Genomic DNA, 57,671 nt, shown 5'->3' on the forward strand with positions numbered 1-57,671 from the left:
AAGCTTCTCGTAGTCGAAGCCGTACTTCTGAGTCATGACGCCCATGAACTCGCCGTTCAGATCCAACACTTCAACGTCGGCAAAATTCATGTTCTTCGCCGAGATCGTCGCCGTCAGATCGATCGGTTGATCGGCATAGATGGTATCGCTGGACAGGGCGACATCATGGATGCCGTTATCGTTGTCCGCCGAGTCGTCGCCGACGTGAATGACGAATGGAAGGTGCAAGGCGGGCAATTCAGGGTTCTCGAGAATCACTTCGCCTTCGTAGACGCCGTGGGCTTCATTCGATTTCGCTTTGGCGGACAAGGTGAAATCATGCATGCCCCCTTGGGCAACCGTAATTTGGTCCGAATCCGCGGCGTCGAGTCCGCCGAGCGTCATCTCGATATCGTTAACGTCGGGAGTCGCGATCGGATCGTGCGGATCGGATGTGACCTTGTCGTGCATTTGAATTCTGGCCGTGTAGGTGTACGAAGGTTTGCTGGGCGCGATCGGCGCGCCCTGCGCGTCCGGAAGCGGGTATTTGAGCTGCAGCGGTTTCGTAACGGCCGCGGCGGAATCCGGATCGATCATGCCGAAGCTGATGCTGCTGGACTGGCTCGGCATGGTAAGCGGTTCGAACTGCTTGTCGTACAAGGTCAAGTCGTCCATCGCTTCCAGAAGCGCCGGCGTCTTGATGGCGTTGGCGACATTGACGCGTCCCGCGCCTTGGGAGTATACGTCGTACGATGTGCCCGACTCGTCGACGATTTCGTCCGCCGTGTTCGCAAGGGCGGCGCGAATGTCCATCGGCGACCAGGACGGATGCTCCTGCTTCAGCAGCAAGGCAAGTCCGGCCACGTGAGGGGTAGCCATGCTGGTGCCGCTAAGACGGCCGTAGGCTTTATCGTAGCTGACGGGCTTGCTCGACAGCTTGCCGTATGCGGGCAAGGTGGACATGATGTTCACGCCGGGCGCGCTGACATCCGGTTTGATGCCGAAATGGCCGTCCGAGTTCGGACCGCGCGAGCTGAAGCTTGCCATTCTATCGCCCGCGATGGAAGTCTTCAAGAAATCGTCGCCGAACGTGAAGCGAAGCGTGTCCGGATTCTCGTTGACGAGCGTGGCGATATGCCTGCCCAGGATGCCGGGCATGTCGAAGGTCGGGAGGTAACTGTAGCTGTCGCCGAGGAAGGCGACAGGCCCGATCGGTCCGTCGCGGCCATCGATGTTCTCCGAGAGATCGGGAATGTTGCTCATTCCGGACTCGTCGACCGTGTAGTCGCCGTTGAAGATGACGGCCGCAAGCGCGCCGGCTTCTTTGGCGTTCTTGATTTTCAGGTCGAACGAGAGGACGCCGCGGGAGATGAAGGCGATTTTGCCTTGGATGTCCCGGCCGGCATAGTCCGTCACGTCGCCCAGACCCACGTAAACGCCTTCGATCGGAGCGGACCCCATGATGGCGTGAAAGTCTTCTTGGCTCGTGCCCCATGCCATTAAATCCAGCGATTCCGGAGTGCCTGCGGCTTCTGCTGGCTCTGCCTTTTCATCGGCTTCCGGAGTATCGGTTACCGGAGTATTGGCTTCCGGAGCATCGGCTATCGGAGCATCGGCTGCCGGAACATCAACTGCCGGAACATCCGCTGCCGTGTTATCCGCTGTCGGATTATCGGTAGTGGAGACGGCCAAGCCGTCCGTCAACCCCGCCACGGAAGTTTCGACCGAACCGGAAAAATGCGTGCTCGTGCTGGTCGTTGCCCCGACGGAGATGGCCAGCTGGGAAGACGCCGGGGAGCCCATCGTATAATAATAAGGGCCGGCAGGGGAATCGCCGTTGTTGCCGTTGGCGACCACGGCAACGACGCCCGCGAGCACCGCGTTGTTGACGGCGATGGAATCCGGCGAATTCGGATCCTTCTCCCCGTCGCTTCCGAGGGAGAGATTAACGACGTCCATGCCGTCCTTGACGGCATGCTCGATCCCGTCGATGATTTGCGCCGACGAGCCCGAGGATTCGCCGTCTTTTCCGCCAAGCACCTTGTAATCGTAGAGATCGGCTTCGTACGCGACGCCTTTCTGGACGAAATCGGAGGTAGGGTTCGCGGCTCTGCCCGCGATCGTGCCCGATACGTGGGTGCCGTGGTAGGAACCTTCTTTCCCGTCGTGCGGTCCGTCTTCATACGGATCGTTGTCTTTGTTGTAGGCGTCGTAGCCGGCCTTGAAGGCGGCGGCCAAATCGGGATGCTCGTAATCGACGCCCGTGTCGATGACGCCGATTTTCAGTCCTTTGCCGGTCAAGCCGAGCGCCCACGCTTGATCCACGCCCATCTGCGCGAGCGGATTGATGTCGAACTTGGGATCGTTCGCGTCCAGCGCGTTCCTGTCGACCGGAATCGCGTAATACGTCAAGTTCTTGTGGATCGCCCGTATGCCCGCGATCTTGGCCAAGTTCGGAATTTGATCGGCGGCCACGGTAACTTCCATTCCGTTGAGGATGGTATCGTACGTATAATTCACTTGGAGCGGAATGCCCTTGGCCTCCGCGGCGCTCAAGAAGGACGTTTGCTGGGCGCGGACGGACTCCTCCGTCGCTTCCGAAGCCATCGCGCGATTGCCGATCTTGGCGGCATAGCGCCCGACGGCTGCCGGCTGCCCGCTCAGCTGAATGATGACGTTCACGTTGCCGGAAGACGACGTATCGATGTCCGATGCGATGATCGCTTCGGGAGCGTTCGCCGCCGCCGGCAGCTCGTCCGCCGAGTCCGACCGAAGCGCGGCTTCCAAGATGGCGTGCATTTTATCCGTGTTAATGGCCGGAATAGCCGGCGTGTCGTCGCCCGTGGCCGATACGTCTTGGGCCAGAAGGCTGCCGAGCAGCAGAGAGGCCGTTATGGCGGAGGCCGTCTTTTTAAATCGTGATGTATTCAAGCTCCGATTCCCCATTTCGATGAAAGTTGGATTCAATCCGTGATTTCGAAAGCGTCTAAAGCGATGAAATTTCCGTTCGATTCGGCATTCGGCTGACCGATGTTGACCACTTTAATGCGGTGGACGCCGTCGGACAGGATTTCGGAGCGGAACACCGGCACTTGGAACTTGAGCGTAGGGCTGTACGTGTCGATGGTCGCTGCCGGCCGATCGCTGCCGTCGATGTAAATCTCCGCTTTTCCTTGATTCTCGCCGGTCGTGGCGAGCAAGGTGATTTGGCTGCCGGTCACGTCGAACTCGGCTGTATTGCCCTCGACGTCCGTCATTCGATTGATGCCATTGGAGAAATTCACGCCGAAGAGATCGGTCCACAATCCGGTGTAAACCGCCGAAATGTCGCTTAACGAGACGAGATGCCTGACCCTGAAGGCATCCACGTTAATCGCGGTGCCGCCGGTTTTGCCGGAAGCGGTCTGGGGATCCCATTTGCCGGTCCATTTGATTTTCAAGCTGTGCTGTCCATAACCCAAGGACATGCTGAAGAGCTTTTGCCGCGTCAAAGGATTCGGACTGTATAGGGAAGGCGAGGCGACCCTGGTACCGTCGATATACACGTCGGCGATTCCCTGTTGATCGTTCTTGGACCCGATCCACTCGATCGTGTTCCCCAAGAATCCGAACTCGACGCTGCCTCCGGCGTCGATCTGTTTCATCGTGCCTCCGGAATAGGCAGCGCCCGATAGCGTGGACCAAGATCCGTCGAAACGGAGTTCGCGGCTGCTGTCTTCGTAAGCGCCGGTTATGTTGCTGGAAATTTCCAGCGTATAGCTGCCTTCGCCTTCATGGGCGAACACGTCGACGTAGTAAGTGCCGCCGGCGGCTGCTTTATAAGTAATGGTTTCGCTGCTGGTGCCTTCTTTCTCGGAATACGCGACCAATCCTTGCTTCGACTGTACGGTCGTTGCGGTCGGATCGTACAAGTACAGATCGAAGTCGGCGCCGGGGTCGCCGGTTAGCGTCAACGTCGTTTGCTCGCCGGCTTTCAGATCGATCGCATACACGTGATCGCGGTCCGTCGTCTGATTGAGCTTGCCGCTGATGCTCGCGTCCGCCAATGGCGTGCCGGGAATTTCGTTGTCGTTCACGGCTCGGAAGGCGTTGACCATTTTACCGCTGGCGGTGATGCCGGTCATGGAGCTGATCGGGGTGCCGCTGCCGATTACGCGTTCGCCCAAGCTGCGGGCGTCCATGCCCGGGTGCTTGCTCAGCACGAGGGCGGCTACGCCCGCCGTGACGGCGGAAGCTTTGTTCGTGCCGGTTACGTAGAAATAGGGAAGCTGAGGAAATTCAAGATTGATTGTCGTAACGGAGGGATCGTCCGAGACGACGATATCCGCGAACATCGCGATTTGCTTCACCGCATAGGTCTTCTCGCCGTAGATCGTGCCGCTTACGCCCTGGACGGTTCCCAGTCCGAGCAGTTCCTCGCCCATCATGACCAAATGCAACGTGTCCAGCACGAACGGACTGCGCTGGATATGGTCGATCATATCTTGGCCCGACAGCAAGAGATGCCCGCTGCTGCCGTCATTGTCGTCGTCGTCCGCCAAGAAGGCCGTCAAGTTCCTCTGGTCCTGATCGGTCAGCACGGCGGTGTCCGGGTTATAGGTAGTACCCGAAGTCCAAACCACGATGTCGTGTTCCTTGAGTTCTTCGAGGCTCGGCCCGTCGGCCGACGCGTCCGCGATATTAAGGAGTTCGATGTTTGCGGGAAGATATCCCGAACCGGCAAGCAGATTCCGGTACGTCGTCGTAATGTCCGCGTCGTCGGACACGCTGACGCCGCCGCCGCCGTCGAAGCCGCCTGCGTCGTCGACCACGAGAAGCACGTTGGTTGCGCCGACGGGCTTATCGAATGGCTGCAAATACGCCATCGCTTTGTCGAACATGTCCTGCCGGTTCGGTTGGTTCAAGCTGTTCTTCTCGGGCACCTCTTCGTAGCCGATGCCGTTGTAGATGGCTTTGAATTTGCCGTCGCTGATTTCCGCGCCGTAACCGGGATTGTAGTGGGGGGCATCCGTGACGATGTCGACGCCCGGAGCGGCGATGTCCACGGTCGATTTGCCGTAACCGGCTTCTCCGGCCAGGTTGCCCGTGTTGTCGATGGAGGTGACGTTAACGATGTTCTTCTCCGGAAACGAACCCGGATAGTTTGGGCTTTGGTCATCGTTCGTCGATTGGAGATGTTGGCTGGCACCCGAGAAAAACAGCATTTCGGAAGAAGCAATCGTATCTTCCAAGGCTTGGCTGTACGCGTTCAGGCTCCATCCGAAATCGGCGATCTGAGCGCCGTTGTTTTCGGCATAATGGATGGAATCGATCAGGTCCGAGACGCTGCCGTCGTCGTAAGAGAGGAACTTGACCGGCATGATCTTGACATGGGGGGCCACGCCGACGATGCCTTCGCCGTCATTCGTGGAGGACGCGATAATGCTCGCGAGATAAGTGCCGTAATAATCGTTCGCCACGTCTCGGATATCGAAGACCGAATTGTCGTCATGGGCGAAGTCCCAGCCGTTTACGTCGTCGATGAAACCGTTGCCGTCGTCATCGATTCCGTTGCCCGCGATCTCGCCGGAATTATTCCAGATGTTAGCGCTTAGATCGGTGATCGTCGTGTCCACGCCGGCGTCGATAATCGCGACGACCACGTCCGGGCTTCCCTGCGTTACCGTCCAAGCGTGGGTGGCGTCGATGTCGATCCCAGGGGTGCCGCCTGGAATGACGGGATAGGCGTACTCGTGCATATTTTGGCCCGTGTTCCGGAGCGCCCATTGATCGTGGAAGTACGGATCATTCGCGATGACCTCGCCGGCAGAGCTCGCTTTAGCGCTCTCGCTGGCACTCACGCTGGCACTCTCGCCGGCGCTCGCGTTAGCATAATCGCTGACGCTCTCGTCGACGCTTTTGCTGACCGCTTTCTTCATCTCCGCCCCTTTCGGAAGCGCAGTCGCGTGATGGATTTTATAATCGGGTTCCGCGTACAGAACGTTCGGATCTTTCTTCAACTCGCTGATTGCGCTCATGACGTCGGTTCCGGCTTTGAGTTTCAACACGTTCAATCGGTCGGCGCTCGCGAGAGGCTTCGTGTCGGATACCATTGCCGAGAAGCTGCCGGATAAGGCCGACGCATTGACATCGTCTTTGTACTTCACGATGATCCGGTCAGGCGCGTAATCGTGCTTTTCATTGTCCGCGATCGTTGCTTGCGAAGCAGGGGAGGAGCCTGTACCATCGGACGTTTGAATGGGCTTTGGAGTAACGGTAATCGCGGCGCTATCCGCCGGTCGGTCGGATGACCATTGGCTTTTCCGAGGATTTTCAAGCTGGTTCTGCGTCGATTTATTTGTCGCTGCCGCTTTGCTTTCGGCGAATGCGGTCGTGACCAAGGAACAAGTCAGCAACAAAGATAGCAGGGCGAAGATCGTTTTTCTTTTTTGCTTGTTCAAGGTTGTCGCTCCTTTAATTAAGAATAATAAATCCATACGACTGCTGCGGACAGAAAAAGGCCGATTCAAATATTCATCATCACGTCACCTTTCGTAACATTTTAGGTTATACCAAAGGCATGCAAGGCGTATTCTAGCAGAAAAATATGGTAATGTAACTGGATTTTTGTTCAGAAAGTTAAAAAATTAAATAAATATTTAATAGTAATGCTATATTTATGTTATATTAACTTAATTTCAAAAAACTTAATATGGAATATATATGTTAGGTAACGCATCCGTCCGATGAGCAAGATCGCGAGCGTCGAGGCAGCCGTCATGATCGAAAGAATGCGGAAGAAAGGGAAGTTCAAGAACCGGCGATCTAAAAGGACTCTGATGTCATCATAATGCACATACCGCTTCAATCACTCGAGGGTTCTACGAATATAATGTAATATCCATGTCATTTAATAGGGCGAGAACACAGTCGTGAATTTGGGTAATTGGATAATTTCGCTAAATAATTAAACTTATCTATTTACTTTTCCAATCTATCGGATATAGAATGTAGTAGTCTTGTCATGAAACATAACATGGTTGATGATGAGAGCTGTCTTCGGTAGAAGATGCAAAGCTTTTAAAAAATGACGGGGAAGTGTGAACATGAGGAGAAGGAAAAGATTAACGGTTATGCTGTCTATTGTCGCTTTAGCTGGAACATTGCTCGCCGGTTGCGGTAATTCGAACTCGGATTCATCCAATTCTCCCGCGGCGAACGCGCAAAACGCGGACAAGCCAACAAACGCGAACGCGGATGCGGACAAACCCGCAAACGAAACCCCGTCCGATGACGCAAGCGCGACTCCGTCCGCAGATACGCCGACGGATGGCGGAAACCTCGTCGTCGGCACGTTCTCCGACATCGTCTCGATCAACCCGATGTACATACAGGATACTTCCTCCGGAGACGCAGCCACGTTCGTTTACGCTAATCTCTATGATTTGGATCGCCAAGGTAATCTAGCTGCCGAGCCGTGGTCGCTTGCGGCGGAGCTGCCGACGATCAGCGCGGACGGTCTTACTTACACGATCAAGCTGAAACCGGAAGCGAAATGGAGCGACGGTCAGCCGGTTACGGCCGATGATGTCAAATATACGTTCGACACGATGAAAAATCCGGATGCCGGATCGCCGGGCATCAGCATGGTCGACAAGGTCGATACCGTGACCAAGGTCGACGATCATACGGTCGAGTTCAAGCTGAAGCAGGTGTTCGCACCGTTCCGTTATTCCCTTGTCTCCTCGATGGCGCCTTATCATGTGCTCAAGGACGTACCCGTCAAGGATTTGGCAAAGCATCCGTTCGGCTCCGATCCGTCCAATACCGTCACGAACGGTCCTTGGAAATGGTCCAAGTGGGAGCATGGCCAATACCTGACGTTCGACGCCGATCCGAGCTACTGGGGCAGCCAGAAGCCGCATATCCAGACGGTGACGTATAAAATATACGCCGACCAAAATACGGAAACGCAAGCCCTGCTGAAAGGGGACGTCGATCTGACGGCGGCCGTGCCGCTCACGACCTTGGAAGCGGTCAAAGCCAAGGACAACATGGAAATCATTCTGAAGCCGGGACCGCAGTACGAGTTCATGCAATTCAACTTCAACGGAGCCAACTTCCCGGACAAGTACTCGTTGTTCCAAAGCCAGAAGACGCGTCAAGCCATCGCGACGGCGGTTAACCGCCAAGGCATGGTGGACAACATTCTGAAAGGCACCGGCACGCTGATGAACGCGCCGTTCCTGCCGAATTCGTGGGCGGATCCGAAGGACGCCGCCGTCAATTACGCTTACGATACGGAGAAAGCGAAGACGATGCTGGCGGAAGACGGCTGGAAGCCCGGCAAGGACGGCATTCTGGCGAAAGACGGTCACCGCTTCTCCTTCGAATTGCAATACAACGCCGGCAACAGCCGTCGCGAGCAAGTCGCGGCCGTCATTCAGCAGAACTTGAAGGACGTCGGCATCGAAGTCAAGCCGAAGGCGATCGATTTCGCTTCATGGATCGATCAGAACGTCACGCCGGGCAAATACCAGGCGCTGCTCCTGTCCTGGTCGCTTAGCAATCCGGATCCGGACGGCGAAAGCATCTTCTCTTCGAAATACTTCCCGCCTGCCGGCCAAAACTCCGGCTGGTACAAGGACGAGAAGCTTGACGCGCTGTGGGTGAAAGGCTACTCCACCGTCGATCAGAACGAGCGCAAGGCGATTTACGCCGACGTCGCCAAAGAAATTTCGACCGATCTTCCTTACGTATTCCTGTATCAATACGGTTTGCCGGAGGCGTTCGACAAGAACAAGGTTCATTTTGCCGAAGCCGACCAACCGGAATCCTCGCTTGCTTACGGGTATTTCTTCCATATGATCAACTGGTGGGTCAAGGCCTAAACAAGCCTCCCCAGTGCCCGGCTAACTTCAGAACGACATCCAATGGATAACGGAAGGGGAGGCCATCAGGTCCTTCCCTTCTTTCCTTGATAAGGGGGTAGATGATATGGCGGAGTTTTTCGTTCGGCGCTTGCTGCAATCAGCGCTTGTATTGGGCTTGATCGTCGTGCTGACTTTTCTTCTGATCCACGCGGCTCCGGGCGGTCCGCGGCAGATTTATTTGTCGCCGGGCCTCTCCCAGGAAGCGGCGCAAGTCCAAGCCCATAACCTCGGGCTCGATCGTCCCGTCCCGCGGCAATTCCTCAGCTGGCTGGGGGATCTGCTGAAGGGCGATCTCGGTTACACGTTCAAGAATCATATTCCCGTCGGGGATATTATCTGGCCAACGGTCGGACATACGATGGTCCTGATGGGAACCGCATGGGTGCTTTCCCTGCTGATCGCCATTCCGTGGGGCATCTACAACAGCACGGTCGAGTACAGCCTGTCCGACCAGGCGGCTTCTTTCATCGCCTATATCGGATTCGCGATGCCGACGTTCTGGTTCGGAATAATCTTGCAGGAGCTGTTTGCGCTCAAATTGGACCTGCTTCCGCTCTCCGATATGTGGGCGATGGGCAAGGAAGGGAACGTGGGCGATTTGCTGCTCCATCTCGTCCTGCCGGTTTCCGTGCTGACCCTCGGCTTCCTCGCGGGTTATTCGAAGTATGCCCGGGGGAGCATGCTCGAGGTGCTTGACAGGGATTATATTCGGACCGCGCGGGCCAAAGGACTGCGGGAGCGGCGCGTTATTTTCCGGCATGGTCTCCGCAACGCGCTTATTCCGATCATTACGCTGCTCGGGTTGGATCTGCCGATCCTTGTCGCCGGCGCGGCATTGACGGAAAGCGTGTTTAACTGGCCGGGCATGGGCAGGCTGTTCGTGCAGATGGCCGTCGCCCGGGAATATTCCGTCCTGATGGCGATTACGCTGATCACGGCGGTGTTCGTCATTATCGGCAATTTCGTAGCGGACATTTTGTACGCGCTGGTCGATCCGCGCGTCAAGCTGGATCGAAAGGGAGGTAGGGCAGCATGAACGAAGCGAGCGTGTCCTTGAACGACAGAACCGCCGTCCATCAATCCGGCCGGCCCGAAACCGCGTGGCGCTCCGGCTGGAAACGGTTCGCGGCCAACCGTTTTGCGGTAGTCGGGTTAGGCGTATTGATCGTGTTCGTCTTGGCGGCGTTTGCCGCGCCGTTGATCGCCCCCTACAGTCCCTCTCGGATCGACATGATGTTTCCGAACCTGCCTGCCGGATCGGGCAATCATCTGCTCGGCACGGACGAACTGGGAAGGGATATCTTCTCGCGCCTGATCTACAGCAGTCAGGTCTCGCTGTTCGTGGGCTTCTCCGTCGCTATGGCATCGGTGCTGATCGGCACCTTGATCGGAGCCGTGTCGGGTTACTTCGGCGGCTGGATGGATACCTGCTTCATGCGGCTGGTGGACGTCATGAATTCCGTTCCGCTGCTGTTCCTGAACATTCTCGTGCTGGCGATATTCGGCTCGGAATTCTACTATATGATTCTTGTGCTGACGTTGACGGGTTGGATGAGCGTGGCTCGGCTTGTGAGGGGCACCTTCCTTCAACTGCGGGAAATGCAGTACGTCGAAGCGGCCAAGGCGATCGGCGTATCGGACTTCGGCATCATATTCCGGCATTTGCTGCGGAACGCTTCCGCGCCGATTATCGTGAACGCGACCCTGATGGTCGGCGGCGCCATTCTCAGCGAGTCGGCGTTGTCATATCTGGGGCTCGGCATTCAGATTCCGCAGACCAGCTGGGGGCTTATGCTGTCGAACTCGCAGGAATTCATGCTGGTCGATCCCCTGCAGGCGGTCTATCCCGGCTTGTGCATCTTGATCGTCGTTCTGGCAGTCAATTTTATCGGCGACGGGCTTCGCGATGTGCTTGATCCGCGCCAAAGAGCCATGTTATCCGCGAGGAGGTTGGACCGATGGCGAAAAAAATTCTCGAAATCCGGAATTTGACCGTCGGCTTTCCGCGGGAGCACGGGCTGCTGAAAGCGACCGACCGCGTGTCGTTCTCGATCGAGGAAGGACAGACGCTCTGCGTCGTTGGCGAATCGGGCAGCGGGAAGAGCGTGACCTCGCTTGCCATCATGCGGCTGATCGACTATGCCGGCGGCATTATCGCCGGCGGCGAGATAACCTTCGACGGCGAAGACCTGACGCATAAGCGCCAGAGCGAGATGAACCGCATTCGGGGCAAGCGGCTGGCGATGATTTTCCAGGATCCGATGTCCGCGCTCAATCCGGTCTTCTCCGTCGGCGAGCAAATCGCGGAAAGCCTGCGCATCCATAAGGGAATGAATGCGAAGGATGCCTGGAACAAGGCCGTGGAGCTGCTGAAGCTGGTCGGCATTCCGGAAGCGGAAATCCGCGCGAAGCAGTATCCGTTCCAAATGTCCGGCGGCATGTGCCAGCGCGTCGTCATCGCGATGGCGCTCGCTTGCGAACCGCAGCTGATCATCGCCGACGAGCCGACGACCGCGCTCGACGTGACCATTCAGGCCCAAATCCTCGACTTGCTGCGCCGTTTGAATCGGGAGCTGAAGACCGCGACGCTGCTCATCACGCACGATATGGGCGTGGCGGCCGAGATGGCGGACCGAATTGCCGTCATGTACGCGGGCGCAATCGTCGAGGAAGGCACGGTCGATCATATTTTCAAGGCGCCGCGGCATCCGTATACGATCGGATTATTGCGCTCCATTCCGCGTCTCGAGGAGAGGGCGGGCGGCGAGCTGTATGCGATCCAAGGGAGCATTCCCGGCATCGCGGACATTCCGACGGGCTGCCGCTTCCACCCCCGCTGCCCTTATGCGACGGGGCGTTGTTTGCTGGAAGAACCGCCGCTGCTTGACGTCGAAGGCGACGAAGGCGACGAAGGCCATCGGACGGCTTGCTGGCTAGACGAAATCCCGGAGGTGGCGGCGATATGAGCGAAGAGTATTTGGTCGAAGCCAAGCGGCTGAAAAAGTATTTCCCCATTAAAAAAGGACTGCTCGGTCAGACCGTCGGCCACGTGAAGGCCGTCGATGACGTCAGCTTCGGCGTCCGTCCCGGGGAGACGTTCGGCCTCGTGGGCGAGTCGGGCTGCGGCAAGTCGACGCTGGGCCGGGTCATGCTGCACTTGCAGAAGGCCACGGCGGGCGAGGTGCGGTTCGAAGGCAGGGATATTCAGCAGGCCGGCGTGAAGGAATTGCGCGCGCTGCGCGAAGAAATGCAAATCATCTTCCAGGATCCCATGGGGTCTCTCAATCCCCGCTTCCTGGTTCGGGATTTGATCGGCGAGCCGCTGAAGCTGCATCGCCGCATGTCGAAGCTCGATATCGACGACCGCGTCGTGGAGCTGATGGAGCTGGTCGGCCTCGACGTGAGCCGGCGTAACCGGTATCCGCATGAATTTTCCGGCGGCCAGCGGCAGCGGATCGGGATCGCCCGGGCGATCGCGCTCAATCCGAAGTTCATCGTGGCGGACGAATCGGTGTCAGCCCTCGACGTGTCCGTGCAATCGCAGGTGCTGAATCTTATGATGAAGCTGCAGCGGGAACTCGGCTTGACGTATCTGTTCATCGCGCACGGGCTGAACGTCGTCCGGCATGTCTCGAATCGGGTCGGCGTGATGTATCTGGGGAAGCTCGTCGAGGTTGCCCCGGCGGACGAATTATTCGCCCGTCCGGCCCATCCGTATACGAAAGCGCTGCTGTCGGCGATTCCGCAGCCTTCGCCCGGCCAGAAGCGGGAGCGCATCATGCTTCAGGGCGAGGTGCCATCCCCGGTCAATCCGCCTTCGGGCTGCCGGTTTCATCCGCGCTGCCCGTATGCGCAGGATCGCTGCCGGACGGAGGAGCCGCTTCACTTGCCGATCGGAGCGGATAGAGAAGTCGCGTGCCATTATCCATTGATTTCCTAATGTGAAAGCCGCCAAGCGGGCGGCTTTTCGCATGAGCAGTTCCATTCGATTTTACCGCAGACGTAGCGGCAGCCTAAAGAGTGCATCCCAGCAGGGATGCGCTCTTGTCGTTATGGCAGCTTATTTCGTTCAATTCAAGTCCTGTCCGGCCATGGAGAGGCGTATGGCGATTTCCTTGCCCGCATACAACTAGCCTTAGAGCAGGTTAATTCGGGGGTGTGCCGATGATCAAGAAGCCGAACTTCCTCCTCGTCATCGTCGACGAGGAGCGTTATCCTCCTGTCTACGAAAGCGCCGAGATTAAACGGTGGCGGGAAGCGAATCTCCCTGCCCATGAACGATTGCGCGCGAATGGCGCGGAACTGCACCGTCACTATATCGGCAGTGCCGCTTGCTGCCCGAGCCGGGCTACGCTGTTTACCGGCCAGTACCCTTCGCTCCATGGCGTGACGCAAACGAACGGAATCGCGAAGCAGGCTTTCGATGCCGACATGTTCTGGCTGCCGCCGAACACGGTGCCCACGATGGGGAATTACTTCCGCGAAGCAGGGTACCAAACCTATTACAAGGGCAAGTGGCATATTTCGAATGAAGATCTTCTAGTTCCAGGCACGCACGATAGTACGCCTAGCTATCAACCTTCAACCGGCGTGCCGGATCCGCCGGCGGAACGGCGTTATTTGTCCGCCAACCCGCTGGATGCTTTCGGTTTCTCGTCCTGGATCGGGCCGGAGCCGCATGGGCGCAATCCCCGCAATTCCGCTTCATCGGCAGCGAGTGGCTTGAGCGGGAGGGACGTCGTATTCGGTAACGAGGCCGCGGCGCTGCTCGAAGCGTTGGACCGTCAAAAACAAATCGACCCCGATGCGCGGCCATGGCTCGTCGTCGCTTCTTTCGTAAATCCGCACGATATTACGTTGTACGGCACATGGACTGCCCATCTGCCGGGCTTATTTCATTTTCAGGTCGATCCCATGCCGGATGTACCTCCCCCGCCTACGATCGATGAGATGCTGAATACGAAGCCGAGCTGCCAGGCCAGCTACAGGGATACGTATCCCAAGGCCGTGCAGCCAATCTTGAACGAGCCGTTCTATCGCAAGCTGTATTATCAATTGCAAAAAAACGCGGACCGTCAAATCATGAACGTATTAGAAGCGCTGGACCGCGCATCGTTCAGCGACGATACCATCGTCATTTTCACTTCGGATCACGGCGATCTGCTTGGCGCCCACGGCCATCTGCATCAGAAAATGTACTGCGCTTATGAAGAAGTGCTGCACGTACCTTTCCTCGTGAACAACAAGCGCCTCTTTCCGCACAGGCAAAACGTGTCCGCGCTAACTTCGCATGTCGACCTGCTGCCTACGATGCTTGGACTCGCGGATGCGGACGTCCCCGCCATCCAGCGCCGGCTGGAAAGCCGCTTCAGCGAAGTGCGTCCTTTCGTCGGCCGCGATCTGACGCCCTGTTTGCTCGGTCGCGATGCGGATGGAACTCGCGGAACCGTCCGTCCCGGGGAGCCGGTGTTTTTCATGACCGATGACGATATGACTCGGGGTCAGCATCAAATCAATCCGTTCGGAAGAGCGTATAACTCCGTCGTGCAGCCTAACCACATCGAGACCGTGATCGCCGATCTCCCCGGGCAAAACGGACGGCCGGATCAGCAGTGGAAATTATCCCGGTACTTCGATCATGATCGGTTCTGGGTCGAACCGGGCGTGCGGGACATCACGATTCGGCTGTTTGGCGAATGGTGCGCGAATCCGGAGCATAACGCAGCACCTGGGCAAGGCGGTGCTCCTGAGCAAGGCGCAGCACCCGCCAGTCAGGTGATATGCAAAACCGCTCCGGTTCCTGAGCAGTTCGAATTATACAATGTAACGGAGGATCCCTTGGAGTCTCGTAATCTCGCTCATCCTGACTGGGCCACGCCACAATCGGATGATGTCTTTCGGTATATGATCCGCTTGCTAGAGGAGCAGCGAAGCCGGAAGCGGTTGAGACCGGAACGGGAAGGAATTCGATAGCATTGGAAGCGGGCGCCCTATTAGGGATTCATAGAAGAGTAACGAAAATGATGCAACGAATCGTCAAGTATAATAAACTATCTCTGTTGGCCGCGGCGCTGTTGCTGCTTGCGATATTGGCCGCGGCAGATTATGAGGTGCTGGGAGGTGCAAGACATTCGTCCTGACAAGTCCGCCGCAACGGCTCGCCGGAAGTCAAGCCTCATGCGCATGCTGCGCAATCGGTTTGGCTTCTCCTCGCTCCGCAAACGAATCATGGTGTTTCTGACCGTCGGCTTCGTGGGATGCGCCATCTTGATGGCCTCGGTCTCCTACAATGCGATCTACACGATGCAGCACGATAAAATCAAGACCTCCATGGCTTTCGATCTGTACCAGCAGACGACGAAGCTCAATCAAACGTACAATAACCTGCTTCAGGTTACCCAGCAGATGACGCCGGAAGGCACGGTCGGCAATCTGATGGAGTCCTATCTCTCTGCCACGAACTCTTACAATCAGCGTCTACTCTCTCGCGATATCTCCTACAACATCGGATTAATCACGTTCTCGAACCCGGCTATGGAGCTGGTGATGTACTATAATTCCGCCGACGGACAAGCTTCCTATTCGAATTTGCCGCTTCGCGGGGATTTCACGCTGCAATCGCTGCCGGATGTCGCCGGCATGGGAGACCTGCGCTACCAGTCCCCGCATAAATCCTTATGTCGGTTCAGCGACGATCAAGTCGTGTCGGTCACGCGCCAAGTTCATTTTTCGGACGGAACCCGGCTCGTCGTTTACGTGGAAGCCAAGTCGGACATCTCCACCGACATGGGCTCCCTTACGGAGAGCATGCGCATGCCGTACGAGCTTGTTTTAACCGATGCGGCGGGAGCAGTGACCTATAGCAGCAATCCTGCTGCTTTCGCGGCCGGCCAACGACTCGCGTTAAACGGGCAATCGGGGGTGACGGACGGCTACGTATGGAACCGAATGACCGGCGATTACGGCTACAGCGTCTCGCTGCTTCTTCCCGTCTCCTACTTCAATCACGAGCTCTATACGTGGAAGAATCATATGTATTGGATTCTTGCCGTGGCTCTCCTGATGATGTTCATTCTGACCCTGCTGCTGCGGCGGCTCATCAACAGACCGTTTCAATGGATCGAGAAGGAAATGAGGACGTTCGGCAAAGGATACATGCGCACCAGCCAATATCGCACGGGAATCGACGAATTCGACCGCATCTTCAATCAGTTCAATATTATGAAGCGGCAAATCCAGCAGCTTATCCTGGACGTGGAGCAGAAGGAAAAGCGCCGGCATCAGCTCGAGATCGAGAAGCTGGCCTACCAGATCAACCCGCATTTTCTGATGAATACGCTTAATTCGGTGCGTTGGCTCGCGGCGATGCACAAGCAGGCGGAGATCGAGAAGTTTATTTCGTCCTTAATTATTTTGCTGAACTACAACTTGGGCAAATCGGGAGAAACGGCCACCTTCCAATCGGAGATCGAGGCCATGCGAACCTATCTGGAGCTGCAGCAAATGCGGCATGATTTCGAGGTGAAGCTGGACATCGAGGAAGGCGCCTATCTGGACAGTCCCGTCGCGCGGTTCATCCTGCAGCCGATCGTGGAAAATGCGGTCTGTCACGGTCTCGACGATAACGGCAAGCTGGAAGTCCGCATTTCTTCCGACGAGACGGCGCGGATGGTGAGCGTCATGATCCGCGACGACGGCAAGGGGCTGAGCCAGGAGACGCTGGCTTTCCTGCAGCGCGACACGCCGGACCAGCAGCAGACGGGATGGGGGATCGGACTTCGTTACGTGCGATCCATGCTGGAATCCTTTTACGGACCTAAGGCCCGAATGGGCATAGAGAGCATGCCGAACCAAGGCACCTCGATTACGTTGGAGCTTCCTTTTCTTCAGCCTAGAAAGGAGAGTGCGAAGTGATTCGAGTATTGATCGTGGACGACGACAAGCTTGCGCGGAAAGGCTTGATATCGATCATGCCGTGGTCCGATCACGATATGATCGTGGTCGGAGAAGCGGCGAACGGCGCGAAGGCGCTGGAGTTCATGGAAGGGCACGAGGTCGACCTCATGTTCGTGGACCTGTCGATGCCCGTCATGTCGGGCATGGAGCTTCTTCAAGTCGCCAGCAAGAAATTTCCCGGCCTGCGCTCCGTCGTGCTGTCGTTTCACGAAGAGTTCGAGAACGTGCAAACGGCCTATCGCATGGGCGTGCTCGATTATATCTCCAAGGTGCGCTTGGAATCCGAGGACGACGAGCAAGTATTGAGACGCATCCAGCAGCAAATGACGGGCGAACCCCGGAATTCGCCGCCGCATCGCGCGGTCGATCCTCCCGCGCTGGCCGCGGCAGCCCCCGAGCCAAGCGGACGCTTGCAAGAAGAAGCGCAGTGGTCCGCCCTGGAACAGGAGTGGCGCGCTTGCTATTGGCTCTATAATGAATCGGTCTTCCAGCGCCTCTGCAAGCAGACGCTGGAGGCCAAGGTTTCCTTTCGCCGTCTGGAAGGGCTGTTCATGCGCGTGCTGTCGCAAATGGAGAACGCGATCGCGCTGGATGCCGAGCCGCGCTCCGACGTGCAGGACGTCCGGTCGGCGGTCGAATGGCTGCGCGATTACAGAAGCCGCGCGTACGCGAAAGTGAACGCCTCCTCCGACTGTACCAATACCACGATCAGCATGCTCAAGGCGGTGGCGTTCATTCGCGAGCAGGCTTCGAATGCGCTGCATGCCGAGAACGTCGCCGATCACGTGCACATGAGCAGAAGTTATTTCAGCCAATGCTTCAAGAAGCTGACCGGGGCGACGTTCAACGAGTACCTCAGGCAAGAGCGGATCAGGGCCGCCGAGCGGCTGCTGTGCGAGACCAATCGGTCGATCGCATGGGTCGCTCAGGCCGTGGGCTACAACGACTCCAAGTATTTCTCCCATCTGTTCTACGAACAGACCCGTCTGCTGCCTTCCGAATTCCGGGCGCAATTCCATAAGGGGGACGAATGACCGCAGCCGATCGAACAAATCTCTACCTCCCGGACCCGTATCCGACGCAAAACCCGGCACATCCTTCCGACTTTAATAATGCGCTTACATTGTACAATGGGAAGGCAAGAATCAAAGGGGAGGGATTAGATGAAAAGGAATATGGCAACGCTGCTGTCCGTCGTATTGCTTGGTCTAAGCTTGACGGCATGCTCCAATAACGCGAACGACGATGTGAAAGCGTCCTCAAATTCGAATTCCGGCACGAATTCGACAACCCCGGCACTGACGGGAGACGATCTGGCCTTCTCCAAATTTCCGAAGCCGGTCGACGTCCACATCGGCATGGTGGTGGATCCGACGGACAAGACGCTGCCGGAAGGCGACAGCGTCGGCAACAACCAGTACACGCGTTACCTCAAGGACAAATACAACATCAACGTGATCGTGGATTGGACCGCGGCCACCGGCAACGATTTCAAGCAGAAGGTCAGCTTGACGATCGCATCGGGCAAGCTGCCCGACGGCATGGTCGTCGACGATCGCTCCTTCATGACGAAAGCGGCCAGCTCCGGCCTGCTGTACGATATTACCGATCTGTTCCAGCAGTATCAATCCTCGCAGGTGAAGGACATCATGGCCAGCACCGACGGCCGCGCGATGGAGAACGCCAGCTATAAGGGCAAAATGGTATCGCTCCCGAACATCACCGTGGATACGGACGGCGTTCACGTCCTATGGATTCGCAAGGATTGGCTCGACAAGCTGCAGCTGCCGGTGCCGAAGACGCTCTCGGATATCGAGAAGACGGCGAAAGCATTCATGGACAACAAGCTTGGCGGGGACAAAACGATCGGCATCGCCGGTCCTTCCAAAAACTCGTTCCCGTATTCGACCTTCCTCGTGTCCTCCAACAACATGGGCGGCTTCGATCCGGTCTTCGGCGCGATGGACGCGTATCCGGGTTACTGGCTCGACAACGGCGACGGGTCGGTCACGTACGGAACGCTGACGGACAGTACGAAGAAATCGTTGGCCTTGCTCGCCGATTGGTACAAGAAAGGGCTGATCGATCCCGAGGTCGGCACCCGCGACAACGTAGGGGATCCAATTAATGCCAATCAGACAGGGATCTTTTTCGGTCCATGGTGGAACGGCGGCTACGGCAACGGAGACTCCTTCAAGAACGATCCGACCGCGAATTGGCAGGCCTACCCGGTCTACTCCGACGATAACAAATGGAACGCGCACATGAAGACGACCGGCAGCACCTACACCGTAATCAGCAAGAAAGCCAAGCCGGATGTCGCCAAAGCCATCCTCATCATGAACAACGCGCTCGTGCGCGACGAAGCGACCTTCGACTTGTCGGTGAACGTGGGCTGGTATCCGCTTCGCAACGTCATGGCCGCGGCGAACGAGACGGAATACGAGTATACCGAGCTCTTGAAGGTGCTGAAGGGCGAGACCAAGCCCGAGGATTACAATAAACCGAACAGCTTGTACAAACTGATGTACGCGGATGCGAAGAAAGTGCAGAGCGTCATCAAGCCCCCTTACGACGATTTGAACGTCGGCAACTTCAGCACGGCGAACTTCGGCGACTTCCAGCGCTTGTACTCCCTCTTGATCGGCGATCGTCCGTTCGCGACGACTCCGATCGACAAGAAGGTGTTCAGCGTCACCTACAACCAGACCACTACGATGGAAACGAAATGGGCGAACCTCAAGAAGATGGAAGACGAGACCGTGCTGAAAATCATCCTCGGCCAGGCGTCCGTCGACTCTTTCGACAAATTCGTGGAGGACTGGAAAGCGCAGGGCGGAGACGACATCACGAAGGAAGTCGCAGAGCTGCTGAAGAAGTAATCGCGCGGAAGCGGAAGCTTGCGGCGGGCGCCGGCGTCAACGGCGCCTTCCGCGGGCTTTGCGATCTGCCAGGGAGACGGGAGGTTGGCCGCAATGCGAAAATTGGGCCATCAGAAGCACTATTATGTCATGCTGCTGCCGGGAATGGTCTGGCTCGCGCTGTTTAACATCGTGCCGATGGTCGGCATTCTCATGGCCTTCGAGAATTATAATCCGGGCGTGGGACTGTTCAAGTCCGAGTGGGTCGGGCTGGATAACTTCACGTATATGTTTCAACTGAACGACAGCAAGACGGTCATCGTCAATACCTTTATTATCGCGATCGGCAAAATCGTGTTCAATTTGCTCGTTCCGCTCGTCTTCGCCATCTTGCTGAACGAGCTTCGCGGCATGCGCTACAAGAAGCTGGTGCAGACCGTCGTGTACCTGCCCCATTTTCTGTCGTGGGTCATCATGGCGACGATCGTAATCGGGATATTCGGTTATTACGGCGTCGTCAATGAGATCATCGGCATGTTCGGTTACGATCCGAAGCTTTTTATGGCGGATGCGGGCATTTTCCGGTACCTGCTCGTCGGCACCGACGTGTGGAAGGAGTTTGGCTTCGGCGCGATCATCTATCTTGCGGCGCTGACCGGCGTCAATCTGAATCTCTACGAGGCGGCAGCCATCGACGGCGCCAATCGCTGGCAGTTGATCCGGCACGTCACGCTGCCCGCATTGTCGACCACCGTCGTCCTGCTCGGCGTCTTAAGCCTGGGCAACGTGCTGAACGCCGGATTCGATCAAGTGTACAACCTGTATAACCCGCTCGTGTATTCAAGCGGAGATATCCTGGACACCTGGGTCTATAGGCTTGGCTTGCAAAATCTGCAATACTCGCTGGCGACGGCGGCCGGATTGTTCAAGTCCGTCATCAGCTTCGTGCTGATATTCATCTCTTACCGTCTGGCGTATCGCTATGCCGACTACACGGTATTCTGAGGGAGGGCGACCGCCTTGGTCAGAAATAAAACGTTAAGCTCAAGGGCGTTCGAAACCGCCAACGTCCTCATCCTCGGACTGCTGCTCGTCATCTGCGTGTACCCGCTGTGGTACACCTTGTGCGTATCGATCTCCGAGAAATCCGCCGCCAACGCAGGCTTGGTCACGATCTATCCGATCGGCTTCTCCTTGGCGCCGTATAAGGAAATCATCAACGACAGCCTGTTCTTCAACGCGTTCTGGATTTCCATCCAACGCACCGTGCTCGGCACGGCGTTCTCGCTGCTCATGACGGTCTTGATGGCGTACCCGCTGGCAAGGCCTTCGAGAGATTTCAAAATGCGCAATACGTTCATGTGGATCCTGGTCTTCTGCATGCTGTTCAACGGGGGACTCATCCCGTGGTATCTCACGATCCAAAACTATCATTTGCTCAATACGATCTGGGCGTTGGTGCTCGGCGGAGGCGTGCCGGTATTCGACGTGATCCTGATCATGAACTTCTTCCGCAATCTGCCGAAGGAGCTGAACGAGGCGGCCGTCGTCGACGGGGCCGGACCGTGGTCGATTTTGTTCCGGGTCTATATCCCTTGCGCGATTCCCGTACTGGCTGCCGTGGCGCTCTTCCTAAGCGTGTATCACTGGAACGAGTTCTTCAACGGATTGGTGCTGATGAACACGGCCAATAAATATCCGCTTCAAACCTATATCCAACAGCTTGTCGTCAACATTCCCGCAGGCACGAGCCTGACGCCCGAACAGTACAAGAAGCTGTCGGAGCTGTCGAACCGGACGCTGAACGCGGCCAAGGTGTTCATCGCGATGGTGCCGATGCTGATCGTGTATCCGTTCCTGCAGAAGTACTTCATATCCGGTATCATGCTCGGCGCCGTGAAGGAGTAGGCCGGACCGGCGAAAGCGATGGAGGCTTGCATCAACATGAATGGAGCATGCGTAATAGAAAAGCGGCGGACATCGACCTCATCAGGCGATGTCCGCCGCTTTTTCGTTTTGCCGCGCGGCGGAAAACGGTCTTCCTTTTTTGGAACGGGCGTGCAAAAATGTACATGACAGGCATGCGCGGCATTGAAAGCGCTTCTTAATGGACGGCCTCGTCATCATCGCTTACTTGAAAAAGCTGGGTCGAATTGTTAATTCCATCTATAATTATGTTTCAAACGAACATATACATGTTCATAACAATAAATTCTGCCGGAATCCGTACGGCGATTACGATAAACAGGAGGCCCAGATCCGCATGCAACATCCCATCATGCAACGGTTGAGATCGACCGCAGCGCTCAACCGCTATCTTCCCAGACGGCTGCATATCCGGATATTCCTTGGGTTGACCCTGCTATTCATGCTCGTGTCCGTTCCGTTCGTCTTCCTCATGGCGAACCAATTCTCCCATTACGCGATGAAACAGATCGATACGGTGAACGAAACGGAGATCACGCACTCGCGGGATAACGCGGCTTTTATTTTCAACAAAATGATCGGGTACGGCTTCACCATGTACGCGGATAAGAGCATTCAAGCCTGGCTATCGGCCGACGCGGAGACGCAGCAAGCCCAGGTCGAGGCGCTGGCCGCGGGAACCAAATACATGACGACCGAGCCGTACCTTGCGGATGCCTACCTGATCAACATGCGAACGGCGCATGTCATTGACCTGAAGTCCGGCGTCTCCGCGTTCGGACCGTTCAAGGATCAGGCTATCCTGCAACTGGCGAAGCAGCCGCAGCGATCCTATCAGCGCTTCTTCCTCCACCGTTCGGACGGCAAGCAGCAGCTGGCGCTCATGATCCCGATGGTGCCTTCCGGCCAGCCGTCCTACGGGTACCTGGTCTTGCTGATGAACGATGCCTTAATGAAGCAATATTTGCTCAAAGAGAACGGGAATGCCGGATTCACGTCGTTCATTCTCGATCGTGCCGGCAACGTGATGCTCGGTTCGCCCGATGCGTCGGTGCCTTACGCGGAGCTCGCTGCCAAGGCGGTGGACCAATCGGCCTCCGGAAATTACACGATCGATTACGACAAGGAATCCTGGTCGGTGCAATACGCGCTCATCGAGCCGCAGGGCTGGACGATGTACCAGATGGCGAAGCTCGAAGGCATTCGCGCGGACTTCCACGCGTTCCTGACCAAGATGACGGTCTTTATCGCCGGCATGGTCGTGCTGCTGCTCGCGATCCTCTTCTGGAACTCCCGGCGAACCTATCAGCCGTTTTCCGATCTGGCCGATCAATTGCAGACGAAGTTCGGGGGCTCTCTCCAGAACAAGCATGACGAAGGCCCGTTGGACGAGCATCGCGTCATCCGGTACGGCATCGAGATGCTGGAGGACAAGATGGTCCGGCTCGACGATTCCGTGCGGGAGCATCGGAACGTCATTAAGACGGAATACCTCCGCCAGTGGATCCTGCAGGGCAAGCTGATCTCGCCGGTCGAGAAATATCTCCATGAGCATACCGGGCTTTTCGACCACGAGGGTCTCTACTTGAGCGTCGTCCGCATTAACGCCTACAGCGCGTTCCAGGACAAATACGATTTCGCGTCCAGAAAGTTGATGAAGTACGCGATGGGCAACATCGCCGAGGAGATCATCCGCCGAAGCGGGCATGCGGAAGCCGTGGATCTGGGCAGCGACCATCTCGCCCTGCTGATCGCCTGCCCGGCCTCGTCCCTCGATCTCGTGACGGGACTGCTGGAGGACGTGAAGGAACAGATCCGGCAATGGGTCAACGTGCAGGTGACGGTATCCGTGAGCGGCCAATTGGATTTCGGTGAAGACATACGCGCGACGTATCAGCATATCCAGGAATTGACCATGCTGCGGTTCGTCTCCGGTGAAGACAAAATATTTCTCGAGCGCGATTTCGAGGCGTATATGCGGAGCGTGCAGCCGCTGGCCGACGACAACCTGCTGGACGAGCTGATTACGAAGGTCAGGACGGGCAAGGGCGAGGAAGTATCGGCGATCCTGGATCAACTCTTCGCGCATATGCAGGCGATGCGTTACGCGCAAAGCAAATTTCAGCTCTCGCTCATGCTGTACACGCTGTTCAAGAAGTTCAACAAGCTGCCCTCCGTGGAATCCGTGGACGGCATCGAACACATTCTGGAATCCTTCGATACGCTCGGCGGCATCCGCGGCTGGCTGGAGAGCGAGCTGCTCGGCATCATCGACGATCTAAGCAACAAGAAGGGGGCGAGCCGCCGCGAAGAGATCGTGTCGGAGATCGTGGATTACGTGAAGACGCATCTTCACGATGCCATGCTCACGATCGAGGAGATCGCCGAGCATGTCTCGCTCTCGACCCGTTATACGCGCCAGCTGTTCAAGGACGCGTTCGACGTGACGCTGTCGGATTACATCCTGCAGGAGCGGATCGCCAAAGTAAAGGAGCTGCTCGTCTCGACCGAATGGACGGTGACGGATATCGGGGAGCGGGCAGGGTTTCAGACGAAGAGCAACTTCTTCACGGTATTCAAGAAGGCGACAGGCATGACGCCGAGCCAGTACCGCGACAAATGAATGCGAATAGGCAGGGGAGCAACGCAGCAACGCAGCGAAGGAAGCTGTCTTCAAGGTCCGAACAGACCTTGGGGACGGCTTTTTTCGTTGGCCGGGAATGGCTATCCCGGCGCATTTCCGGTTTGGGAACCTTGTTCCGGGCCGAAATCCGCTTTGCTTACCCGGCCGCCGGAACGAGAACCTGGACTGCGCGCGGCTTCCGGCGCCGTTTTCCGTTATTAGAACTATGCAGACCGGAAGCGCGGACCCTAAGCTTGGTCGTAGCACAAGAAAACCGCGAACAGCAGGAAGGGAGACCAACACTCAAGTGGCTATGATCAGAGAGATTGCGAGGAACAAATATTTATACGCGCTGGCGTTGCCCGGCCTCTTGTTTCTCATCGTATTCGCTTACGTGCCGATGGCCGGACATTTAATCGCCTTCAAGCAGTACCGGCTCGCCGACGGCATCTGGGGAAGCAAATGGGTCGGGTTCGACAATTTCAAGTTCTTCTTCATGAGCAGCGATTGGTACAAGGTCACCTTCAATACGATCTTCCTTAACGGGCTGTTCATCGTCTGCGGCCTCGGCCTCGCGCTGCTGCTGGCGATCTTGCTGAACGAGATCCGGAACATGTTCTTCAAGAAAATCGCCCAATCGTTCGTCTTCATGCCGTACTTCATCTCCTGGCTCGTCGTCAGCATGATGGTGTTCGCGTTCCTCAACACGACGGAGGGGATCTTGAACCGGACGCTGATCGCGAACGGCATCGACGGGCAGAACTGGTATCTGAAGCCCGGCATATGGCCGGCGATCCTGACCATCATCTACGTCTGGAAGTTCGCGGGCTACTACTCGATCATCTTCCTGGCCGCGATCACGGGCATATCCGGCGATTATTACGAGAGCGCGCGGATCGACGGGGCGACCCGGTTTCAGCAAATCATCCATATTACGATTCCCTTGATCCGCAACGTGCTGATCGTATTGGCCCTGCTCGGAATCGGGCGGATATTCTACGGCGACTTCGGCATGATCTACGGCATTGTCGGCGACACCGCGCCATTGTATCCGACGACCGACGTGATCGACACGTATTCGTACCGCGCGCTCCGGCAGCTGGGCGACTTCAGCAAATCGTCCGCCGTCATCATGTACCAGTCGGTGATGGGACTCGTCACGATCGTCATCTTCAACGCGATCGCCAAGAAGATCGACAAGGATTCCGGTTTATTCTGAGAAAACGGGTAGGTGCTCACATGGAAAGCTCGATTCAACACGTCCGATCCGGCAAGGCGATCAAGGTCAAGACCGACCGCACTTTATCCGAGAAGGCGTTTGTCCTCTTCATCTACGCGTTCTGCGGCGCGTTCGCGCTGGCCTGCTTCATTCCGTTCTGGCTGGCGTTCATCAATTCGTTCGCGGCGGAATCGGCCATCAAGACGCATGGCTATCAGTTGATTCCGAAGGAATTGTCGCTGAATGCGTACCGGTACGTCCTGCACGGCAAGCAAATCGCGAGCAGTTATCTCGTGTCCACGACCGTGACCGTTGCCGGCACCGTGCTGGCGGTGCTCATCACCGCGATGTACGCCTACGTGCTGGCTCATCCCAAAGTCAAATACCGCAACGTGCTGTCCTTCCTGACCTATTTCACCATGATCTTCGGAGCGGGCCTGGTCGGGTTCTATATCCTCATCGCCAATTGGCTGCATCTGAAGGACTCGCTGTGGGCGCTGATTCTGCCCTATATGCTGAACCCGTTCTTCGCGTTCATCATGGTATCCTTCTTCCGGACGCTGCCGTACGAGATCAACGAGGCGGCGACGGTCGACGGAGCCAACGACATCACGATTTTCTTCCGGATCATCCTGCCGATCTCGAAGCCGGTCATCGCGACCGTGGGCTTGTTCTACGCGCTGCAGTATTGGAACGACTTCTTCCTGGCGCTGCTGTTCATCGACAACTACAAGCTTCATCCGCTGCAGATGATGATCCGCCAGCTGATCTCGAACATCAACATGAGCGCGTACGTCGGCGGCAGCCAGACGACCTATACGCAGCCGCTGCCGACTTACGGCGTACAGCTGGCGACCGTCTGCCTGACGATCGGACCGATCGTCTTCCTGTACCCGTTCATCCAGAAATTTTTTGTCAAGGGGATTACAATCGGCGCTTTGAAAGGGTAGTCTTAACCCGGAGACCATCCGGTTGAGAATAGAACCATATCCATAGGAGGTCACAGAATGAGAAAAAGAGGGTTCATGTTAGCGACAACAATGGTGCTGCTGCTTGCGGTGCTGGTCGGGTGCGGCTCCAACGACAATGCGAACGACCTGGGGAACGCGGCCAATGGAACGGATGGCAATGCGGCTCCGCCGGCGGAGGAAACGGCAGGCGGGGAAGCGGCGGCCAAGCTGGATCCGGTCACGCTCAAAATCGTCATGCCGGGCGACCGTCCGGCCGATATGGATCTCGTCATCCAAGAAGCCGAGAAGCGGATGGCGGACACGCTCAACGTCAAGCTCGACGTCGTATTCGTGCCGTTCTCCGACTTGGCGCAGAAAACGCAGGTCATGCTCGCATCCGGCGAGGACGTCGATCTGATCTTCGACGCGCCGTGGCTGCACATGGATCAGATGATCAGCGCGGGCTACTATGAGCCGATGGACGATTTGCTGGCCAAATACGGCCAAGACGCCGCGAACGTCCGCTCCCAGCAAATGCTGGATGCCAACAAGTTTCAAGGCAAAATCTACGCCCTCCCGCTCGGCAACAATCATCTGGCGGGCAGAACGTACCTGGTCCGCAAGGATATCCGGGAGAAGCTCGGCGTGCCTCCGATCAAGACCTATGAGGATTTGATCAGTTTCGCTTACAAAGTGAAGGAGAGCCAGAAGGATGTCGTTCCGCTGCTCGCCTACGGCCAATCCGGACAGAAGGACGTATCGTGGGGCGCGTTCCGAGCGTTCATGGAATATGATCCGCAGTATCTGAGAACGGATGCGCTCGGTCAAAGTCTCGTCTTGTACTATAAGAACAACGACGGCAAGGTCTACAACCTGTTCGACGCGATGGAGCCGCGAATCTGGTCCTGGATCGAGGATGCCAGAAAGCTGTATACGGACGGACTCATTCATCCCGATATCCTCGCGATCAAGGACGTCGATTCCGTCATTAATTCGGGCAAGGTCGCCGCAGCCGTATACAACGAATTCGGCGTACCGTCCAGCTTGAACACCGCGCTTGCGCAAAATGTTCCGGGTGCCGAGATGGAAGCCGTTACCTTCATTCAAATGGAGAAAGGCAAGAACATCACCAACTTCAAGCAGGCGAATTTCCAAGCCATCCCGAAGGTCAGCAAGAACAAAGAGCGCGCCATGATGTTCCTGAATTGGACCGCGCAGAAGGACAACTACGATCTGCTTGCCTACGGCATCGAAGGCAAGGATTACGAGAAGGTCGGCGACGATCAGTACAAGCAGATCGGGAACGGCTACTCCTATTTCCCGTATGCCTGGGTGTGGAATCCGACGCTCGACCGTCTTAACGCCGGCTTCGACGAAGAGACGATCAAGCACTACCAGTTCAACAAGGACGCGGATAATCTGACGGCGAGCATCCTGACGGGCTTCTCGTTCGACCCGGCGCCCGTGACCAACGAAATCTCGCTCTACAACGCGACCGAGGACAAATACTACAACGCGTTGTTCGACGGCGTCGTCGATCCGGGCGAGACGTGGGCGAAGTTCAAGAAAGAAGCCGAAGGCAACGCCAAGAAGATCCAGGTCGAGCTGCAGAAGCAGATCGATGCGTTCCTCGCGGCCAACTAAATAAGTGATCGCGATCGGCGGGTATTCGGCAGCTTCTGGCACCGGGTGCCCGCCTTTGTCATGCGGCGGCATGCGACTTTTACCGGGTAATATCGTCCTTCGCTCCGGTTTTGCCCGCCGCCGATATCCGGTAAGCTTACGAATGTAAGCACTTACTTGATCCATAGGCGGGGCTAGAGAGAAACGATCGGAGGAGGAAGAGATGGAACTGGCTGCTGTGAAGATCGCCAAGGAGAGGAGGCTGTCGCAGGGAAAAACGTTCAAGCGGGTATGGAGATTCAGATGGCTGTACGCCTTGCTCCTTCCCGCCCTGGCATGGGTCGTGCTGTTCGATTACCTGCCGCTCTACGGGATCAGCATCGCGTTCACCGATTACAACGTCATCCAAGGCTTCTCGGGCAGCGCCTGGGCGGGGATGAAATATTTTCGGATGCTGTTCGATTCCGAGATGTTCCGGAACGCGTTCGTCAACACGCTGATCATCAGCCTGTACAAGATGCTAAGCGGCTTCATCTGCCCGATTCTGCTGGCACTGTCGCTCAACGAGATCCGCGCCAAGTGGTTCAAGAAGACGCTGCAGACGGCGGTGTACCTGCCGAGATTCGTGTCCTGGGTCGTGTACGGGGGGATCATTACGATCCTGCTCTCGCCCGAGACCGGCATCATCAACAAAATCATCGAGCTGTTCGGCGGGAAGCCGGCTTACCTGCTCGTCGATCCCGCGTACTTCCGGACCATCCTCGTGGCGACCGATGCCTTGAAGGAGATGGGCTGGGCGGCGATCATCTACATCGCGGCCATCGCGGGACTCAACCCGGAAGTGTACGAAGCGGCCATCGTGGACGGCGCGTCGCGGTTCCGCCGGATCATCCACGTGACGCTGCCGGGCATCGCGAGCACGATCGTCGTGATCTTCATCCTCCGGGTCGGCTACCTCATGAGCGCCGGATTGGATCAAGTCATCAACCTGTACAACCCGATGGTATTCGAGGTCGGGGATATCCTCGATACCTACATTTACCGGGTCGGCATCGAACAGTTCAGTCTGAGCCTCGCGGCGGCGGCGGACGTCATCAAAGGGATCATCGGGCTTGCGCTGGTGCTGATCGCCAATCATATTGCCAAGCGGATCAATGATTCCGGCATTTTCTGACAAAGGGGAATCGGACCGATGAAGCTTACGAAAGGCGAGAGCGCATTCGTCGCCACGAATTACGTCGTACTCACGATCTTGACCATCATCATCATCATTCCGTTCTGGTACGTCATCTCCGTGTCGGTAACGCCGTACGCGATCTTCAGCGAGAAGAACGGCATGGTGCTGTTCCCGTCCTCGCTCAGCTTCGATTACTACGCGTATCTGCTGAAGAAAGGCTCTCTGATCTACGGCTCGTACGGGGTCACGCTCCGCAACGCGGCGGCCGGCGTTCTGCTTGCGCTGGCGCTTACCGCGGGCTCGGCGTACGCGCTCGCCGAGAAGCGGCTGCCGGGCAGGCGAATCATCATGCTGATCTTCGTCTTCACGATGCTGTTCAAGGGCGGGCTGATTCCGACCTACGTCACGGTCAAGAACTTGGGCCTGCTGGACACCGATTACGTGCTGATTCTGGTCATGGCCTTCAGCGCGTTCAACATGATCATCATGAAATCCTTCTTCGAGGGCATTCCGGAGAGCCTGCGGGAGTCGGCCGCGATCGACGGCGCTTCCGAGATTCGCATCTTGGGCTCGGTGGTCCTGCCGATCTCGCTTCCGGTGATCGCCTCGGTCGGCCTGCTCTATCTGGTCACCTACTGGAACGACTTTTTCAATGCGCTGCTCTACGTAACGGACTGGCATAAAGCGCCGGTGCAGCTCATCCTGCGGAACATTATCGCCAGCTCCAGCCTTCCGCCGGAGCTGCTCGAAGCGGCGGGCAGCAAGCCGCCGCCGGCGGTCGGCATCCAAATGTCCGCCATCGTCATCGTCGCGCTGCCCATGCTCGTCATCTATCCCCTCATCCAGCGATATTTCGAACAGGGGATGCTGATCGGCTCGGTCAAAGGCTAAGGAAGAGAACACATAAAGGGGACGAATACGAGATGACAAAACGGATCAAAAGCATGAGCTACGGCGCGATTGCGGCGCTGATGCTCGGAACGGTCACGCTTGCCGGATGCGGCAGCAATAACGATACGGCGGGTAACGCGAACGCCAACAAACCGGCCGAAGGCACGAAGACGGAGACGGCGGCAACGACGACGAACGGCAAAGCGGCAACGCCGTCGGCGGACGATGCCCGGCCGTATGAGCTGAAGTGGCTGAAGGGTCAGGATATCTCCCTGCCCTATGACGCTTCGAAGGATGTCGTCAAGCAGGCGATCGAGAAGAAGCTCAACGTCAAGATCGTACCCGAGATGGTCGACGTTCAGCAGTACAAGACGAAGCTCAACCTGAAGATGTCGAGCGGCGACATTCCCGACGTGACGCGCATCGATTTTGCCGACGACTTCCAGAAATACGCGCAGCAGGGGGCATTCGTCGATTTGACCGACATGATCAACGCGACGGATACGCCGAACATCATGCGCGAGGTGCCGCCCGAGGTGTTCGAGCAGGCGAAGGTGAACGGCAAGATTTACGGCATTCCGTACCAAGGCGGTCCCGGAGCCGGCTATCGCTGGAATCTCGTCATGCGCAAGGATTATATCGATGCGGCCGGCGCATCCGTGCCGAAGACGCTCGACGAGTATTACAACCTGCTGAAGAAGATCAAGGCGGAGAAGCCGGACGTCATTCCGCTCGGCGGATACACGGCTCAGATCGGCGAGGTCAAATTCGCCAACAACTCCTTCGACAACATCTTCGGCGCGTTCGGCGTGACGCCGGGTTATTTCACCCAGACAGACGGCAAGTTCAGCAGCTTCGATACCGACCCTCGGATGAGAGAAGCGCTGCTGTTCCTGCAGAAGATGTACGGCGAAGGACTCATCGACAAGGAGTTCGCGACGATCAAGGAAGAGCAGCTGAGAGCGAAGCTGTACAGCGGCAAGGTGTTCTCCTGGATGGGCTGGTGGTCCACCGCGAGCGACTACGATACGCAGATCGAGACGGGCGAGCTGATCAAGAGCGGCAAGCTGGCGGCGGACGGCTCGCTGCCGAACCAGGCCGATCTGCCGTACAAATATTTGACGCTGATGGATTCGCTTGTCGGTCCGGACGGCACGGCGGTAGCTCCTCAAGGCGCTCCTTTCAGCCAGATGAACGCGATCAGCGTCAAGACGAAGGATCCGAAGCGCGTGCTGTCGATTATCGACGAAGCGTTGTCGCCGGAGAACGAGATGCTGTCCGTCTGGGGCATCGAGGGCGAGGACTATACGATCGTCGACGGCAAGATGAAGACGGTCACGGTCACCGAGCTGGTCGATCCGAAGACGCAGCAGGACAAGAACGGCAATTTCCGCGGCATACAGAGCTACCTGTTTGCTCCCGGCCTGAAAGGCTGGCCGCGTTACCTGGAATCCCTGCCGCTGCGGGTATCCGAGTCGCTTAGCGTCGCCATCAACAATAAATTCCAAATTACCGATGCGGCCAATTACCTCGAATCTCCGACGAAGCTCGCCAAGATGGTCGAGCTGAACACGATGCGCGATTCGGTATTCACCCAGATCATCATGGGCGGCGATATTAGCAAATTCGACGACTTCGTGAAGAAGTGGAAATCGCAGGGCGGCGATCAAATCATCGGCGAGCTCGAGGCATCCTTCCAGAAGAAGGCGGGCAAGTAAGCGTCATGAAGCAGTCAAGACGCTCAGGCATATAGGTCAAACGCAAGCCTTCCGTCAATCGCGGTTCATCCGCATTGGCGGGGGCTGCTTTTCCATTCCCATAAGGGGCAGCGATCACCTGCAGAAGATGAAGAAAGGGGAGCGGCCATGGCTGCAAGCGTGCCCAAGCGCAGCCGGCCATCGAGCCTGCTGCTTCGGATCAGCCTTCCGGTGTTCGCGCTTATCGTGACGTTCATCGCGCTGTTCGCGACGTCGGCCAGCTATATTCTGATTCGGGTGCAGAACGACCATACCCGCCAGATGGCGGAGCAATCGATGAAATTCGTCTACCGGAACGTGGAATACCAGCTCGACACGATGAACAATATGGCGGCCTTCATCGTATCGAACCAATCTATCGAAAACCTGCTCGAGAGCGCCTACCAGAAGCCGTACGAGGCGGTCGGCGATCTGTTCACGCTCCAATCCAACCTGCAAAATCTGTCGCTGCTGTCCCTTCTCGGCGATTCCGGTTCGCGAAGCGTCGTCCAGCAGTCGTACGTCGTGTCCGTCGCGCTCGAGCCGGCGAGCGGCCTATACCCGCTCGCCGCGGACCGGTTCGATCCGGTGACGGGAATCTTCAAGGATGCGGATTTGCAACGCCAGGACTGGTACCTTTCCTTGCAAAGCGGGGAGCGGCAAACCGTATGGTGGGCACAAAAGGCCGGACGCGCGGACGCCGCCATGATCTATTCGGCCACGAAGAAAACGAGCATCAAGGACGGCCGCAGCATCGCCACCGTCATCGTCGGCGCGGATTCCGGAAGCATCCGAAGCGTGTTCGACAATGCCTCGCTGGCGTCGGGCTATCATCTGCTGCTGGATGCCGACGGCCGGGTCATCTTCAGCGAACGGTACGGTTTTCTCGAATCGGCGGGCGAGCTGCCTTACGTGCGCGCATTGGCGGGCAGCGCGGGATCGGTCACGGCCGAAATCGACGGCGCGCGGCACCGCGTCATGTACGAGACGCTGGAGAACGGGTGGAGGCTGCTTACGATCGTGCCGGAGAGCCATTTCAACCGGTACGCGTTCGCGATCTCGGCGATCGGCGGCATTACCGCCGCCGCTGCCCTGCTGGTCGCCGGCATCTGGCTTCGCCGTATTGTCGTGCGCGTGACCGTGCCGATCACGAGGCTTGCCCGCGCCATTCAGCGTCCGGAGGTGCTGGAATTCAAGGAGCCGCTGCCGGACCAACGCTCCGGCATTTACGAGGTAGACGCGCTTAACGCGCAGTTCGCCTCCATGCTGGTCACCCTTCACGGGCTGGTCGAGAAGTCGTTCGCGGAAGAGATGGAGCGGCGCCAGCTTCAGCTGGAGCTGCTGAACGCGCAGATCAATCCTCATTTTCTGTACAACACGCTCGATCTGATCAACTGCCGGGCCATTATGGCCGGGGATTTGGAGACGAGCGCCATCGTGCGCTCGCTTGCGAACGTATTCCGCTATGGACTGAACCGGGGGCAGGCTTGGATATCCTTGCAGGAAGAGATCAAGCAGGTCGAGGCTTATCTGCATATCCAACAGATGATGATCGAGGATATGCGCATCGACGTCCGCGTCCCGCAGGACCTGCTGTCCATGAGCATCGTGCATTTCATCCTGCAGCCGCTGGCGGAGAACGCCATCATCCATGGCTTCGCCGGCCGCTCCTCCGGCTGCCTGATCGCGATCACGGCGAGGCTTGAAGGCACCATGCTTATCCTGCGCGTGGAAGACAACGGAGCGGGCTGTGATCCGGAGCGGATGAACCGCGCCTTGCGGGAACAGCCCGCGGCCGATTCGTCCCCGGGCCGCGACGCCTTGGCCGATTCCGCGTTCGGAAGCGGCACCGGCTACGGCACGCTGAACGTGCACAGGAGAATTCAATTGTACGGCGGTCGAGCATTCGGGCTGCGTTATGTGCCGACGGCCGAAGGGACCTGCGTCGAAGCGATCCTGCCGGTTCGTCCCCGAATGCTCGATTGACAGGAAGGAGGCGAAGCCGATGTTCAAGCTGCTGATCGCGGAGGACGTGAGGACGGTTCGCGAGACGCTGGCCCGTTCCATTCCGTGGGAGAAGCTCGGCATTTCGTTGCTGGGCACCGCCGAGAACGGAGAGGAAGCGATGGCTTGGCTGGATCAAGGCCGCGAGCAGCCGGACGTGCTGCTGACCGATATCGGGATGCCCAAGATGAACGGGCTGGCGCTGATCGAAGCGTTCAAGGCGCGCAAGCCAGACATCCGCTGCATCATTTTGTCCGGGCTCAACGAGTTCGAGCATGCCAGGAAGGCGATCAAGCTTCAGGTGCAGGAGTATATCCTGAAGCCGATCGATCCCGGCGAAATCGCCGGCGTATTCGCGAATGTCGTCCGGGAATTGCGCGCGGAGCAGGAAGCGCGGAGCGGCGGCGCCGCCGGATCCGGGCTGACGCCGGGCGGACAGCAGCCGGGCCGGGCTGATACTTCGGATGCCGGCGAACGGTCCGGCGACTTGAAGAAGAAGAAGCTCGTCGACCAGGCGGTCCGCTATATGAAGGACCATTACATGCGCAAGGACTTGGCCTTGCCCGACGTTGCGGCCGCGGTCGGGCTCAGCGACAAATACATGAACGTGCTCGTCAAGGAAGTGACCGGCGCGACGATCAATCATGCGATCATCCGATTGCGGATGGAAGAGGCCGCGCGTCTGCTGAAGGATCCTTCCAACCGGATTTACGAGATTTGCGAGCGAATCGGCTATGCGGATCTGGATCATTTTCGCGAAGTATTCAAGCGGCAGTACGGCGTGACGCCGACCGAGTATCGCAACAGCTATGCTTAGGACAGACCATTCAATAGGAGCATGCTTAGAAGCAGGAAGCCGTTCAGCGCAAGAAGAGTCGCTCGCAAGGCGGGCAAAGAGAGGAGCAAACGCATGGATAGGATGATTGTGGAAGAAGCGGCCAGGCGCGTCTGCGGATACATGATGCACAGTCGCCCGGATACGTGGGGAGACCATGCTTGGACCGACTGGGCCATGAATATCGACAGATGGGACTGGAATTCGGGCGTCGGCATCATCGCGGCAGCCGATTACGGGAAGCGGGACCCGGGCGGAACGGTCAATCGCGAGATCGAAGCATGGGTCAGGCGCAACATTCGGCAATCCGAGACGGCGATGGTCGTGAACGCGGTCGCGCCCTTCGCCGTTTTCCCCGCGCTGCATGAAGAGACGGGGGAGTCGTTCTACGCGGAGAAGAGCAGGGATATCGCCGCATGGCTGATCGGCGAGGCACCCCGCACGCGCAGCGGCGCGTTCGAGCATACCGTAACCGAGCAGGCCTCGTTCGCGGAGCAGATCTGGGCGGACACCGTCTTCATGGCGGTGCTGTTTCTTGCCCGAACTGCCGGGATGACCGGGGACCGCCGCATGGCCGACGAGTCGATGCGGCAGGTGCTGCTGCATCTGCAAGCGCTCCAGGACGAAGAGACGGGCCTGCTGTATCACGGCTGGAACTGCGGCACGGGCGATTGGATGTCCGCCGCGAAGTGGAACCGGGCGAACGCCTGGAATGCGGTCGGGATCCCCATGATTCTGGAGGCCGTCGCGACAACGGATTATTATGATGCCGAACCGCTGGGCGAAATCAAGGAAAGGTATCATCGGCTGGCGGAGGCGCTTGCCGCCCGGCAGCAGCCGGGCGGATTATGGCCGACCGTCCTCGATCGGCCGGCCACCTACGAGGAGACGTCCGGGTCGGCCGGCATTGCGTGCGGCTTGTACAAGGCAGCCCGCTCGGGACTCATTCCGGCCTCATTGATCGGCACCGCCGAGCGGGCGGTCCCTGCCGTGCTGAGCCGGATTGGCGGCAACGGCGCGGCAGCCGGCGTCTCCGGGGGGACGCCGGTGCTCGCGAGCATCGAAGCGTACGACGAGGTGCCGATCTTTCCGACCTTGTACGGGCAAGGCTTGACGCTGATGCTGCTGACGGAAGCGCTGAAAGCTTGACCGAAGAAGACGCGGCAGCCGGCGTCTTCTGAGGAACGCCGCTTGCGGTCCGTTGATCATCTTGCGGCGAATCGAACGTTGTAAGGCTGGCCGTTGGCATTTTGTTCGAGGTTGCTGTTAAACTGAAGTCGTCTATCTCGTTCGTCATCAACGGGAGAGACGGCTTTTTCTTGAAGGAGGAGACGATTGGCGATGAAATTCCGGGATATGGATCTATTCAGCGGCGAATGGCTGCGGTTCGCGGCCGTGCGGCCGGACGATGCCGCGCAGCTGTCGATTTTTACCGAGAGCTATGACTACATGCGCAATGTGGATACCGAATACGCGGTACGGCAAACGGCGGAGTTTTACGAACAGGCCGAGAACGGCAAAAACACGATCGAGTTCATGCTCCGGACGATCGAGGACGACCGGCTGGTCGGCTTCGCCGCGCTCCACGGCATCGAGTGGAACAACCGCTCTTCGCGGATGGCCGTCGGCATCGGACATGCCAGCGACCGGGGACAAGGCTACGGCCGGGATGCCGTCGCCATGCTGCTGCGCTACGCGTTTCTCGAGCTGAACCTGGAGCGGATCAGCCTCGAGGTAATCGCTTATAATGAAGCGGCCTGCAGGACGTATATCGGGGCCGGGTTCGTCGAAGAAGGCAGGCTTCGCGAAGCGGTCCTGCGCGGAGGCAAACGCTACGACCTGATCGCGATGGGCCTGCTGTCCCGCGAATGGGTGGCACGCCAAGAGAACGCCGACGAAGACGGCGTTCTCTGATCTTGCGCGTATAGGACGGACATGAAACAAACCTCGGCAATCCGGCGAACGATTATGCTACGCCCACTCGCGGGCCCATTTCTTCATCTCCAGCAGTATGCCGCTGAACGCTTCTCCTTTGTCCGTCAGCCGGTATTCGACGGTCGGAGGGACGGTGGCATGGCTTTCGCGAACGACGACTTGATTCTCTTCCAGGTGACGCAGCGTTTCGGTTAGCGACTTGGAGCTGATGCCCGCAATGGCGCTCTTAAGCTCTCCGAATCGCTTCATCCCGTGAAAGAATAGCTCGCGAATGACGAGGAACGACCATTTTCCGCCGATGATTCGTAACGATTTCTCGATTTCGCATTCATGTGATTCGGAATTTCCCACTACTGTATGCCTCCTCTGCGTTGTTGATTTCCCTTAAATGATTTCAATGGCGGCGGCCGGATTTCCTGCCATTAGTCACCGCAAGGTAACCAACTATAGTAAAAGTGCGTACTTTCGGCATTGGGGCAGATCGATTAAGATAGAGCTGACCGATACTACGAGGAGGTTCGCTATGTATACTAGGAAGCTGGGAAAGACGGGAATCGACGTGTCCGAGATCGGATTCGGCGCTTGGGCAATCGGCGGCGATGCCTGGGGACCGGTCGACGATGCGCAATCCTTGCGGGCGATGGAAGCCGCGGTTGAGCTCGGAGTCAACTTTATCGATACGGCGGACGTATATGGCGACGGCCGGAGCGAGAAGCTGGTGGCCAAGCTGATCGAAGGCAGGCGGGACGAGCTGGTCATCTCCACCAAGGGCGGGCTGATGGGACATCATCGCGACCCGCAGGGGGAACCGGTCTATGGACAGCCCGCGAAAGTAATCGAGGCGTTCGAGAACAGTCTGAGACGATTGGGTACCGATTATATCGATGTCTATTTCTGCCACCTCTGGTGGGATAAGCAGGAAGAGACGGAAGCGTTCATAGAAGCTTTCAAGCAGTTGAAGCACGACGGCAAGGTGAGAGCGGTTGGCGTCTCTACCGAAAACTTCGACTATATCAAGCATTTCAATCGCGAGGGCGGATTGGACGCCGTTCAGCTCGACTACAGCATCCTGAACCGGTCCGTGGAGAGCGAAGTGCTGCCTTATCTGCAGGAGCATGGCATCGGCGCCGTTGTCCGAGGACCGCTGCGGATGGGCATTCTCACAGGGAAGTTCCATGGCGGAACGGTCTTCGAGGAAGGCGATATCCGAAGAAACTGGCCCAAGGAAGCCTGGTTTGCCGACAGTCTGGCCAAAGTGGAAGCGCTTCAGGGGCTTGCGAACGAGGAACGTACGCTGTCGCAGGCTGCCCTGCGTTACGTGCTGAACCATCCGGCAATTTCCGTCGCGATTCCCGGCGCGAAGACGGCCGAGCAAGCGGCCCAGAACGTTAGCGCATCGGTGAGGCCGCTGCTGTCCGACGAAGATTTGAGCATCATCGACCGCGTAAAATAAATCATGTTATCGCAAAGGAGCGGAAGACCATGAAAGTACTTGTAACCGGAGCATCCGGCAACGGCGGTCAGGCCGTATGCCGGGAATTGCTGCGAGCGGGTCATCAAGTGAGAATGGCGGACGTCATGCCCTCGAACGCGGCGGATCTGGCTGCGGCCGAGTTCGTTCGGTGCGATACGCGGACGGTTTCGGACGTCCGGCAGGCCGTCCAAGGCATGGACGGCGTCATTCATTTGGCGGCATGGCATTGCGCGCATCAACCGCCGGTAAGCGACGATACCATCTTCGCGGTCAATGTGGACGGTACTTATAACGTGCTGGAAGCCTGCAGACAGGAAGGCATCCGTTCGATCGTATACGCGTCGTCGATGGCTTACGGCTGGTGGTCCGTCTATGGCGTCAGCAAAGTAATCGGCGAAGATCTGTGCCGTACCTATCATGAGATGACGGGAGCCTCGATCGCGATGCTCCGTTACCATGAGTTTATCCCGAGACCGTATCTGGAGTTCGGCGAACGGCTGCTGCGCAACGGAGTGGACCGCAGAGACGTTGCATCGGCTACGGTAATGGCACTGGAAGCCGCCCATAAGCAAACGTTCGGTCTGTTCCGAACGATCGTCCATACCGATCATGGCATGCCCGAGCAGGTGCGGGCCGATTTCGCCAGCCTAGGGCTTGATTGGTGCGAAGAGCAGGTACCGGGAGGTGCAGCGTTGCTGGCGAAATACGGAATCGAGCTGCCGAAGGAAGTCGAGCAGCATGATTTGTCCGAAGCGAAGGATGTTCTGGGCTGGCAGCCTCGGATCGGATTCATCGATTTTCTGCGGGATCTGAAGCAGCGGGACGAGGAAGGGCTTGGCATTCACGATCTTATCGTACCTTCCGAGCTTCCGCGGGCGATGTCGCAGGCGGGAAGTCTCTCGGTTTAATTCGAGATTGCATACTTACGAGAGGAGGAGAGCCATGAACATTTTGATAACCGGTGCTTCCGGGAACTTGGGGTCCGGCGTCGCGGAACGATTGAAGCCGCATCACGACGTTCGCCTAACGGATTTCTCGCCCGTAAGCACGGAGCTGCCGTTCTACCAAGCCGACGTCCGTGAAACAGGGGCGCTCGACCGGGCTTCCGAAGGTGCCGACGTCGTCATCCATACGCCGGCTTGGCATGGCATTCATCTGGGGACGGTTCCGGAGCAGCAATTCTACGAATTGAACGTGACGGGAACGTTTCAAATGTTTCAATCCGCGGTTAAGAACCGGGTGCGCCGCGTCGTTTGGTTATCCAGCATGTCCGTGTACGGCACCGATTTCTATGCTTATACGAAGAAGTTGGGCGAGCAACTATGCCAGTACTATCATGACCATCATGGAATCGAAGTCATCATGCTGCGCCCGGCCGACTTCACGCCGTACCGGACGATCAGGCAATACGGAGAGCGGCTGCTGCATGGCGGGGTAGACCGTCGCGACGTTATTCAAGCCGTCGTACAAGCAGTGACTTGCCAACAAAGTTTCGGAGCCTATCATATCGAACGTCACGATCCGTTTACGGACGAGCTGCTGCAGGCCTATGCCGAATCGCCGGTTGACGCTTGGGAGAGGCTGTATCCCGGCGCGAAGCAAGTCATTGAACACTATGATTTCCAAGTGCCGGCTCAGCCGCATGCGAGGGATCTGACCAAGGAACGCCAAGAGCTCGGCTACGAGCCGATTTATAATTTCGGCACCTTTTTGCAAGCATTCACGAAGCAGGGACGAATCATGGAATAAACGACCGCACACGGCAACATTGGTTTCGAGTTTCTGTCATTGGCTTTCTCGATATCATCACGGATTGACTGGACATAGATAGGCATGCGCGTCGTATTCGCATATCCATTGCTGTGACATCTGAAGTGACATCCCATTGAGGAGGAATTATCATGCAAAAAGCAGTGCTGGGCAGAACGGGACTCGAGGTAACGAAGCTGGGGTTCGGCGCCATGGAAATTCGCGGTCCCCGGATCTGGGGCGGCCGGCCGGTTGCGGACGGAGAGGCAGAACGAATCTTGAACGCCGTGCTGGACGCAGGGATCAACTTCATTGATACGGCTTATGATTACGGCTTGAGCGAAGCGTATATCGGGCGTTACATCAGCCACCGCCGCAGCGAGTATATTCTGGCTACGAAATGCGGATGCACGGTCGTCGATAGCGGCGATCACGATGAGACGCCTCATGTCTGGACAAGGGATAATTTGCTGCACAACATCGAAACAAGCCTGCGGCGAATGAATACGGACTATATCGACCTGCTGCAGCTCCACAATCCGACCGTCGAACAGACCGAGGAAGGCAGCTTGGTAGACGTGCTTCGGGAAATCCAGGCTTCCGGCAAAGTGCGCTGGATCGGCATCTCCTCGACGCTGCCGCATATTACGAGCTACATTCAATCCGGCGTATTCGACAGCTTCCAGATCCCGTACTCCGCGCTGGAACGAGATCACGAGAACATCATCTCGGATGCGGCGAATGCCGGTGCAGGTACGATTATCCGCGGCGGCGTAGGCCGCGGAGAGCCCGGCGCGGGACTCGGCAATGAGGATCGCTGGGCCGTGTGGGAGAAGGCGAAGCTCGATGAGCTGCTGGAGGAAGGCGAGAGCCGGACCGGCTTCATCCTGCGGTACACGCTCGCCCATCCGCATCTGTCCACGACCATCGTCGGCACGAAGAATCCGGAGCATCTGGCCGAGAATATTCGGATTGCCGACAAAGGCGCACTGCCCGCGGCGATCTATGAGGAAGCGAAGCGCCGTCTTCAAGCTGCCGGGCAAGGCCCGAAGAGCTGAGCCGTTTCGTAGTGTCGGGACGTTCGAACATCGTAGAACAAGCAAGCAACCGAGCTGTCGGTTGCTTTTTTTGTGCAGATGGAAGTTAGAGCAGCGATAAGGATTGCATGTTTCGAATCACTTTTCTTAACGTCACGTTTCTTTAGCGCGAATTTCGAGGATATCCGCCGCCTTAACACGGAGCGAACAAACCTTTGCCATAATCAAGGCTGGGTTATGCGTTTAACACTGCGGGAGGAGACGGAAGCTATGAATCGGTTGTTGGAGGTATTGAAGGTATCCTTTCGTCTCGGGCTGACGTCTTTCGGCGGGCCGATCGCGCATTTGGCGTATTTTCGCGAGGAATACGTGATGCGGCGCCGTTGGCTGACGGAGGAGAGCTACGCGGATCTGGTCGCGCTCTGCCAGTTTCTTCCCGGACCGGCGAGCAGCCAGGTAGGCATTGCGATCGGCATCGGGCGCGCGGGCCTGCTCGGCGGGCTGCTCGCCTGGGTCGGCTTCACGCTGCCGTCCGTCGTCCTCCTGATCGCCTTTGCTTTCGTGCTGCAAGGACTGGATGTCCGTGACGCCGGCTGGCTGCATGGGCTCATGATTGCCGCGGTCGCCATCGTCGCCCAGGCCGTCTGGGGCATGGCCGCAAAGCTGGCGAACGGGAAAGCGACGGCCGCCATCGCGATCGGATCCGCCGTCGCGGCGCTGCTCGTTCCTTCGCCTTTCGTTCAGGCGGGGATTATCGCGGCGTCGGGGCTGATCGGCTGGCGCTGCCTGCGCGCAAATGACGCGCCTATATCCGAGCCTCTGCCATCCGTGATTAGCCGCCGGACCGGCGCGTGTTTCCTCGCGGCATTCGCCGCATTGCTGCTGGCGCTTCCGCTGCTGCGGACCGCCGCGACGAACCACGCGCTCGCGCTGTTCGACAGCTTCTACCGCGCGGGCGCGCTCGTCTTCGGCGGCGGCCACGTGGTGCTGCCGCTTCTGCAGCAGAGCGTCGTGCCGACGGGCTGGATGACCGACGGCCAATTCCTTGCCGGGTACGGCGCGGCGCAGGCCGTGCCCGGTCCGTTATTCACGCTCGCCGCGTACCTTGGCTTCGTATCCGGGCCTGCCCCGAACGGCATCGCGGGCGGCCTGCTCGCGATCGCCGCAATTTTCCTGCCGGCCTTTTTGCTCGTTGCGGGGGCGCTTCCTTTCTGGAACGCCATTCGCTCGAAGCCGGCTTTTCGGTCGGCGCTCTCCGGCATCAACGCCGGCGTCGTCGGCATACTGGCGGCGGCGCTCTACGATCCCGTCTGGACGAGCGCCGTCCGTTCCGGATCCGATTTCGCCCTGGCGCTCACCGCATTCGGACTGCTCGTCGTCTGGAAGCTGCCGCCGTGGGTCGTCGTCGCCGTATCGGCGCTTGGCGGCCTGGCGCTGCCGTATATCTAGGCGTGCTGCAAGTTTACTCGTTTTTAACGAATCAAGCTATGCAACTCAATATTACTTATCCAATATGCCAGCAGCAGTCCGGGACTAATTTACTTGTCCATGGCTGCTGCTGTTTCGTCTTTATAGTCAGCCTAATCTATTATTCCCTCATGTCATAAATAGGAAAACACATCCAATTATCTTTCTCTTTTTCGGACTATCCATCCAACGTATCATGGACTAAACAAGAGCAGCCTCAATCGACGGCCCTTGGCGCCAGGCGGAAGCACCAACGTGCCATCCACAGCCGGCATTCGCACAAAGGCTCTCCAATATCGTCCGGAAGGAGCATCAAATATGCTGCTGTTGTTTTCCCCTTTTCTTCTGCTGGCGTTCTCCGCACTCGTTCGGGCCGTGTTCACGTTCTCGCGAAAAGCAGGAGCGAGCGAACAAGGCGAAGATCTGACGGCAGCCCGGATCGTAGACGTGCTGCTGCTTGGAATCGCATCGTTTCTCTTGCTCATCGGCTTCGTGTTCGATTCGAAGATGGTGCCGGGCGGAGCGCCGATGGAAATATACGCGGAAACCAAAGAGCCATTATTTGCGTACGCGTCTTTGTCCCACAAGCATAGCGCGGTACTTTGCGTAGACTGGCTGCTCGGCTTCTTCTCCTATTGGGCGCTGAGAATTCATCATAGGCGGCTTTCTCCGATCGTATATACATGCTGCAACGTTTTTCTGACACTATGCATCTTGCTGACCGTCCTCTATCTCGTTCATACCGGCTTTTCGGACTACGATTTTAATGAAATCTTCACCGTCCTGCTGCTCCAAACCGGGAGCTTGACGACTAGCCTGCTTTACCTCGCGCAGCTCAAGCGTTCGTTGGACGTTTGGAAAGCATCCGCGAAGGAGAGGGACGAGGAGACGATGCCCGCCTGGCTGCGGCCTCTTCATCGCTTCATCATCAAGCGACGCCGGAGGTTTCCGGCGCTCTGGCTCACGCTGCTGCTTCCTGTCCAGCTTGTCGTTCAGTTGCTTCTCGTTTTGTTCGGCCAGCGGCCGGATGGCGTCGTGCGGGCGTTTCTGGATACGAGCGGTTTCCACCTGTCAAGACTGCCGGCACCGCCGCCGGAGCTGGTAGGGGGAGACGGCCATTATTTGTGCACCGTCGCCGCCTTAGGACATCGCCGCCTGGTCAAGCCGCTTCGGCCGGGAATTCGGCATGGCGCGCCCATTACGGTGAACCGGCAGCTGATGATCGCCAACGCGTTCGAGAACGTGCTGGAACAATACATGCCCGCCTGTCACCGGACGATTCGCCGACTATATGACAACTACGGATATCCGTTAAGCCGGCAGATTCGCTCGAAGCTGGCGGCAGACGCGGTCTATGTGGCGATGAAGCCGCTGGAATGGTTTTTTCTGCTCGTACTGTATATCGTCGACACCCGTCCGGAAGACCGGATTCAAGCGCAATACAGCGGGTTAGGCAAGCACGTGAGGCCGACCGGACGCCGAATGGAAAAGGAAGAGTCGGTAGATTGCCATCGAACATGTTAAGATGGAGACAGCTCGAGGGGAAATAGATCGACGTAAAGGCATAAAGCCAGCCCTATCCCTTGTTAGGAGTTGACCTCTTACGATGATTGTGGAGAATCACCTTATTCTATGGAATCATGTATCGCTGAAAATAATGGACGTGCAGCGGATCAAGCTTCCCGCTAGCGAACCGATTGGTGAGCATCTGCACAATTTCCAGCTCTCTTCGAGTGCGCTATTGCATACGATACAAGGTCGTGCCCGGCTCCGGATGGACGGGGATGAACATCTGCTGGAGAAGGGATACGTGTGTCACGCCGGCAAAGGCGCCATTTTATCGATCACGGACATCACCGACCCCATCGAATATGTTCTGATTTCATATAAGGCCACACTGCCGATGCCGTGCAGTCAAGAGCTGCTTCAATTGCTGGCTAGCACGAGACCGTTCGACGTCCGATATGGGTTTGCGGCCAGCCACGCTGCGCCGCTGCTCCTAGTCTTGGCCCGCATGGAGCAAGAATGGGGAACGTCATCGGCGATGGGGAAGCTGCAGGCAAAATCATTGTTTTACCAATTCATTTGCGAACTGATGGGACAACTGCAGCATCGGCGACCGGAGCAGGCTTCGTCGGATATCGTGCTGCAGGCTGCCAGATATATGGATGAGCACTATGCCGAACCGATTACGGCAGATACGCTTGCCGCGCTGCTGAATTGCAGCCCTCGGACCATGCAGCGCATGTTCAATAAACGGTTGGCCCTTGGGCCGATCGATTACCTGATGCAGATTCGGATCGACAAGGCCAGAGAATTATTATGTCGTACGGATGCGGGGCTGAAGGATATCGCCGAAGCCGTCGGCTATGCGGACAGCTATTATTTCAGCCGATTATTCAAGCGGTATACGGGCGTCTCGCCAAGCGGCTATCGAAAATTGATGCAGCTAGCCGGAGGCGATGAAACGGTGAACGGAGCCGTGAGCGCTCCGGCGCTGGGAACTGCGGGAGCCATCAATAAGGCTTCATCAGATCCGCTGCATGCGGCTATCCGTCGTTCACGGCGCTCGATCATTCACCTTCGGGGCGAGCTGCTGCTCGAGCAGCAGCCTGAGCATATAGCCGTGCTGGATCCGCAGTTCATGGACCATATGTTGGCTCTGGGCGTGCAGCCGGCCGGCAGCGTCATGGCAACCGGAGACTTTAGCAGCTTTCCCGAGCATCTGAGCGGCAAGCTGAGAGCGGTCCAGCCCTTGGGAACATTGGGCAAACCCGATCTTGAAGCGCTGCTTGACCTGGCGCCCGATCTGATTATCTGCACCGAGTTCCAGAAGCATATCTATGGAGACCTCGCGCAGATCGCGCCGACCATCATGCTCGAGCGCAACCGCGACTGGAGAGAAACGTTGCGAATCATCGGGCGGATAACGGGCAAGAAGCCGGAGGCGGAACAGGTCATCCGGCAGTATAAGCTCAAAATCAGCGGGTTGAGATCCGCGCTGGCAGCCAAGCTGCAAGGGCAGTCCGTAACGATGATCCGGCCGCAGAACAATCTCATTCGGCTGCATACGTCCGCGCATCGTACGGCGTCAATTCTATACAACGATTTGGGCTTATATCCGCCGAAGCTGGCCGTCGATCGCAGTAGGAGCAGCTCGAATCTATCGTTGGAGGGATTGCCGGAGCTGGATGCGGACCATTATTTCGTGTTGACCGACAAGAAGGGGAAAGCGTGGTCGGACGAGATTCAGAACACGGCAACGTGGAAGAGTCTGCGCGCCGTAAAGCAGAAGCACGTTTACCAAGCCAAAGCGAGCACGTGGATTGCTTATTACGGTCCGATCGCCATGAATCAGGTCGTCGATCAAGTGGCGAACGTTTTCTTGGATGCGTAATAGCCGCTGTATCGTAATGGGCAAGCAGGGCTAACGCTTTAATTCGTTTTCATATCAGCACCGTTGCAGCTGGATATTCGATCCGAACAACGGTGTTTTTTGTCGTCATAATCCATCGCCGATGGCGCAAGTATCCATTGAAGACAGGCGTGCGAGTCGTTATAGTATTGTAAGTGATGATGATATTCATTCTCAATAAGAATAGCGGAGGGTTATACATATGTATCCGAAAATCAAGTTCGCATGGACCTTTAGCCTGCTGGTAAGCTTAGTTTTGTTTCTGGGCGCATGCGCAAACAACGCCAACCAAGGCAGCGACAATGCCGGGGCAGGAAAGACGAATCAACCTCAGGCCAATCAAGAGGAGCCCGTAAACGGCAATGCCGTAGCAGAGCCCGCTGAAGCAGCGCCGGTCACCATCAAGCATCTGAAAGGCGAAACGACGCTCGAGGGCGTACCGCAGAAAATCGTCGTGCTGGACGTCCAATATGCGGATCAAATGTTGGCGCTGGGCGTCAAACCGGCGGGCAGCGTTGTAGCCGAAACCGACGACGGCCTTCCTCCTTATCTGGGCGATAAGATGAGCGATATCCCGTTACTCGGCACGTACGTGGCGCCGAATCTGGAAGGCGTGCTTGCCGTGCATCCGGATCTCATCATCGCGACGGAATTCCATAACGAGATTTACGATGCTTTGCTCAAAATCGCGCCGACGATCGTACTGGAACGCAACGAGGATTGGCGGACCGTATTGCTGAAGTTCGGGCAAATCTTGAACAAGCCGCAAGAGGCGCAAGCGCTGGTGGATGGTTATCGACAAAAAGTCGGCGATCTTAAAGCGGCACTGGCGGACAAAATGCAGGGACAGACGGTTGCCCTGGTCCGGCCGAGGGATAAAATGATTCGTCTCCAAACGACATCCCATCGCACTTCGCAGATCTTGTACGACGATCTGGGCTTAACGCCGCCCAAAATGGCAGTCAACGAAGCGGATACAAGCACGATGATATCGCTTGAGGTGATGCCGGAGCTGGCTCCCGATCATATGTTTCTTCTTCAGGACGACACGAATTTGGAGCTGACGAACGAATTCGCGAGCTCGTCGATCTGGAAAGATCTGAACGCGGTGAAAGCCAAACAGGTCTATGAGGAGAACACGGCGCAGTGGATCGGGTATTACGGGCCGATCGCGATCAATTTAATTGTCGACCAAATCGCGGATGCGCTCGAATAAGCGGTTTGAACAGAGCGTCCCAGAGGGGTGGCCGATGAATATTATGCCGTCACGGCTCGCGCAGGATGAATGGGAATACGTGAACCGACACTTTGGCTTGCGTGAATACGATGCAGCCCGTCAGGCGAATTCGGTGAGCGTGATTGATTTGCTCGATGAGGAGAGGTGCGCGGATTATCTGGACAGGATGACGGAGGTTCTCCGGTCGCCGTCGAGAATGACCACCGCGTCGCAGTTTTTCAAACGGTACGCCTTCTTAAGCGCTGTTCCGCTGCTGTACGCCATGACGGTGTACGACAAGGGGCTGGACTTCTCTGCCGGGAATTGCTTGTTTGAATCTTCATCGGGTCATACGCTGCTGGATCATGTCAGTCTAGCCGATGCGAGTGCAGCATTGCCCGAAGCTAGCGAACGGCATGCATGGCGCGATACGGTTATGCAAGCTCTCTTTGCCGGGAATATCGGGAAATTAATCGCGGTCATGTCCAGCGCGGCCAAGGCGCCAAAGCCGATTTTATGGGAAAATGTTGCGGTTCGCATATTCTCGCTCTACGAGAAACGAATCGGAGTAATTGGGGAACAGCGGCAGCAATGCCGCGGACGGGAAGACTTTCAGTATCTGATTCATGAGGCGCCGGGTGCTTTGTTCGGGGAAAAACAAAACCCGCTAAGCCGCTTTTACGGCAAATCGACGTGCGCATCGGAATCTGCTGCGTCGTTGCGGGTTCGCAAAACCTGCTGCTACTACTATGAAGTCTCCAGCGTAGAAGAATACTGCGACAGCTGCCCGAAGTTGACGAGCTGAAGGGAACCACGCGCTGATCTTCCAAGCCCCAGCTCCACGCCTGCTGCCAAGAAAATAGGAACCCGGAAGAGGGACACTTTGATAAGTGCTTCGCTTCCGGGTTTTGCGTTAACGAGGATTCACGGACGAAGAAGGCCAGATCGAAGCCGGAAATAAAAAATGACCCTTAGGTTCAAGGGTCACAAAAAAGCGATTGAACGAAAAATAACGCTATGATATAATCATTAGCGCTACTGACAATTAGAACATAGGTGTATCCATTTCTATTCCCACTTTAATTGTACACCTGGAACTTTGAATTGTCAATGCTCTTTTTTACCCCACCAATACGGAAAAAGGAGTGTGTTCGAGAATATGGAAGCGAAGGAATGGCAGCAGGAACGAGAGCGGCTGGAACAGGTCAGGAACAAGCTGCAGGCGAGAATCGCCGAGCTGGAGCCGGAGGTTGCCGGACTGCACGATCAGGCGACGGACATCCGTAGACGGTTTTGGGAAGAAGTGACGATCAACACGGCGACGGACGAAGATTTCGAAGAAACCTTTCACAATATTAACCAGCAGTCGGCGCTGTTGGCGGAACGCGAGCGCGGCCATAGGCTGTTGACGGAGAAATGGCGAAACATGACCCGTCTGCTGCCGTCGCCTTATTTCGGACGCATCGACTTTCAGGAGGATGGCCTGGACCTGAGCGAGCGGATCTATATCGGCGTATCTTCCTTCATCGACGAAGACGGACTGAGCTTCCTGATCTACGACTGGCGGACGCCGATCGCGAGCCTGTACTACGATCATTCGCCGGGTCCGGCGTCTTACGTCACGCCGGCAGGCGAGATCGAAGGGACGATGGAGCTCAAGCGGCAGTTTCAGATTCAGAACGGACAAATCAACAACATGTTCGACGCGAGCGAAACGATCGGAGACGAGCTGCTGCAGCAAGTGCTCGGAAAAGGCGCGGATTCGCAGATGAAGAGTATCGTGGCTACGATCCAGAAGGAACAAAACGCCATCATCCGCAATGACAAAAGCCGCATGCTAATCGTGCAGGGGGCGGCCGGCAGCGGCAAGACCTCGGCGGCTTTGCAGCGGGTTGCGTACTTGCTGTACAAACACCGCCAGTCGATCAGGGCCGATCAGATCGTGCTTTTCTCGCCGAATCCGATGTTTGCCAGTTATATCTCCACCGTCCTCCCGGAGCTCGGCGAAGAGAATATGCAGCAGACGACGTATCAAGAATTTCTCGACTATTGGCTGGGCGCCGCGCTGCGGCCGGAGGATCCCTTCGATCAAATCGAATACGTACTGACCGCGCAAGGAACGCCGGGGTATGAAGCACGGCTTCAGGGGATCGGGTACAAGTCTTCCGAGGCTTTCCTGCAAGCTTTGCAGAACTATGGCCTATGGCTGGGACAGGAAGGCATGCAATTCAACGGGATTCGGATACGGGACCGGGAGGTGATCACCTCGGAACGGATGCAAGCGGAATTTTACGGGTATGACCGTTCCCTGCCGCTGATCAATCGTGTCATTCTCTTGCAAGAGTGGCTGCTGAACGAGCTGACAGCGCTGGAACGCAAGGAGCGGGAGGCGGATTGGGTCGAGGAAGAGTTGAACTATCTCGACACGGAGCAGTACGTGGAAGCCTTCGGCATGCTGCATCAAGAGAAGGAGCTCTTCGACCTGGCGGAAACGTACGTCTCGGCCCGCGAGCGAATCAACAAGAAACGCCGGGCGGACGAAGGCGACTTCGACTACGGTCTGAAGGAGGAAGAGCTGCTCCGCCGCAAGATCGTGCAAGAATTGTTCAAGCCGCTTAGAAAAGGCGTGAAGAAATTCGCGTTCGTGGACGTCAAAGCCATCTATGGCCAATTGTTCGAGGGCGAAGCCGCCTATCGGGAGAAGACGAACGAGGTCGACCTCCCGCCGCTGTGGGCCGAAGTATGCGAGCAAACGAAGGAAGCGCTGCTTCGGAACGAGCTGTTCTACGAGGATGCGACTCCGTATTTGTACGTCAAAGAACTGGTCGAAGGCGTCCGGATGAACACGGAAATCAAGTATGTCTTCGTTGACGAAGGACAGGATTATTCGGCGTTTCAATATGAATACCTCAAAAAGCTGTTCCCCCGCGCGCGGATGACGGTGCTCGGCGATTTCGGGCAAGCGATCTACATGCAGGCGACAAGCTTGGACGCGGCCGATTCGCCGCTGGTCCGCCTGTTCGGCGAAGCCGACACGAGCTTGATCCGCCTCGTACGCAGTTATCGTTCCACCAAGGAAATTGTTGCATTCACGAGATTGATGCTTCCGGGCGGGGAAGAGATCGAGCCGTTTGAAAGGCGCGGCCGAAAGCCCCGTCTAGCGAAACTGGACGACGGGGAGAAGCGCGACGCGCAAATCGCGGCGGACATCGCGGCGCTCAAAGCCGAGGGCTTCGATTCCATCGCCGTCATTGCGAAGACCGCGGCCGACAGCCGGGATGCTCATGCATCGTTGATTTCGCATGGATGCGGCGACCTGCGACTCATTACCAAGGAGACGCCGGACTTCGAGAAGGGCGTGATGGTCATTCCCGTCTATCTCGCCAAGGGCGTCGAATTCGATGCCGTCTTGATCTACGATGCTTCGCCCGAAGCTTACGGACGGGACAACGACCGCAAGCTTCTCTATACGGCGTGCACGCGGGCCATGCATCAGCTTCAGCTGTACACGACGGGCGAATGGTCGCCTTTCGTGCAGGCATTGCCTGCGGAATTGTACGAAGTTGCGCCAGATTGACGGGGGCGCAGGTGAAATGAACTGCGTTGTTTCTAGACCAAACAGCCTTGGCCGCTTATCGGCCAAGGCTGTTTTTTGAATTACTTGTGGTGAGGGAGGTGACACCGGGAACCCATCGGCTTCGCTCAATGATCATTCCCGATGCCCTGATAATAATACCCGATTTCCCGCATTCCCCTAGCGTCCATCATATTGCGTCCGTCGAAGAAGTTGGGCTGCCCGAGGAGCGGCTTCAGGTTCTCCCAATTCAGTTGTCCGAACGCCGTCCATTCCGTGCATAGGATGATCGCGTCCGCGTCCAGCAGGGCTTCTTCCGCCGAGGCGCACACCGCCACCGTCTCATAGAATGGATGAACCGGCAATTTCGCGACAGGATCGAATAACCGTACGTTGGCCTGTTCGAACAGCAGCTCATGAATCATCCGCAGCGCCGGCGCTTCCCGAATATCGTCCGTATCCGGCTTGAACGCAAGGCCCAGCACCGCGATATTCTTGTCCGCCAATCCTCCCAGCCGCGCCCTCGCCTTGTCGAGCAAATAAGCGAACTGCACGCGGTTGACGTCCATCACTTGGTCCAAGATGCGAAGATTCACTTCGTGCTTCCTTGCCGTCATGACCAGCTCCGAGACGTCCTTCGGAAAACAGGATCCTCCGTATCCCAGACCGGCTTGAAGGAAGCTTGGCCCGATCCGCGGATCCAGCCCCATCCCTTCGGCGACCTCTTTGACGTTGACCTCCAGTTCGTCGCACAGTCCGGCAAGCTCGTTCATATACGATATTTTCGTGGCGAGAAAGGCATTGGACGCGTACTTGATGAGCTCCGCGGTCCGCGGTTTGGTTATGATCCAAGGGCAATGAAACGATCCGTAAAGCAGTTGAAGCTGCTCCGTTGCCCGCACGCTGTCCGTGCCGATGACGATACGATCCGGCCGCAAGGCATCTTCCACGGCTTTGCCTTCCCGCAGAAACTCGGGATTGGACGCGACATCGAAGCGATAGGGCTGCCGCTGCGCCGATTCGATCCATGCTTTGATCTGCTCTTGCGTGCCTACGGGGACGGTGCTTTTGGTGACGACGAGCTTGTAGCCGTTCATCCATTGCCCGATATCCTCGGCCGCTTGTTGAATATAGCGCAGGTCCGCGTTGCCGTCCGGCCGCGAAGGCGTTCCGACGCAAATATAAATGACGTCGTGCTCGGCGATCGCGGTCTCTTTATCCGTCGTGAAGAGCAGTCGGCCGCTGCGCACATGCTTGGCTATAAGGTCTTCAAGGCCTGGCTCGTGAAAATGCAGGCGTCCCTGCCGGAGCCGTTCGATTTTGCCGGCATCGATATCCAGTCCCGTGACTTTCCAGCCCGATTCGGCAAAAACCATGGCGGTCGTGGCCCCTACGTAGCCCGTGCCGATGATCAAAATATTCAAGGTTCGTTCACTCCTTCGTCGTAGTGCACGCCGGCGACGATAGAATGCTCGCCGATGATGACATGTTTCAACGGGAATGGAAGATCTTGTACGTGAACCCCGTTTAATATAATGCTGCTCTCGATTTGACAGTTTGCCAGCTTGGAGCCCGCGCCTACCGACACGTACGGGCCGATCCGGCAATCCCTCAGCACGCAGTCCTTATCGATCGATACCGGCTCCACGATCGTGCACCGCTCGAGCCTGGCCGACTCGTGTATCCGATTCTTCGACGGATCCGCGCCCAGCAATTTCTGATTGGCCTTCAGCCACCGGTCCATCGTGCCGACGTCGATGTTCAACTGATCGGTAACGTGATACGTGACGTATTGCCGCTGCTCGATCAAGCGCTGAATCGCATCCGTGATTTCGTACTCCCCCCGCCTGGAAGGCCGGATTTCGTCGATCGCGGAGAAAATATCCTTCGTGAACGCATACGCGCCGAGCACCGCTAGATTGGACTTCGGATTCGCCGGCTTCTCTTCGAGACCGACGATGCGCTCGTCCCGAATATCCGCGATGCCGTAATCCTGCGGAGCCGCGACTTCCGCGAGCAGCAGGGATGCTTGTACCCCGCCATGTTCGATGTCCCCCTTCAGCGCGGACAACGAGGCGGAAATCAAGTTATCCCCCAGAAGCAGCAAGAACGCTTCGTCCGAGATGTAATCCTGCGCTTGCTTGACCGCATGCGCGATCCCTCTGGCTTCGTGCTGGTAGATATACGAGATCGAAATGCCAAGCGCTTCTCCCTCTCCGAATTGCTCCCGAATGCCCGCTTCCTGAGATGGATGAATGACAATGCCGACCCGATCTATACCGAGCTCCATTAATTTCACGATCGATAATTGCAGCAGGGGCGTATTTGCGACAGGTATGAGCGTCTTCGGCCGACTGTGGGTAAACGGATATAAACGGCTTCCTTTCCCCGCACAGAGAATCAATCCCTTCAACAGCCTCTCTCCCCTCTTAATCAACTACTATTATTCTATGAAAACGGCTTTCACTTGGTATAGGCCATATGCTACGCACAGGTAATAATAGCGCTGAATTTGATGAAAGCGCCGTGCCCTGCACAGGAGTCCATTCATATCCTACAAAGAAATGCCTATGGAGGACACTGACCTAAGGGAGCTGTGGGACATTTGAGAATTGCTCAAATCTCGACGAATACGATTCCTGTCCCGCCGAAGGATTACGGGGGCACGCAGCGCGACGTTCATTATTTGACGGAGGAATTGGTCAAACGGGGGCATGAGGTGTTTCTGTTCGCGAAGAAGGGATCGACCTCGAATGCGACCCAAACGTTCGAATACGAATCGGATGATCCGACTGAACAGCTCGACTTCATTATAAAAAACATGCCGGAAGGCGTGGATATCATTCACGATCACTACGGCATCGTCGCCAAAGCGAATCCGCCGATTCCGACCATCTGCCAATCGCATTCCAAAGGGATCAAGTCGAACGTGCAGATTTGCGTATACGTAAGCAGGTTCATCCTGCGCAAATACGGGAAACGAAAAGGCTACGCGGTCTACAACGGCATCCGCATGGACGATTACACCTTCAAGACCGCCAAGCAGAAATATCTGCTCTTCCTGGGCAGAATGATCAAGGAAAAAGGCGTTCACCTGGCCATCAAAGTGGCCAAGAAAACGGGCAGGCGGCTCATCATCGCCGGCACGCTGAACGACAAGAAATACTATAACGCCAAAATCAAACCGCACTTGGGCAAGCAAATCCGCTATGTCGGCCCCGTGGGCGGAGACCGCAAGCACGAGCTGCTAGCCAATGCCAGCTGCGTCCTGTTCACGTCGACTTGGGATGAACCCTTCGGTCTGGTCCTCGTCGAGTCGATGGCCAGCGGCACGCCGGTGCTCGGCTTCCGGAAGGGCGGCGTGGCCGAGGTGCTCCGGGGAATGCCGCGCCTCTTGTGCAAGACCACGTCAGGCATGGCGGCGAAGGTCAAATACCGCAAACGGCTGCCGTCCGCCCGCGCTTTGAGGCGCTATGCCAGAACCCGCTACTCCGACATCATCATGACGGATTCGTTCCTGAAGCTGTACAAAAGGGTCATCAACAAAAAACTGTACAAAATCAAAAAAAATACATTATGGAACCGGCGCAAGGCCAAGCTTCAACCGACGCCGAACGGAGATGAGGACTAAGATGATCACCGTGATCGCCTGTACGATGAGATCCTCCTGCATCGACAACGTATTCGAGAACTACGACCGGCAGCTCTGGCAGGATAAACAAATGATCATCGTCTTGAACAACGACAAGATGGATATCGAGCTCTATCAACAGCGCGCAAGCCAATACCCGGAGAACGAGGTCCGCGTATTCCAGCTTCCCCAAAAATACAAGCTCGGCAAATGCTTGAACTACGCCATCAATCTGGCCGAGGACGGGCTCATCGCCAAGTTCGACGACGACGATTATTACGGCCCTAAGTTTCTGAGAGAGACCGCCCGGGCGATCAAACACGGCAGGGCGTCCATCGTCGGGAAACATACCGCTTACCTCTATTTCAATTCGAAGCGGGCGCTGATGGTGTTCCGCCGCGGCGGGGAATGGAGTTACAGGCGCAGCGTCAAAGGCGGCACGCTGGTGTTCAAGAAATCGGTCTGGAAGCGCGTCCCGTTCCCCGAGTTCAAGAAGCACGGCACCGATTCCGGCTGGCTCGGACGCTGCCTCCGCAGAGGCTTCCGCCTCTATTCCGTATCCAAGCGGCACTACGTGTGCATTCGAAGAAAGAACTGGAACAGCCATACGCAGAAGAAATCGACGCTCCGCTACATGTCGCAGTGCAGGCTTGTTCGCAAGACCAAGAATTACAGGCGCTTTGTCAACTAGATGCCTGCGCATAGGAGGCATGGATGATGTCTGCGAGCACAGATTCAGGCGTAACGATCATTACCTCGACGATTCGCAGTGAGTTTATGCTCAATATGTTCGATAATTACGTCCGCCAGCAATGGCCCGTCAAAGAGCTCATCGTAATCCTCAACGACAACGGCATCGCCATGCGTCCCTATCGGGAGCTCGCGCAGCACTATGACAACGTCCGTGTCTATCGCATAGACGAGCGCAGGAATCTTGGCGCATGCCTGAATTACGCGGTGGCCCGCGCCCGGTATCCGTACATTGCCAAGTTCGATGACGACGACTACTATTCGCCCCAATATCTCGATGAATCCATGCTTGTGTTCCTCAAGAAGAAAGCGGATGTCGTCGGCAAACGTTCCAGTTATTTCTTTTTCCCTCATCGTTCCGTCCTGCTGCTGCGCAAGACGACCGTGAAGCCTTACACCCGGTGCAGGCGAATCGCGGGGCCGACGATCATGTTTCACAAGCGCGTATTCAAGAAGGTCGCCTTCTCGACGAAGGTGGTTGCCGGATCCGATGCGAGGTTCGTTCAAGCGTGCTTGAAACAAGGCTTCAACGTATTCACGGCCTCTTCCTACAACTTCGCCGGATGCCGCCGCGCGAATCGTAAATCGCATACGTGGAAGATATCGGATCAGCAGCTGCTCGCTTCCAAGGGAGCCACGATCATACGAACGAAGGATTTCAGGCCGCATGTCGATCGGACGCTCGATCTTCTGCCATTGCCGGACGGAATGAAACCGCAAGACGCGAAGAATACGAACAAAGGGCAGGCGTGACGCCATGCGAATCGGTTGGCAAAATCAAAACGCCTCCATGACTTTTCAGGTCATGGAGGTGTTTTTCGTTTAGACTGCCGGGTCAGTAGCCGGCTGTCACTGGCTAAGCTGCCTCTGATTCCATTTACGCCATACAATGCCATGTCTCGGCGAGAAGAGCAGGGTGAGCAGGAAGATCGCGCCGGCGACGCTGATCATGCATCCCGCGATCGAAGCATCCAGCAAGTGGGCTGCATAATAACCGATCACGGAGCTGAAGCAGCCGATGACCACGCTGTAAACGATCATCCGGCTCAGTCGTTCCGTGAGCAGGTAAGCCGCGGCCGGAGGAACGACCAGCATGCCGACGACCAGAATGGCGCCAACGCTTTCGAAGGAAGCGACCGTGCTGACGGACACGAGCCCCATGAGCAAGTAGTGGAATAGCGCCACCGGAATTCCCACTGCCGCAGCCAATGCGGGATCGAAGGAGCAAAGCTTGAACTGCTTGTAGAAGACGGAGATCAGAAGGAGGGTAAGAAACAGCGCCAAGCCGACGCCCCATACCGCCTTGGGTCCGATGTCGATTCCGGCCAGCTGGATCGTATTCCAAGGCACATAAGCGATTTCTCCATAGAGCACGCAATCGAGATCGAGATCGATGTGCTTGGTATACATACTGACGAGAACGACGCCGACCGCGAAGAGCGCGGTGAACACGACGCCGATCGAGGCATCCGATTGCACCCCGCTTTGATGGAACAGCTGAATCAGGAATACCGTAACGAGGCCAAGGGCCGCCGCGCCGAGCAGCATGAAGAGGGAGTCCCGCGATCCGCTGACGAGGAAGGCGATGACGATGCCCGGCAGAACGGAGTGGCTGATCGCATCGCCGATCATCGCCATTCTCCGCAGGACGAGGAAACAGCCGACGATGCCGCACGTACTGGCGACGAGCGCACCGGTTAGAATGATCCATAACGTACTCATTGATCTTGCTCCCTTCGGGCCGCATGAAGAATGACTTGCTCCTGCCTCACTTGACTGCGGGCGGAAGCGCGCACCAGCAGCTTGGAAAGAACGCCGCGTCGCGGGGCGGCCAGGACGGAGAAGAAGAAGACGGCGGTCGCGACAAGGACGATTAAGGGTCCGGTCGGCAAATTATTGCCGGTCGCGCTGATGAACGTCCCCGCTAGCCCGCTGAGCGCGCCGAACAATCCGGAGAGCACGACCATGAACCCGAGCCTTTCCGTCCAGTATCTGGCGGATACGGCAGGCGTGATCAAGAGGGCGGCCATTAACACGACGCCTACGGCTTGAATGCCGGCGACGACCGCGACGACCAGGAGAAACATGATCAGCTGGTCCAGGAAAGCGACGGGATATCCAATCCCGCGGGCAAATCCGGGATCGAAGCTGAGCAGCTTGAATTCCTTGAACAACAGCGTGCTGATACTGATGAGGACGATTGAAATAATGGCCATGACCAAGACATCGCTCTGCATCATGGTTGCCGCCTGACCGAACAAGAACTTATCCAGGCCGCTCTGATTGCCGTTGCCGCTATGCTGAATTTGCGTAAGCAGGACGATGCCGAGACCGAAGAAGGTAGATAGCACGATGGCCAGGGCGGTATCCTGCTTAATTCTTGTATGGCGCGTAATATAGCCGATACCGAAGGTCGCGGCCGTACCGGCGATGGCGGCGCCGATCAGGAAGAGCGCGATCGATTTGGATCCGCTCAGCATGAAGGCGATGCAGACGCCGGGAAGCGCGGCATGCGCCAGGGCGTCGCCCATCAACGATTGCTTGCGCAAATAGGCGAAGCTGCCGATCACGCCGCTGCTTAATCCGAGCAGCATGCAGCCGAAGAGGATCCACTGTACGTTGGGGTCCGCGAATACGGTCAGCCAATCGGACATCGTCATGACCTCCCGTTCATGATCAAGGCCGATTGGCCGCCTCGATCCAACATCGTTAATTTCCCTCCGTAGGCTTG

Annotated in this window: 43 protein-coding genes (2 of these 43 running past the window's edge); 35 read left to right on the plus strand and 8 right to left on the minus strand. The window is 57.1% G+C overall.

Annotated features, from left to right (window positions below; all coding sequences use genetic code 11):
- Positions 1 to 2,910 carry the 5' portion of a S8 family serine peptidase gene (locus tag AC0YNU_RS13865; RefSeq protein ID WP_475757363.1) on the minus strand. It extends 1,533 nt beyond the left edge of the window, so the window shows 2,910 of its 4,443 coding nt (coding positions 1-2,910); its start codon is at positions 2,908 to 2,910; its stop codon lies beyond the left edge, outside the window.
- A gap of 32 nt (positions 2,911 to 2,942) precedes the next feature.
- Positions 2,943 to 6,419 carry a S8 family serine peptidase gene (locus tag AC0YNU_RS13870; RefSeq protein ID WP_475757365.1) on the minus strand — a complete coding sequence of 1,159 codons (3,477 nt, stop codon included), beginning with the start codon at positions 6,417 to 6,419 and terminating at the stop codon, positions 2,943 to 2,945.
- Positions 6,420 to 7,064: 645 nt separating this feature from the next.
- Here AC0YNU_RS13870 and AC0YNU_RS13875 point away from each other — a divergent pair.
- The 22 genes from AC0YNU_RS13875 (at position 7,065) to AC0YNU_RS13980 (ending at position 36,606) form a co-directional block, all read left to right on the plus strand.
- The gene (locus tag AC0YNU_RS13875) at positions 7,065 to 8,849 is read left to right on the plus strand and encodes an ABC transporter substrate-binding protein (RefSeq protein WP_475757367.1); all 1,785 of its coding nucleotides are present in this window, start codon (positions 7,065 to 7,067) and stop codon (positions 8,847 to 8,849) included.
- Between the two features lie 106 nt (positions 8,850 to 8,955).
- Complete coding sequence (locus AC0YNU_RS13880; protein WP_475757370.1) at positions 8,956 to 9,927, plus strand: ABC transporter permease; 972 nt, start codon at positions 8,956 to 8,958, stop codon at positions 9,925 to 9,927.
- Positions 9,924 to 10,883: an ABC transporter permease gene (locus AC0YNU_RS13885; protein ID WP_475757372.1), complete on the plus strand. Its 960-nt coding sequence runs from the start codon at positions 9,924 to 9,926 to the stop codon at positions 10,881 to 10,883. Before AC0YNU_RS13880 ends, AC0YNU_RS13885 begins: the two co-directional genes overlap by 4 nt.
- Positions 10,850 to 11,857 carry an ABC transporter ATP-binding protein gene (locus AC0YNU_RS13890; RefSeq protein ID WP_475757374.1) on the plus strand — a complete coding sequence of 336 codons (1,008 nt, stop codon included), beginning with the start codon at positions 10,850 to 10,852 and terminating at the stop codon, positions 11,855 to 11,857. Before AC0YNU_RS13885 ends, AC0YNU_RS13890 begins: the two co-directional genes overlap by 34 nt.
- On the plus strand, positions 11,854 to 12,831 hold the full coding sequence (locus AC0YNU_RS13895) for an ABC transporter ATP-binding protein (RefSeq protein ID WP_475757376.1): 978 nt from the start codon (positions 11,854 to 11,856) through the stop codon (positions 12,829 to 12,831). Before AC0YNU_RS13890 ends, AC0YNU_RS13895 begins: the two co-directional genes overlap by 4 nt.
- 224 nt (positions 12,832 to 13,055) lie before the next feature.
- Entirely contained in the window at positions 13,056 to 14,864 is a 1,809-nt protein-coding gene (locus AC0YNU_RS13900) for a sulfatase family protein (protein WP_475757378.1), read from the plus strand.
- Positions 14,865 to 15,011: 147 nt separating this feature from the next.
- A complete protein-coding gene (locus tag AC0YNU_RS13905; RefSeq protein ID WP_475757380.1) occupies positions 15,012 to 16,805 on the plus strand; it encodes a sensor histidine kinase in 1,794 nt (597 codons plus the stop codon).
- Complete coding sequence (locus tag AC0YNU_RS13910) at positions 16,802 to 17,881, plus strand: helix-turn-helix domain-containing protein (protein WP_475757382.1); 1,080 nt, start codon at positions 16,802 to 16,804, stop codon at positions 17,879 to 17,881. The genes AC0YNU_RS13905 and AC0YNU_RS13910 overlap by 4 nt, the downstream gene beginning before the upstream one ends.
- 129 nt (positions 17,882 to 18,010) lie before the next feature.
- Positions 18,011 to 19,729 (plus strand): extracellular solute-binding protein, encoded by a 1,719-nt coding sequence (locus AC0YNU_RS13915; protein WP_475757384.1) that lies wholly within the window; start codon positions 18,011 to 18,013, stop codon positions 19,727 to 19,729.
- A gap of 93 nt (positions 19,730 to 19,822) precedes the next feature.
- Entirely contained in the window at positions 19,823 to 20,713 is an 891-nt protein-coding gene (locus tag AC0YNU_RS13920; RefSeq protein WP_475757386.1) for an ABC transporter permease, read from the plus strand.
- 15 nt (positions 20,714 to 20,728) lie between these two features.
- Entirely contained in the window at positions 20,729 to 21,616 is an 888-nt protein-coding gene (locus AC0YNU_RS13925; protein WP_475757387.1) for a carbohydrate ABC transporter permease, read from the plus strand.
- A 355-nt stretch (positions 21,617 to 21,971) separates the two neighbouring features.
- Positions 21,972 to 24,257, plus strand: coding sequence for an AraC family transcriptional regulator (locus AC0YNU_RS13930; RefSeq protein ID WP_475757389.1), 2,286 nt, complete (start codon positions 21,972 to 21,974; stop codon positions 24,255 to 24,257).
- 313 nt (positions 24,258 to 24,570) lie between these two features.
- On the plus strand, positions 24,571 to 25,476 hold the full coding sequence (locus AC0YNU_RS13935) for an ABC transporter permease (RefSeq protein ID WP_475757978.1): 906 nt from the start codon (positions 24,571 to 24,573) through the stop codon (positions 25,474 to 25,476).
- 20 nt (positions 25,477 to 25,496) lie between these two features.
- A complete protein-coding gene (locus AC0YNU_RS13940) occupies positions 25,497 to 26,426 on the plus strand; it encodes a carbohydrate ABC transporter permease (protein WP_475757391.1) in 930 nt (309 codons plus the stop codon).
- Between the two features lie 57 nt (positions 26,427 to 26,483).
- Positions 26,484 to 28,070 carry an ABC transporter substrate-binding protein gene (locus AC0YNU_RS13945; protein WP_475757393.1) on the plus strand — a complete coding sequence of 529 codons (1,587 nt, stop codon included), beginning with the start codon at positions 26,484 to 26,486 and terminating at the stop codon, positions 28,068 to 28,070.
- Between the two features lie 202 nt (positions 28,071 to 28,272).
- Positions 28,273 to 29,223, plus strand: coding sequence for an ABC transporter permease (locus AC0YNU_RS13950; protein ID WP_475757395.1), 951 nt, complete (start codon positions 28,273 to 28,275; stop codon positions 29,221 to 29,223).
- Positions 29,224 to 29,241: 18 nt separating this feature from the next.
- Positions 29,242 to 30,117: a carbohydrate ABC transporter permease gene (locus AC0YNU_RS13955; protein ID WP_475757397.1), complete on the plus strand. Its 876-nt coding sequence runs from the start codon at positions 29,242 to 29,244 to the stop codon at positions 30,115 to 30,117.
- 32 nt (positions 30,118 to 30,149) lie between these two features.
- Positions 30,150 to 31,835, plus strand: coding sequence for an extracellular solute-binding protein (locus AC0YNU_RS13960; RefSeq protein WP_475757399.1), 1,686 nt, complete (start codon positions 30,150 to 30,152; stop codon positions 31,833 to 31,835).
- 147 nt (positions 31,836 to 31,982) lie between these two features.
- A complete protein-coding gene (locus AC0YNU_RS13965; RefSeq protein ID WP_475757401.1) occupies positions 31,983 to 33,839 on the plus strand; it encodes a cache domain-containing sensor histidine kinase in 1,857 nt (618 codons plus the stop codon).
- Positions 33,840 to 33,858: 19 nt separating this feature from the next.
- Positions 33,859 to 34,674, plus strand: coding sequence for a response regulator transcription factor (locus AC0YNU_RS13970; protein ID WP_475757403.1), 816 nt, complete (start codon positions 33,859 to 33,861; stop codon positions 34,672 to 34,674).
- 93 nt (positions 34,675 to 34,767) lie between these two features.
- The gene (locus AC0YNU_RS13975; protein WP_475757405.1) at positions 34,768 to 35,841 is read left to right on the plus strand and encodes a glycoside hydrolase family 88 protein; all 1,074 of its coding nucleotides are present in this window, start codon (positions 34,768 to 34,770) and stop codon (positions 35,839 to 35,841) included.
- Between the two features lie 192 nt (positions 35,842 to 36,033).
- Entirely contained in the window at positions 36,034 to 36,606 is a 573-nt protein-coding gene (locus tag AC0YNU_RS13980; RefSeq protein WP_475757407.1) for a GNAT family N-acetyltransferase, read from the plus strand.
- 57 nt (positions 36,607 to 36,663) lie between these two features.
- On the opposite strand, the gene AC0YNU_RS13985 is transcribed toward AC0YNU_RS13980, so the two are convergent.
- Entirely contained in the window at positions 36,664 to 36,978 is a 315-nt protein-coding gene (locus AC0YNU_RS13985; RefSeq protein WP_475757409.1) for a winged helix-turn-helix transcriptional regulator, read from the minus strand.
- Between the two features lie 172 nt (positions 36,979 to 37,150).
- Between AC0YNU_RS13985 and AC0YNU_RS13990 the strand changes: the two genes are divergently transcribed.
- The 10 genes from AC0YNU_RS13990 (at position 37,151) to helD (ending at position 50,562) form a co-directional block, all read left to right on the plus strand.
- A complete protein-coding gene (locus AC0YNU_RS13990) occupies positions 37,151 to 38,080 on the plus strand; it encodes an aldo/keto reductase (protein WP_475757411.1) in 930 nt (309 codons plus the stop codon).
- A gap of 29 nt (positions 38,081 to 38,109) precedes the next feature.
- The gene (locus AC0YNU_RS13995) at positions 38,110 to 39,009 is read left to right on the plus strand and encodes an NAD-dependent epimerase/dehydratase family protein (RefSeq protein ID WP_475757414.1); all 900 of its coding nucleotides are present in this window, start codon (positions 38,110 to 38,112) and stop codon (positions 39,007 to 39,009) included.
- Positions 39,010 to 39,043: 34 nt separating this feature from the next.
- Positions 39,044 to 39,850, plus strand: coding sequence for an NAD-dependent epimerase/dehydratase family protein (locus AC0YNU_RS14000; RefSeq protein ID WP_475757416.1), 807 nt, complete (start codon positions 39,044 to 39,046; stop codon positions 39,848 to 39,850).
- Between the two features lie 152 nt (positions 39,851 to 40,002).
- The gene (locus AC0YNU_RS14005) at positions 40,003 to 40,908 is read left to right on the plus strand and encodes an aldo/keto reductase (protein ID WP_475757418.1); all 906 of its coding nucleotides are present in this window, start codon (positions 40,003 to 40,005) and stop codon (positions 40,906 to 40,908) included.
- 249 nt (positions 40,909 to 41,157) lie between these two features.
- Positions 41,158 to 42,336: a chromate efflux transporter gene (chrA, locus tag AC0YNU_RS14010; RefSeq protein WP_475757420.1), complete on the plus strand. Its 1,179-nt coding sequence runs from the start codon at positions 41,158 to 41,160 to the stop codon at positions 42,334 to 42,336.
- A gap of 336 nt (positions 42,337 to 42,672) precedes the next feature.
- Positions 42,673 to 43,878: a DUF6688 domain-containing protein gene (locus AC0YNU_RS14015; protein WP_475757423.1), complete on the plus strand. Its 1,206-nt coding sequence runs from the start codon at positions 42,673 to 42,675 to the stop codon at positions 43,876 to 43,878.
- 82 nt (positions 43,879 to 43,960) lie between these two features.
- Positions 43,961 to 45,751: an ABC transporter substrate-binding protein gene (locus AC0YNU_RS14020; RefSeq protein ID WP_475757425.1), complete on the plus strand. Its 1,791-nt coding sequence runs from the start codon at positions 43,961 to 43,963 to the stop codon at positions 45,749 to 45,751.
- 220 nt (positions 45,752 to 45,971) lie between these two features.
- Positions 45,972 to 46,985, plus strand: coding sequence for an ABC transporter substrate-binding protein (locus tag AC0YNU_RS14025; RefSeq protein ID WP_475757428.1), 1,014 nt, complete (start codon positions 45,972 to 45,974; stop codon positions 46,983 to 46,985).
- 34 nt (positions 46,986 to 47,019) lie between these two features.
- The gene (locus AC0YNU_RS14030; protein ID WP_475757430.1) at positions 47,020 to 47,790 is read left to right on the plus strand and encodes an IucA/IucC family C-terminal-domain containing protein; all 771 of its coding nucleotides are present in this window, start codon (positions 47,020 to 47,022) and stop codon (positions 47,788 to 47,790) included.
- A gap of 354 nt (positions 47,791 to 48,144) precedes the next feature.
- On the plus strand, positions 48,145 to 50,562 hold the full coding sequence (gene helD / locus AC0YNU_RS14035) for an RNA polymerase recycling motor HelD (protein ID WP_475757432.1): 2,418 nt from the start codon (positions 48,145 to 48,147) through the stop codon (positions 50,560 to 50,562).
- Positions 50,563 to 50,687: 125 nt separating this feature from the next.
- Here the strand turns inward: helD and AC0YNU_RS14040 are convergent, their stop codons facing one another.
- Together AC0YNU_RS14040 and AC0YNU_RS14045 are read right to left on the minus strand one after the other, a co-directional pair.
- Positions 50,688 to 51,983 (minus strand): UDP-glucose dehydrogenase family protein, encoded by a 1,296-nt coding sequence (locus AC0YNU_RS14040; RefSeq protein ID WP_475757434.1) that lies wholly within the window; start codon positions 51,981 to 51,983, stop codon positions 50,688 to 50,690.
- Entirely contained in the window at positions 51,980 to 52,972 is a 993-nt protein-coding gene (locus tag AC0YNU_RS14045) for a sugar phosphate nucleotidyltransferase (RefSeq protein WP_475757437.1), read from the minus strand. The genes AC0YNU_RS14040 and AC0YNU_RS14045 overlap by 4 nt, the downstream gene beginning before the upstream one ends.
- Positions 52,973 to 53,164: 192 nt before the next feature.
- Between AC0YNU_RS14045 and AC0YNU_RS14050 the strand changes: the two genes are divergently transcribed.
- From AC0YNU_RS14050 to AC0YNU_RS14060, 3 genes are read left to right on the plus strand one after another with little or no spacing between them, the layout of a single operon-like run.
- The gene (locus tag AC0YNU_RS14050; protein ID WP_475757439.1) at positions 53,165 to 54,190 is read left to right on the plus strand and encodes a glycosyltransferase family 4 protein; all 1,026 of its coding nucleotides are present in this window, start codon (positions 53,165 to 53,167) and stop codon (positions 54,188 to 54,190) included.
- 1 nt (position 54,191) lies between these two features.
- Positions 54,192 to 54,881 (plus strand): glycosyltransferase family 2 protein, encoded by a 690-nt coding sequence (locus AC0YNU_RS14055; protein ID WP_475757441.1) that lies wholly within the window; start codon positions 54,192 to 54,194, stop codon positions 54,879 to 54,881.
- A 26-nt stretch (positions 54,882 to 54,907) separates the two neighbouring features.
- Positions 54,908 to 55,693 carry a glycosyltransferase family 2 protein gene (locus AC0YNU_RS14060; protein WP_475757443.1) on the plus strand — a complete coding sequence of 262 codons (786 nt, stop codon included), beginning with the start codon at positions 54,908 to 54,910 and terminating at the stop codon, positions 55,691 to 55,693.
- A gap of 96 nt (positions 55,694 to 55,789) precedes the next feature.
- On the opposite strand, the gene AC0YNU_RS14065 is transcribed toward AC0YNU_RS14060, so the two are convergent.
- The 3 genes in view from AC0YNU_RS14065 to AC0YNU_RS14075 are tightly spaced (at most 2 nt apart) and all read right to left on the minus strand, a layout consistent with a single transcriptional unit that may run on beyond the window.
- A complete protein-coding gene (locus tag AC0YNU_RS14065; protein WP_475757445.1) occupies positions 55,790 to 56,662 on the minus strand; it encodes a metal ABC transporter permease in 873 nt (290 codons plus the stop codon).
- On the minus strand, positions 56,659 to 57,594 hold the full coding sequence (locus tag AC0YNU_RS14070) for a metal ABC transporter permease (protein WP_475757447.1): 936 nt from the start codon (positions 57,592 to 57,594) through the stop codon (positions 56,659 to 56,661). The genes AC0YNU_RS14065 and AC0YNU_RS14070 overlap by 4 nt, the downstream gene beginning before the upstream one ends.
- A gap of 2 nt (positions 57,595 to 57,596) precedes the next feature.
- Positions 57,597 to 57,671, minus strand: partial view of a metal ABC transporter ATP-binding protein gene (locus tag AC0YNU_RS14075; protein WP_475757449.1) — the end only. 693 nt of this gene lie beyond the right edge of the window; 75 of the gene's 768 nt are visible here — the last part of the coding sequence; the start codon falls outside the window, past its right edge — the gene reads right to left on this strand; its stop codon occupies positions 57,597 to 57,599.

The organism is Paenibacillus sp. J31P316 (assembly GCF_056269105.1).

Bases quoted from the DNA above. Each gene is read 5' to 3' on its own strand.
- AC0YNU_RS13935 (WP_475757978.1), top strand. From the start codon at position 24,571: ATGATCAGAGAGATTGCGAGGAACAAATATTTATACGCGCTGGCGTTG.
- helD (WP_475757432.1), top strand. From the start codon at position 48,145: ATGGAAGCGAAGGAATGGCAGCAGGAACGAGAGCGGCTGGAACAGGTC.
- AC0YNU_RS13885 (WP_475757372.1), top strand. From the start codon at position 9,924: ATGAACGAAGCGAGCGTGTCCTTGAACGACAGAACCGCCGTCCATCAA.
- AC0YNU_RS14030 (WP_475757430.1), top strand. From the start codon at position 47,020: ATGAATATTATGCCGTCACGGCTCGCGCAGGATGAATGGGAATACGTG.
- AC0YNU_RS14055 (WP_475757441.1), top strand. From the start codon at position 54,192: ATGATCACCGTGATCGCCTGTACGATGAGATCCTCCTGCATCGACAAC.
- AC0YNU_RS14020 (WP_475757425.1), top strand. From the start codon at position 43,961: ATGATTGTGGAGAATCACCTTATTCTATGGAATCATGTATCGCTGAAA.
- AC0YNU_RS13995 (WP_475757414.1), top strand. From the start codon at position 38,110: ATGAAAGTACTTGTAACCGGAGCATCCGGCAACGGCGGTCAGGCCGTA.
- AC0YNU_RS13890 (WP_475757374.1), top strand. From the start codon at position 10,850: ATGGCGAAAAAAATTCTCGAAATCCGGAATTTGACCGTCGGCTTTCCG.
- AC0YNU_RS13945 (WP_475757393.1), top strand. From the start codon at position 26,484: ATGAGAAAAAGAGGGTTCATGTTAGCGACAACAATGGTGCTGCTGCTT.
- AC0YNU_RS13955 (WP_475757397.1), top strand. From the start codon at position 29,242: ATGAAGCTTACGAAAGGCGAGAGCGCATTCGTCGCCACGAATTACGTC.
- AC0YNU_RS13875 (WP_475757367.1), top strand. From the start codon at position 7,065: ATGAGGAGAAGGAAAAGATTAACGGTTATGCTGTCTATTGTCGCTTTA.
- AC0YNU_RS13970 (WP_475757403.1), top strand. From the start codon at position 33,859: ATGTTCAAGCTGCTGATCGCGGAGGACGTGAGGACGGTTCGCGAGACG.
- AC0YNU_RS13920 (WP_475757386.1), top strand. From the start codon at position 19,823: ATGCGAAAATTGGGCCATCAGAAGCACTATTATGTCATGCTGCTGCCG.
- AC0YNU_RS14025 (WP_475757428.1), top strand. From the start codon at position 45,972: ATGTATCCGAAAATCAAGTTCGCATGGACCTTTAGCCTGCTGGTAAGC.
- AC0YNU_RS13915 (WP_475757384.1), top strand. From the start codon at position 18,011: ATGAAAAGGAATATGGCAACGCTGCTGTCCGTCGTATTGCTTGGTCTA.
- AC0YNU_RS13960 (WP_475757399.1), top strand. From the start codon at position 30,150: ATGACAAAACGGATCAAAAGCATGAGCTACGGCGCGATTGCGGCGCTG.
- AC0YNU_RS14060 (WP_475757443.1), top strand. From the start codon at position 54,908: ATGTCTGCGAGCACAGATTCAGGCGTAACGATCATTACCTCGACGATT.
- AC0YNU_RS13975 (WP_475757405.1), top strand. From the start codon at position 34,768: ATGGATAGGATGATTGTGGAAGAAGCGGCCAGGCGCGTCTGCGGATAC.
- AC0YNU_RS13940 (WP_475757391.1), top strand. From the start codon at position 25,497: ATGGAAAGCTCGATTCAACACGTCCGATCCGGCAAGGCGATCAAGGTC.
- AC0YNU_RS13980 (WP_475757407.1), top strand. From the start codon at position 36,034: ATGAAATTCCGGGATATGGATCTATTCAGCGGCGAATGGCTGCGGTTC.
- AC0YNU_RS14070 (WP_475757447.1), bottom strand. From the start codon at position 57,594: ATGTCCGATTGGCTGACCGTATTCGCGGACCCCAACGTACAGTGGATC.
- AC0YNU_RS14015 (WP_475757423.1), top strand. From the start codon at position 42,673: ATGCTGCTGTTGTTTTCCCCTTTTCTTCTGCTGGCGTTCTCCGCACTC.
- AC0YNU_RS13990 (WP_475757411.1), top strand. From the start codon at position 37,151: ATGTATACTAGGAAGCTGGGAAAGACGGGAATCGACGTGTCCGAGATC.
- AC0YNU_RS13895 (WP_475757376.1), top strand. From the start codon at position 11,854: ATGAGCGAAGAGTATTTGGTCGAAGCCAAGCGGCTGAAAAAGTATTTC.
- AC0YNU_RS14005 (WP_475757418.1), top strand. From the start codon at position 40,003: ATGCAAAAAGCAGTGCTGGGCAGAACGGGACTCGAGGTAACGAAGCTG.
- AC0YNU_RS14000 (WP_475757416.1), top strand. From the start codon at position 39,044: ATGAACATTTTGATAACCGGTGCTTCCGGGAACTTGGGGTCCGGCGTC.
- AC0YNU_RS13880 (WP_475757370.1), top strand. From the start codon at position 8,956: ATGGCGGAGTTTTTCGTTCGGCGCTTGCTGCAATCAGCGCTTGTATTG.
- AC0YNU_RS14065 (WP_475757445.1), bottom strand. From the start codon at position 56,662: ATGAGTACGTTATGGATCATTCTAACCGGTGCGCTCGTCGCCAGTACG.
- AC0YNU_RS13900 (WP_475757378.1), top strand. From the start codon at position 13,056: ATGATCAAGAAGCCGAACTTCCTCCTCGTCATCGTCGACGAGGAGCGT.
- AC0YNU_RS13950 (WP_475757395.1), top strand. From the start codon at position 28,273: ATGGAACTGGCTGCTGTGAAGATCGCCAAGGAGAGGAGGCTGTCGCAG.
- chrA (WP_475757420.1), top strand. From the start codon at position 41,158: ATGAATCGGTTGTTGGAGGTATTGAAGGTATCCTTTCGTCTCGGGCTG.
- AC0YNU_RS13930 (WP_475757389.1), top strand. From the start codon at position 21,972: ATGCAACATCCCATCATGCAACGGTTGAGATCGACCGCAGCGCTCAAC.
- AC0YNU_RS13965 (WP_475757401.1), top strand. From the start codon at position 31,983: ATGGCTGCAAGCGTGCCCAAGCGCAGCCGGCCATCGAGCCTGCTGCTT.